Source organism: Blautia sp. DFI.9.10 (assembly GCF_024461705.1).
Lineage (GTDB): Bacteria > Bacillota > Clostridia > Lachnospirales > Lachnospiraceae > Blautia_A > Blautia_A fusiformis.
Window position 1 is genome coordinate 1 of the sequence record NZ_JANGAA010000003.1, and the last position, 57,340, is coordinate 57,340.

At 44.9% G+C, this 57,340-nt stretch carries 62 protein-coding genes and 1 pseudogene (1 of these 63 cut by a window edge); 8 read left to right on the forward strand and 55 right to left on the reverse strand.

All coding sequences use genetic code 11. The features are described from left to right. Positions 1 to 52 precede the first annotated feature (52 nt). From obgE to NE671_RS02300, 13 genes are all read right to left on the reverse strand, one after another. Positions 53 to 1,342: a GTPase ObgE gene (gene obgE, locus NE671_RS02240; protein ID WP_256163598.1), complete on the reverse strand. Its 1,290-nt coding sequence runs from the start codon at positions 1,340 to 1,342 to the stop codon at positions 53 to 55. Positions 1,343 to 1,406: 64 nt separating this feature from the next. Then, on the reverse strand, positions 1,407 to 1,694 hold the full coding sequence (gene rpmA, locus NE671_RS02245; protein WP_015525168.1) for a 50S ribosomal protein L27: 288 nt from the start codon (positions 1,692 to 1,694) through the stop codon (positions 1,407 to 1,409). 5 nt (positions 1,695 to 1,699) lie between these two features. After that, positions 1,700 to 2,020, reverse strand: coding sequence for a ribosomal-processing cysteine protease Prp (locus tag NE671_RS02250; protein WP_092069983.1), 321 nt, complete (start codon positions 2,018 to 2,020; stop codon positions 1,700 to 1,702). A gap of 12 nt (positions 2,021 to 2,032) precedes the next feature. Further along, positions 2,033 to 2,338 carry a 50S ribosomal protein L21 gene (gene rplU, locus NE671_RS02255; RefSeq protein ID WP_015525170.1) on the reverse strand — a complete coding sequence of 102 codons (306 nt, stop codon included), beginning with the start codon at positions 2,336 to 2,338 and terminating at the stop codon, positions 2,033 to 2,035. Between the two features lie 141 nt (positions 2,339 to 2,479). Further along, positions 2,480 to 3,703: a ribonuclease E/G gene (locus NE671_RS02260; protein WP_334292420.1), complete on the reverse strand. Its 1,224-nt coding sequence runs from the start codon at positions 3,701 to 3,703 to the stop codon at positions 2,480 to 2,482. Next, entirely contained in the window at positions 3,687 to 4,403 is a 717-nt protein-coding gene (locus NE671_RS02265) for a TIGR03936 family radical SAM-associated protein (RefSeq protein WP_334292737.1), read from the reverse strand. The genes NE671_RS02260 and NE671_RS02265 overlap by 17 nt, the downstream gene beginning before the upstream one ends. Next, complete coding sequence (locus tag NE671_RS02270; protein WP_173740292.1) at positions 4,378 to 6,249, reverse strand: TIGR03960 family B12-binding radical SAM protein; 1,872 nt, start codon at positions 6,247 to 6,249, stop codon at positions 4,378 to 4,380. Before NE671_RS02270 ends, NE671_RS02265 begins: the two co-directional genes overlap by 26 nt. A gap of 434 nt (positions 6,250 to 6,683) precedes the next feature. Continuing rightward, positions 6,684 to 7,574, reverse strand: coding sequence for an alpha/beta hydrolase (locus tag NE671_RS02275; RefSeq protein WP_022427261.1), 891 nt, complete (start codon positions 7,572 to 7,574; stop codon positions 6,684 to 6,686). Positions 7,575 to 7,606: 32 nt separating this feature from the next. After that, positions 7,607 to 8,068 carry an NUDIX hydrolase gene (locus tag NE671_RS02280; RefSeq protein ID WP_022427260.1) on the reverse strand — a complete coding sequence of 154 codons (462 nt, stop codon included), beginning with the start codon at positions 8,066 to 8,068 and terminating at the stop codon, positions 7,607 to 7,609. 22 nt (positions 8,069 to 8,090) lie between these two features. Next, on the reverse strand, positions 8,091 to 9,017 hold the full coding sequence (locus NE671_RS02285; protein ID WP_022427259.1) for an AEC family transporter: 927 nt from the start codon (positions 9,015 to 9,017) through the stop codon (positions 8,091 to 8,093). Positions 9,018 to 9,056: 39 nt separating this feature from the next. Continuing rightward, positions 9,057 to 10,505 carry a DNA/RNA helicase domain-containing protein gene (locus tag NE671_RS02290; RefSeq protein WP_256163599.1) on the reverse strand — a complete coding sequence of 483 codons (1,449 nt, stop codon included), beginning with the start codon at positions 10,503 to 10,505 and terminating at the stop codon, positions 9,057 to 9,059. Between the two features lie 21 nt (positions 10,506 to 10,526). After that, positions 10,527 to 11,228: a DNA alkylation repair protein gene (locus NE671_RS02295; RefSeq protein ID WP_173740293.1), complete on the reverse strand. Its 702-nt coding sequence runs from the start codon at positions 11,226 to 11,228 to the stop codon at positions 10,527 to 10,529. Further along, entirely contained in the window at positions 11,225 to 12,541 is a 1,317-nt protein-coding gene (locus tag NE671_RS02300) for a Na+/H+ antiporter NhaC family protein (RefSeq protein WP_256163600.1), read from the reverse strand. Before NE671_RS02300 ends, NE671_RS02295 begins: the two co-directional genes overlap by 4 nt. 314 nt (positions 12,542 to 12,855) lie before the next feature. On the opposite strand from NE671_RS02300, the gene NE671_RS02305 reads away from it, so the two are divergent. Together NE671_RS02305 and NE671_RS02310 are read left to right on the forward strand one after the other, a co-directional pair. Continuing rightward, on the forward strand, positions 12,856 to 14,439 hold the full coding sequence (locus NE671_RS02305) for a glucose-6-phosphate isomerase (RefSeq protein WP_256163601.1): 1,584 nt from the start codon (positions 12,856 to 12,858) through the stop codon (positions 14,437 to 14,439). An 87-nt stretch (positions 14,440 to 14,526) separates the two neighbouring features. After that, complete coding sequence (locus NE671_RS02310; protein ID WP_092069966.1) at positions 14,527 to 15,357, forward strand: Cof-type HAD-IIB family hydrolase; 831 nt, start codon at positions 14,527 to 14,529, stop codon at positions 15,355 to 15,357. Between the two features lie 96 nt (positions 15,358 to 15,453). Here NE671_RS02310 and NE671_RS02315 read toward each other — a convergent pair whose 3' ends face one another. From NE671_RS02315 to NE671_RS02350, 8 genes and pseudogenes are all read right to left on the reverse strand, one after another. After that, positions 15,454 to 16,896 carry a DUF6935 domain-containing protein gene (locus NE671_RS02315; protein WP_110104110.1) on the reverse strand — a complete coding sequence of 481 codons (1,443 nt, stop codon included), beginning with the start codon at positions 16,894 to 16,896 and terminating at the stop codon, positions 15,454 to 15,456. Positions 16,897 to 17,190: 294 nt separating this feature from the next. Beyond that, on the reverse strand, positions 17,191 to 18,447 hold the full coding sequence (locus NE671_RS02320; protein WP_110104111.1) for a competence/damage-inducible protein A: 1,257 nt from the start codon (positions 18,445 to 18,447) through the stop codon (positions 17,191 to 17,193). Positions 18,448 to 18,478: 31 nt separating this feature from the next. Continuing rightward, positions 18,479 to 19,018 (reverse strand): CDP-diacylglycerol--glycerol-3-phosphate 3-phosphatidyltransferase, encoded by a 540-nt coding sequence (pgsA, locus tag NE671_RS02325; RefSeq protein ID WP_015525184.1) that lies wholly within the window; start codon positions 19,016 to 19,018, stop codon positions 18,479 to 18,481. After that, a complete protein-coding gene (gene rimO / locus NE671_RS02330; protein ID WP_021978070.1) occupies positions 19,002 to 20,339 on the reverse strand; it encodes a 30S ribosomal protein S12 methylthiotransferase RimO in 1,338 nt (445 codons plus the stop codon). The genes pgsA and rimO overlap by 17 nt, the downstream gene beginning before the upstream one ends. 100 nt (positions 20,340 to 20,439) lie before the next feature. Next, positions 20,440 to 20,694, reverse strand: a pseudogene (gene rpoZ / locus NE671_RS02335) (DNA-directed RNA polymerase subunit omega); the annotation flags it as partial. 53 nt (positions 20,695 to 20,747) lie between these two features. Continuing rightward, the gene (gene gmk / locus NE671_RS02340; protein WP_015525188.1) at positions 20,748 to 21,368 is read right to left on the reverse strand and encodes a guanylate kinase; all 621 of its coding nucleotides are present in this window, start codon (positions 21,366 to 21,368) and stop codon (positions 20,748 to 20,750) included. Beyond that, positions 21,361 to 21,633: a DUF370 domain-containing protein gene (locus NE671_RS02345; RefSeq protein ID WP_015525189.1), complete on the reverse strand. Its 273-nt coding sequence runs from the start codon at positions 21,631 to 21,633 to the stop codon at positions 21,361 to 21,363. Before NE671_RS02345 ends, gmk begins: the two co-directional genes overlap by 8 nt. Positions 21,634 to 21,678: 45 nt before the next feature. Continuing rightward, complete coding sequence (locus NE671_RS02350) at positions 21,679 to 22,557, reverse strand: YicC/YloC family endoribonuclease (RefSeq protein WP_015525190.1); 879 nt, start codon at positions 22,555 to 22,557, stop codon at positions 21,679 to 21,681. Positions 22,558 to 22,706: 149 nt separating this feature from the next. On the opposite strand from NE671_RS02350, the gene NE671_RS02355 reads away from it, so the two are divergent. Further along, on the forward strand, positions 22,707 to 24,458 hold the full coding sequence (locus NE671_RS02355) for an Rqc2 family fibronectin-binding protein (protein WP_173740294.1): 1,752 nt from the start codon (positions 22,707 to 22,709) through the stop codon (positions 24,456 to 24,458). 176 nt (positions 24,459 to 24,634) lie between these two features. On the opposite strand, the gene NE671_RS02360 is transcribed toward NE671_RS02355, so the two are convergent. The 6 genes from NE671_RS02360 to leuS all read right to left on the reverse strand — a co-directional run bounded on the left by NE671_RS02360 (position 24,635) and on the right by leuS (position 32,651). Then, positions 24,635 to 25,873: an AGE family epimerase/isomerase gene (locus NE671_RS02360; protein ID WP_173740295.1), complete on the reverse strand. Its 1,239-nt coding sequence runs from the start codon at positions 25,871 to 25,873 to the stop codon at positions 24,635 to 24,637. Between the two features lie 187 nt (positions 25,874 to 26,060). Further along, positions 26,061 to 26,264: a hypothetical protein gene (locus NE671_RS02365; RefSeq protein WP_015525195.1), complete on the reverse strand. Its 204-nt coding sequence runs from the start codon at positions 26,262 to 26,264 to the stop codon at positions 26,061 to 26,063. Between the two features lie 147 nt (positions 26,265 to 26,411). Next, positions 26,412 to 27,698, reverse strand: a complete 1,287-nt coding sequence (locus NE671_RS02370) for a chloride channel protein (protein ID WP_250789684.1) — start codon at positions 27,696 to 27,698, stop codon at positions 26,412 to 26,414. A 79-nt stretch (positions 27,699 to 27,777) separates the two neighbouring features. Next, positions 27,778 to 28,434: a TVP38/TMEM64 family protein gene (locus NE671_RS02375; RefSeq protein ID WP_250789683.1), complete on the reverse strand. Its 657-nt coding sequence runs from the start codon at positions 28,432 to 28,434 to the stop codon at positions 27,778 to 27,780. A 91-nt stretch (positions 28,435 to 28,525) separates the two neighbouring features. Continuing rightward, positions 28,526 to 29,887, reverse strand: coding sequence for a radical SAM protein (locus tag NE671_RS02380; protein WP_110104118.1), 1,362 nt, complete (start codon positions 29,885 to 29,887; stop codon positions 28,526 to 28,528). Between the two features lie 346 nt (positions 29,888 to 30,233). Next, positions 30,234 to 32,651 carry a leucine--tRNA ligase gene (gene leuS, locus NE671_RS02385; protein WP_022426495.1) on the reverse strand — a complete coding sequence of 806 codons (2,418 nt, stop codon included), beginning with the start codon at positions 32,649 to 32,651 and terminating at the stop codon, positions 30,234 to 30,236. A gap of 253 nt (positions 32,652 to 32,904) precedes the next feature. Between leuS and NE671_RS02390 the strand changes: the two genes are divergently transcribed. After that, positions 32,905 to 34,134 (forward strand): dicarboxylate/amino acid:cation symporter, encoded by a 1,230-nt coding sequence (locus NE671_RS02390; RefSeq protein ID WP_015525202.1) that lies wholly within the window; start codon positions 32,905 to 32,907, stop codon positions 34,132 to 34,134. 217 nt (positions 34,135 to 34,351) lie between these two features. Here the strand turns inward: NE671_RS02390 and NE671_RS02395 are convergent, their stop codons facing one another. From NE671_RS02395 to NE671_RS02420, 6 genes are all read right to left on the reverse strand, one after another. Then, complete coding sequence (locus tag NE671_RS02395) at positions 34,352 to 36,343, reverse strand: glycoside hydrolase family 31 protein (protein ID WP_022426496.1); 1,992 nt, start codon at positions 36,341 to 36,343, stop codon at positions 34,352 to 34,354. A 14-nt stretch (positions 36,344 to 36,357) separates the two neighbouring features. Then, positions 36,358 to 38,034 (reverse strand): glycoside hydrolase family 13 protein, encoded by a 1,677-nt coding sequence (locus NE671_RS02400; protein ID WP_256163602.1) that lies wholly within the window; start codon positions 38,032 to 38,034, stop codon positions 36,358 to 36,360. A gap of 219 nt (positions 38,035 to 38,253) precedes the next feature. Then, on the reverse strand, positions 38,254 to 39,261 hold the full coding sequence (locus NE671_RS02405; protein ID WP_256163603.1) for a LacI family DNA-binding transcriptional regulator: 1,008 nt from the start codon (positions 39,259 to 39,261) through the stop codon (positions 38,254 to 38,256). Beyond that, positions 39,258 to 39,428, reverse strand: coding sequence for a hypothetical protein (locus NE671_RS02410; RefSeq protein WP_015525206.1), 171 nt, complete (start codon positions 39,426 to 39,428; stop codon positions 39,258 to 39,260). Before NE671_RS02410 ends, NE671_RS02405 begins: the two co-directional genes overlap by 4 nt. Before the next feature lie 159 nt (positions 39,429 to 39,587). Further along, a complete protein-coding gene (locus NE671_RS02415; protein WP_092069951.1) occupies positions 39,588 to 41,678 on the reverse strand; it encodes an elongation factor G in 2,091 nt (696 codons plus the stop codon). 149 nt (positions 41,679 to 41,827) lie between these two features. Then, entirely contained in the window at positions 41,828 to 42,550 is a 723-nt protein-coding gene (locus tag NE671_RS02420) for a phosphatase (protein ID WP_118608048.1), read from the reverse strand. Between the two features lie 404 nt (positions 42,551 to 42,954). Here NE671_RS02420 and NE671_RS02425 point away from each other — a divergent pair, with 404 nt between their 5' ends. From NE671_RS02425 to NE671_RS02435, 3 genes are all read left to right on the forward strand, one after another. Further along, positions 42,955 to 44,046: a prephenate dehydrogenase gene (locus NE671_RS02425; protein WP_015525209.1), complete on the forward strand. Its 1,092-nt coding sequence runs from the start codon at positions 42,955 to 42,957 to the stop codon at positions 44,044 to 44,046. A 71-nt stretch (positions 44,047 to 44,117) separates the two neighbouring features. Then, positions 44,118 to 45,392: a 3-phosphoshikimate 1-carboxyvinyltransferase gene (gene aroA, locus NE671_RS02430; RefSeq protein WP_256163605.1), complete on the forward strand. Its 1,275-nt coding sequence runs from the start codon at positions 44,118 to 44,120 to the stop codon at positions 45,390 to 45,392. A 240-nt stretch (positions 45,393 to 45,632) separates the two neighbouring features. Further along, positions 45,633 to 46,619, forward strand: a complete 987-nt coding sequence (locus tag NE671_RS02435) for a 2-hydroxyacid dehydrogenase (protein WP_118608049.1) — start codon at positions 45,633 to 45,635, stop codon at positions 46,617 to 46,619. Positions 46,620 to 46,704: 85 nt separating this feature from the next. Here the strand turns inward: NE671_RS02435 and NE671_RS02440 are convergent, their stop codons facing one another. Both NE671_RS02440 and NE671_RS02445 read right to left on the reverse strand, forming a co-directional pair. Further along, positions 46,705 to 47,241 (reverse strand): ribonuclease domain-containing protein, encoded by a 537-nt coding sequence (locus NE671_RS02440; protein WP_118608050.1) that lies wholly within the window; start codon positions 47,239 to 47,241, stop codon positions 46,705 to 46,707. Positions 47,242 to 47,244: 3 nt separating this feature from the next. Further along, on the reverse strand, positions 47,245 to 48,090 hold the full coding sequence (locus NE671_RS02445; RefSeq protein WP_092069943.1) for a deoxyribonuclease IV: 846 nt from the start codon (positions 48,088 to 48,090) through the stop codon (positions 47,245 to 47,247). Positions 48,091 to 48,438: 348 nt separating this feature from the next. On the opposite strand from NE671_RS02445, the gene NE671_RS02450 reads away from it, so the two are divergent. Continuing rightward, positions 48,439 to 49,563 carry a CapA family protein gene (locus NE671_RS02450; protein ID WP_021652645.1) on the forward strand — a complete coding sequence of 375 codons (1,125 nt, stop codon included), beginning with the start codon at positions 48,439 to 48,441 and terminating at the stop codon, positions 49,561 to 49,563. Between the two features lie 230 nt (positions 49,564 to 49,793). Here the strand turns inward: NE671_RS02450 and NE671_RS02455 are convergent, their stop codons facing one another. The 20 genes from NE671_RS02455 to NE671_RS02550 form a co-directional block, all read right to left on the reverse strand. After that, positions 49,794 to 50,237, reverse strand: coding sequence for a hypothetical protein (locus NE671_RS02455; protein ID WP_256163607.1), 444 nt, complete (start codon positions 50,235 to 50,237; stop codon positions 49,794 to 49,796). Next, positions 50,167 to 51,192: a ParB/RepB/Spo0J family partition protein gene (locus tag NE671_RS02460; RefSeq protein ID WP_256163608.1), complete on the reverse strand. Its 1,026-nt coding sequence runs from the start codon at positions 51,190 to 51,192 to the stop codon at positions 50,167 to 50,169. Before NE671_RS02460 ends, NE671_RS02455 begins: the two co-directional genes overlap by 71 nt. Next, on the reverse strand, positions 51,192 to 51,485 hold the full coding sequence (locus NE671_RS02465; RefSeq protein ID WP_117687970.1) for a hypothetical protein: 294 nt from the start codon (positions 51,483 to 51,485) through the stop codon (positions 51,192 to 51,194). Before NE671_RS02465 ends, NE671_RS02460 begins: the two co-directional genes overlap by 1 nt. 17 nt (positions 51,486 to 51,502) lie before the next feature. Beyond that, complete coding sequence (locus NE671_RS02470) at positions 51,503 to 51,814, reverse strand: hypothetical protein (RefSeq protein WP_117963901.1); 312 nt, start codon at positions 51,812 to 51,814, stop codon at positions 51,503 to 51,505. After that, entirely contained in the window at positions 51,792 to 52,214 is a 423-nt protein-coding gene (locus NE671_RS02475) for a DUF551 domain-containing protein (protein ID WP_256163609.1), read from the reverse strand. The genes NE671_RS02470 and NE671_RS02475 overlap by 23 nt, the downstream gene beginning before the upstream one ends. Next, positions 52,201 to 52,548, reverse strand: coding sequence for a hypothetical protein (locus tag NE671_RS02480; RefSeq protein ID WP_256163610.1), 348 nt, complete (start codon positions 52,546 to 52,548; stop codon positions 52,201 to 52,203). The genes NE671_RS02475 and NE671_RS02480 overlap by 14 nt, the downstream gene beginning before the upstream one ends. Next, complete coding sequence (locus NE671_RS02485; RefSeq protein ID WP_256163611.1) at positions 52,535 to 52,744, reverse strand: Lar family restriction alleviation protein; 210 nt, start codon at positions 52,742 to 52,744, stop codon at positions 52,535 to 52,537. Before NE671_RS02485 ends, NE671_RS02480 begins: the two co-directional genes overlap by 14 nt. A gap of 18 nt (positions 52,745 to 52,762) precedes the next feature. Continuing rightward, complete coding sequence (locus NE671_RS02490) at positions 52,763 to 53,455, reverse strand: hypothetical protein (RefSeq protein WP_256163612.1); 693 nt, start codon at positions 53,453 to 53,455, stop codon at positions 52,763 to 52,765. After that, positions 53,452 to 53,676, reverse strand: a complete 225-nt coding sequence (locus NE671_RS02495; protein WP_256163613.1) for an alanine racemase — start codon at positions 53,674 to 53,676, stop codon at positions 53,452 to 53,454. The genes NE671_RS02490 and NE671_RS02495 overlap by 4 nt, the downstream gene beginning before the upstream one ends. Continuing rightward, positions 53,666 to 53,944: a hypothetical protein gene (locus tag NE671_RS02500; protein ID WP_177290692.1), complete on the reverse strand. Its 279-nt coding sequence runs from the start codon at positions 53,942 to 53,944 to the stop codon at positions 53,666 to 53,668. Before NE671_RS02500 ends, NE671_RS02495 begins: the two co-directional genes overlap by 11 nt. Then, on the reverse strand, positions 53,941 to 54,213 hold the full coding sequence (locus NE671_RS02505) for a glutathione peroxidase (RefSeq protein WP_177290691.1): 273 nt from the start codon (positions 54,211 to 54,213) through the stop codon (positions 53,941 to 53,943). Before NE671_RS02505 ends, NE671_RS02500 begins: the two co-directional genes overlap by 4 nt. Positions 54,214 to 54,302: 89 nt before the next feature. After that, complete coding sequence (locus NE671_RS02510; RefSeq protein ID WP_256163614.1) at positions 54,303 to 54,938, reverse strand: hypothetical protein; 636 nt, start codon at positions 54,936 to 54,938, stop codon at positions 54,303 to 54,305. Between the two features lie 2 nt (positions 54,939 to 54,940). After that, on the reverse strand, positions 54,941 to 55,378 hold the full coding sequence (locus tag NE671_RS02515; protein ID WP_256163615.1) for a DUF7659 family protein: 438 nt from the start codon (positions 55,376 to 55,378) through the stop codon (positions 54,941 to 54,943). Position 55,379: 1 nt separating this feature from the next. Continuing rightward, a complete protein-coding gene (locus NE671_RS02520) occupies positions 55,380 to 55,709 on the reverse strand; it encodes a DUF4313 domain-containing protein (RefSeq protein ID WP_256163616.1) in 330 nt (109 codons plus the stop codon). A gap of 1 nt (position 55,710) precedes the next feature. Further along, positions 55,711 to 55,956: a hypothetical protein gene (locus tag NE671_RS02525; RefSeq protein WP_101872221.1), complete on the reverse strand. Its 246-nt coding sequence runs from the start codon at positions 55,954 to 55,956 to the stop codon at positions 55,711 to 55,713. Continuing rightward, entirely contained in the window at positions 55,953 to 56,129 is a 177-nt protein-coding gene (locus tag NE671_RS02530) for a hypothetical protein (protein ID WP_158563050.1), read from the reverse strand. Before NE671_RS02530 ends, NE671_RS02525 begins: the two co-directional genes overlap by 4 nt. A 3-nt stretch (positions 56,130 to 56,132) precedes the next feature. Continuing rightward, entirely contained in the window at positions 56,133 to 56,678 is a 546-nt protein-coding gene (locus tag NE671_RS02535; protein ID WP_064786071.1) for a hypothetical protein, read from the reverse strand. Between the two features lie 2 nt (positions 56,679 to 56,680). After that, positions 56,681 to 56,851 (reverse strand): hypothetical protein, encoded by a 171-nt coding sequence (locus NE671_RS02540; RefSeq protein WP_158563049.1) that lies wholly within the window; start codon positions 56,849 to 56,851, stop codon positions 56,681 to 56,683. Between the two features lie 15 nt (positions 56,852 to 56,866). Next, the gene (locus tag NE671_RS02545) at positions 56,867 to 57,292 is read right to left on the reverse strand and encodes a hypothetical protein (protein WP_101872219.1); all 426 of its coding nucleotides are present in this window, start codon (positions 57,290 to 57,292) and stop codon (positions 56,867 to 56,869) included. Between the two features lie 4 nt (positions 57,293 to 57,296). Continuing rightward, positions 57,297 to 57,340 carry the end of a hypothetical protein gene (locus tag NE671_RS02550; protein WP_256163617.1) on the reverse strand. Its footprint extends 208 nt past the window's final position, so the window shows 44 of its 252 coding nt (coding positions 209–252); its start codon lies beyond the right edge, outside the window — the gene reads right to left on this strand; its stop codon occupies positions 57,297 to 57,299.

Sequence of the window (57,340 nt, forward strand, 5' to 3'; positions counted from 1 at the left end):
TTCCTTGTTTTGGTTCAAGGTTACGAACGAGCACCGCGAGTTTCGCAATTACCTAATAATAATCAAAATAAAAGCCATACATACGAACCGTATCGCCTTCCTGGATGCCGGCTTTTTCCAGTTCCTCCAGGATACCGCCCTCTTTCAGGAATTTCTGGAAGAAGGCAAATCCCTTCTCAGAATCCAGATTTGTATAGCCAAGCATTTTTTCAATCTTAGGACCTTCCACAAGGAATACTTCCGGATCTTCCTCGCTGCGCTCCACAGTAAACGGAAGATTTTCATTTACAAGAACATCTTCCGGGAAGAATTCCTGTTCAAACACTACCGGTTTCATCGGGCTCTTATCTAGAAGCTCTTTCACATGGAAAAGGAGTTCTCTGACACCCTGCCCGGTAACGGCTGAAATTGGATAAACCGAAATACCCTGTGGCTCAAATTCTGCTTTCAGTTGATCAATAGGGCTTTCTTCGCCATCATCAAAAATACAGTCAATCTTGTTGGCTGCGATCACCTGCGGTCTTGCTGCAATTTCCGGATTATAGGCCTCCAGTTCTTTATTGATCTTGTGGATATCCTCCACTGGATCACGACCTTCTACGGAAGCGGCATCTACAATGTGGATGATAACTCGTGTACGCTCAATATGACGGAGGAATTCATGTCCAAGTCCCACACCTTCTGATGCACCCTCGATCAGTCCCGGGATATCAGCGATAACAAAACCGCCGTTATCAGTATCTACAACGCCAAGATTAGGGCTCAACGTTGTGAAATGATAGTTGGCGATCTTCGGCTGTGCATTTGTCACACGGGAAAGGAAGGTAGATTTACCAACATTCGGAAATCCTACCAGACCAACATCTGCGATCACTTTAAGCTCAAGGAGAACCTCAAGTTCCTGAGCCGGCTGTCCAGGCTGGGCATATTTCGGTACCTGCATGGTAGCTGTTGCATAGTGCTGATTGCCTTTTCCACCACGACCGCCTTTTAATACGACCTGTCTGCGATTCTCACCGGACATATCCGCGATGACCTTGCCGGATTCCGCATCCATGATCACCGTACCTTCCGGAACCTTCAGGACCACATCCTTACCGTCTGCACCATGGCAGCGTTTTTTACCGCCTTCCTGGCCATCCTCAGCTTTATATTTTCTTCTGTGTCTGTAGTCTCCGAGAGTATTCTGGCCCTCGTCGATCTCAAAAATCACATCACCGCCACGGCCACCATCGCCGCCATCCGGCCCGCCATTGGGTACATACAGCTCACGTCGGAAGCTTACATGTCCGTCGCCGCCTTTACCGGAGCGGATAATGATCCTTGCTCTATCTGCAAACATATTACACCTCTATTCCAAAAAAAGGCTCCAAACCGGATCGATTTGAAGCCTTTTACCTATTTCATTACTCTGCGTCTACAGGAACGATAGAAACCTGTTTCTTATCGCGACCTTTTCTTGTGAATCTTACGACTCCGTCTGTAAGTGCAAATAAAGTATAGTCTTTACCGCAGCCTACGTTTTCACCTGGGTGAATCTTGGTTCCGCGCTGTCTGTAAAGAATGTTTCCGGCTTTTACAAACTGTCCGTCTGCTCTTTTCGCACCTAATCTCTTAGACTCGGAATCACGACCGTTCTTTGTAGAACCAACTCCCTTTTTATGTGCGAATAACTGAAGGTTCATCTTCATCATTGTTGTTACACCTCCTTGACTTTTACTGTCAAATATCGATTGTTATAACTACCAGCAATTTCCGTCAGACCGAGAAGTAAGGAATCCATAAGGAGCATCCCCCGTTCAGAAAGATCATTTCTGAAATGAATGGAAACAAATCCATCCTCTTCCTGCACATCAAATTTATCATCTGTGAATTTCTCAAGAGAATTCACCGTGGTAATGATCAGTGCAGATACCGCAGCACAGACAATATCCTGTCCGGCTTCTGCATAACCGGCATGTCCCTTCGAAATAAATTCTTCATAAGATCCGTTTTTCTTTCTGACTTTAATTGTAATCATGATGACACCAGATTAACCGTTAATCTTTTCGATCTTAACTTTGGTGTACTGCTGTCTGTGTCCGTTTTTCTTGTGATATCCAGTTTTGCGTTTGTATTTGTAAACGATGACCTTGCGATTCTTACCGTTTTCAACTACAGAAGCGGTAACACTGGCATCTTTTACATCCTCGCCAACCTTTAATCCGTCATTGCTGACTGCGATCACGTTGTCAAATGTTACGGTTTCACCAGCTTCTACACCGAGCTTTTCAACTTTAATTACGTCACCCTCGGCAACCTTGTACTGTTTACCACCTGTTGCAATAATTGCGTACATCTGTGGCACCTCCTAATTATTTACTCGCCAAATTCGGTGGCTCCTGTTCTGAAACTGAAGCTCTTTAACCTCTTTGTGCGGCATACTCGATTATCATAACAGTGACATACTGTTATGTCAATAGTTTTTTTGATATTTTTATTATTTTTTTGTAAGCTCCCGGATGTCCTCGATCACCGGACGTCTTACTTTCTTTCTGGTCATTTCCAGGATATGCAATGGTGTGATATCAATGGCCCTACTCTTTACCGGATCTTTTCTGAGGAGCTTCTGTAAAACATGAAAGAGTTCATCTCTGTGATCCGGATTTTCCATGTTGATAAAATCGATCAGGATAATACCTGAAAGATTACGCAGCCGCAACTGCCGGCCGATCTCCGCAGCCGCTTCCAGATTGATCTTGCGGAAGGTTTCTTCCATTTTCTTCTTTCCGGTATATTTTCCACTGTTTACATCAATGGATACAAAGGCCTCCGTCTGCTGGATCACCAGAAATCCGCCGCTGTTCAGCCATACTTTTTCTTTCTGGATCGCATCCAGTGCAGTTTCCACACGATACAGCTTATAAAGCGGAAGAAGTTTGTCCTGATAAAAACGAAGCTTTTCTTTAAGCTCCGGGCTGATCTCTTCCAGATATCCCAGGATCATTTCTCTGATTTCCGGCACATCGGTAATGATCTCATCCAGGTCACGACCATAAGCATCCCTTACAGCCGCCACATAAAATGGTTCTGTCTCCAGTACAAGACTGAAACAGGTACGGTTCCGTCCCTGAACTACGGCTTTATGGTAGCGGCCCTTCAGCCACTCCAGTTCCTTCAGGATCTCTTCTTTGGAAGCGTCTGCGGCATTGGTCCGGACAATGATACCGAATTCCTTATCCGGACGCTCTGCTTCCTCTTTCAGCCATCCGCTGAGGCGATGGCGATCTTCCAGTGCCAGCTTGGAAGACAGACCAAACTTTTTATCTCCTGTAGTGAGAACAAGATATCTTCCCGTAAAATTCAGATTGGATGTCAGTGCCGGAAGTTTTCCCTTCATGGCATCCCTGCTCACCTGTACCAGGAGCTCATCTCCAGGCCGCAATGGTCCGTTTCCTTTTCTTCCTGCGGAAAAAACAGCTCTCTGTGCCTCTGCAAGAGAATAGTAGCATCTCTTTCCAGGCTCGATCTGCACAAAAGCCGCCTGGATATTGGATGCGATATTTTCGACCTGTCCGGTATATATATTTCCAAGAATGGATTTTTCCTGATCGGATTCCAGTCGGATCTCAACGATCCGTTCCTCCTCCGAAAGGGCCGCTACTGTACAGGGCACACCATGGATCTCCATTCTTGTTATGATCAGTTTACTCAATTTCCTCACCTAATGATTCCAGAGTCACAAAACGTGGGCTTGCATTTTCTCCTTTATCGGCATACATTTCCAGACGTTTCACTGTGAAGGCAAATTCCGGAAGTTCTTCTCCAATCCAGTGGAAAAAGGTGTTTGTTACCATCTCCGGCTTCGTATAATTAGAGCTTGCAGATGCCAGCATATAAAAGAACCCATTCTCTCTTACTTCCATTTTATAGATATTCGGACGAAGATCGATCTCCTTTTCGCTGCGCTTGGTCTGCTTGGTCACTTTGATCTCCGGCTGTGCCAGAAATTCTTTCACACGGCTTTTCCAGTCAATAGAAGGCTCTTTGCCCGGACGGAACTCCACAAGATAATCTGCTGCTGCCACCAGTGCCATCGCTTTACCCGCTTTTCCATCCTCTACCTTGCGGACGCTAACGATATGCATCCCCTCTGCCATCTGTTCCTCCAGACGGGCTGCGATCTCTGCAGTAGGCATATCTTCTGCCATTTCCAGGTCAAAATAATCTCCGAGACTCTCCATCCCCACTCCAAGTGGAACCGCAAAAGACATGATCATATGCGGGCTGTATCCACCGGAAAACGCTACCGGAAGCTCTGCACGACGAAGTGCTTTCTGGAAATAACGCATGGTATCCAGATGTCCCACAAACTTCATAGGACCCTCTTTGCTGAATTTAATTCTTACCTTCAAGGCAGACACCTCCTTTAAATTTCATAGCTCCACATGCGGAACATTTCTGACGGCAGTTTTCCGTCACAACACCCTCTTTTGCACGCTGCCATTCACGCTCCAGGAATCTGCGGCTGACACCGGTATCAATGAAATCCCATGGAAGGATCTCATCCAGGCTTCTTTCACGAAGTGTGTAGAATGTCATATCCACTCCGCATTCAGCCATAGCTTCCTTCCAGATATCATAATCAAAATTTTCTGTCCAAGCATCGTAAAGGGCACCTTTTTCATAAGCCTTCAGGATCACATCCGCGCATCGTCTGTCCCCGCGTGCGAGAAATCCTTCCAGAGCTGTTACATCCGGTTCATGCCAGTTATAACGGATACTTCTCTGATTCAGCTGAGCGCGGACTTCATTTTTAACCACCTTGGCTTTTTCCACAAAATCCTGCTCTGTATACATTGGTGCCCACTGAAATGGGGTAAACGGCTTCGGCACAAAGAAAGATGTGCTGACGTTGATCTGTACCTTGCCTTTACGCTGTTCTTTCGGAACCACCTCATAATAGGTCTCTGCGATCTTCTGTGCCAGATGAGCAATTCCCTTCATATCGTCTTCTGTTTCTGTGGGAAGACCGAGCATAAAGTAAAGCTTCACCTGATTCCAGCCACCCTTAAATGCTTCGCCCGCACCATGGAGGATCACTTCCTCTGTCAGACCTTTGTTGATAACGTCACGAAGTCGCTGAGAACCAGCTTCCGGAGCAAAAGTCAGGCTGCTTTTCTTTACATCCTGCACTTTACTCATAACATCCAGTGCAAACGCATCGATCCTGAGAGATGGTAAGGAAATATTAACAGCCTTTCCATGAAACTCTTCGATCAGGAAGTTCACCAGTTCTTTCAGCTGGGAATAGTCACTGGAGCTTAAGGAACTAAGGGAAATCTCTTCGTGTCCTGTATTTTTCAGCATGATACGCGCCGATTCCTTCAAAGTCTCCACATCACGTTCACGGGTCGGACGATAGATCATACCTGCCTGGCAGAAACGACAGCCTCGAATGCATCCTCTCTGGATCTCAAGAGTTACACGATCCTGTGTTGCCTTAATGTGAGGAACGACCGGTGCCTCCACAGCACGATATTCCTTTTCCATATCAATGATCAGCTGTTTCTGGACCTTCTCAGGAACACCATCCGCCGTCGGTGCAAAGGATGCGATCGTACCATCTTCTTTATAGGTAACTTCATAGAGAGACGGAACATAAATTCCAGGAATCTTAGCTGCTGCCAGAAGGAAATCTCTCCTGCTGCCGCCAGCCTTTTTATTGGCCTTGTATGCATCAAAAAGTGCATCATAAACCGTTTCCCCTTCTCCGATATAAAACATATCAAAAAAAGGTGCCAACGGCTCCGGATTATACGCACAGGCACCGCCACCGATCACAATAGGGAAATCCTCACCACGGTCTGCGCTCTTCAACGGGATACCACTGAGATCCAGTACCTGCAGAATATTGGTGTAGCACATTTCGTACCCAATCGTAATTCCAAGAAAATCAAAATCCCGGATCGGTTCCTGGGATTCCAGTGCAAACAACGGAATCTTCTTCTCCCTCATCACCTTATCCAGATCCGGCCATGGAGAAAAGAGGCGCTCACACCAAACATCCTCACGCTGGTTGAACATGTTGTAGAGGATCATCATACCGAGGTTGGACATGCCGATTTCGTAGACATCCGGGAAGCACATTGCAAAACGGATTTCTACCTCATTTTTATCTTTCATTACAGAGTTGACTTCGCCGCCAATATAGCGGGCAGCTTTATCAACTTTGAGCAAAATTTCATCACTTAATGCTAATTTTCTCATTCTATCCCTTTCTAAAATTAGTAATATTTCACAAAGAATTTAAAGATATAAAATTCAGTGAAACATCAAAAATGTTTATATTTGTAAGCCAATTCTTGTGTAAAAAGTTGCTATAAAATGGTGCCCAAAACCCCGTTTGGTCAAAAATGGACATTTTTTCAACTTGCCAACAATGGTTATCATTACCCACAAACAGTTAATATCCTGCGGATTTTCGCGAACTTATCGTAAAGAAAAATGGCATTTTGTATATTAAAATACAATGCAATGCCAAATATCATTAATAGCACAAAATTGACATACCTTCTCCCTATTATAATCATCTATGGTTAGGATTTCAAGAAAATTGTGTTCTTAACTGTATATAGCGATTGCATCCTTGTGCAGGGAGAATAATCCGGATCCGGACTCCAGTAAGGTTTCCTGGCATTTCATCAGTATTTAAGAAGAAATTCCACCATCTGCGTATTTGCACGTTTACTTTCCTCCATTTCAGGAAAAGTTGTACTAAAAGCATGCGGAAGTTTTTTGTCCACCTCATAATCTTCAAGATGACAGATCACACCGGCTTTTTTTATCGCTTTTGCATACTGTCTGCTGTAATTTCGAAAAGTATCTCCATAAGCTGTGACCAGAAATGACGGTGGCAGGTTTCGGATAATTTCTTTGTTTTCCGGATTTATATATGGATAAAACGAACTCTTTTTCCAGTGTTTCCCGTAAATATAGGAGGGAAGAAAAATCCCTATACTGTCCGGTTTGGTTGTATAATACATTCCACTTGCCAGACCCAGCGCCCGAATTTTCAGATCATTTGGAACAACCTGAAAAGCCTTTGCCAATTCAGGACTTTTTAACATAGCGGCCAGATATACGCACAGGCTCGCCCCCGCACTGGTTCCTGTCATATAAATATGTTCTCCGTCACCATCATAGGTTTCAAAATATCTCTTTGCATTTCCCATTCCTGTCATCAGATCCTTAAGAATCTGCGGAAACAACGCTTCCGGTGCAAGCGGATATTCAAATGAGAACACCAAAAAACCTCTCTGACTCATTTCTGCACAGAACAAATGGCCCTCTTCTTTTTTCCCAAAGAGAAAACCGCCTCCGTGCAGGTTAAACATGACTGGAAGTTTTCCTTCATAATTTCGGGGACGGTAAATATCCATGAAATGACAGGGCTTTCCATCTCCCATATAGTCAATGTCACAAATGAGTTCCACATCTTCCGGAAACGGATATTCCGCTTCATGTTTTTTCAGAAAATTATCAAGAAGTTTTTCTTTTTTTGCGGTTTGCTGTGCAATCATTTTATTAAACATGATTTTCCCTCCAGCTATGAAACAATCTACTATTAATACAAATGAATTTTCTTCTCTACAAGTCTGTCACCTTCATACTGCAATTTTACAGAAAAAAAGCGTTTTTCTCCTGAAAGGAGCAGATCAAGAAATACCTGATCCCCCTCCCATGCCGGAAGATTCGGCACCATGGCTTTGTCAACCCAGCAAAGTTCTCCCTCATCACATTCAATCAGTTCTCCTGTATATTCATCGGCTGTGAACACACACATAAGTTCTGATTCGCATTCACTGTTTATAAATGTCACCAGGCCACGGAACTTATAGGAGGTAAGTGTCAGCCCTGTTTCCTCTTTCACCTCACGAACAAGGCATTCTTCCGGAGTTTCCTGACTTTCCACATGCCCGCCAACGCCGATCCATTTGCCCTCATTCATATCATCCTGTTTTTTTACTCTGTGAAGCATCAGGAATTTATCATCGTTTTCTATATAACATAATGTCGTTGTCGTCATTTGATCCCTTCTTTCAGTTCCATCATCCTGCCACTGCCAGTGTGATATAAACCAGGATTGAGACCACACAATACAGAGAATTTGTTGTGGATGCATAGGCACTGCTCTCTTTCTTTCTCAGAAAAGTCTGCATACTGAATGTAGCAGGCGAGGACATATATGTAATAACCGCCAGGTTCAGAAGCCTGGAACCTCCTACCAAATATTTTACTGCCATGAGAACTCCCGCAATCATCACTGCCTGCAAAAGGACTCTCAGCAATATGGTTTTGAGGCAGGGGCTGATAAGTTCCGGCGCAAGTTCCATACTGTACCCAACTACAATAAGAATAATCGGCGTAATGGCCGTTGTCAGAATATTCTCCACACTGAGATAACAATTGCCAAAAGGACTGTCCAGAAGCCGGGTGATCATTCGTGTCAGTCCCACAATAATTCCAAGAACCGTTCCTATAAAAGCAGGGGTTCGCAATGCACTGTAAAACAGGCTTTTTGCATTGATCTTTTCCCCGTTTTCCGTCTGTCCCAGCATTCCCATATACACACTGAATCCAAAAAGAAGTCCCGCAATATCCAGCACTGCAATCTGTGAAAGATTTTCGCTACCACAAAGACTTGTATACAACGGGTAAGCCATCATTCCACCTTCATAGATACAGATCAGAAACGGAAGATATTTCTTATATGGCTCGTCCATAAATCTTTTCATCCAGAATCCTGCCCCAAATGAAATCAAGAGCATCACAAACATGATCAGAACCAAAATTCCGATCTTTCCACTGTACTCTGCTGTTGCCAGTGCATGAAAAATTGCCACAGGAAGCATAATATTTGTTACCAGTGTTTTCATGTTATTGACACCACTCTGATCTAAAAGTTTCCATTTTCTGCACAGGATTCCAAGAATGATCATCGCCAGTACAGGCAAAACAATCTCCAAAACTTCCATCTCTCTGTCTTCCTCTCCATTGTCTTTAATCTTTTGTTTTTATCTGTTTCTGTGCATCTGCAAAATCTCCATCATCACTTCATATACCGCCATATTCTCTCTCACCACCAGAGCCAGGCTCTCTTTCGCCTGATTCAAAAGATGAAAAAGTTTTCGTACACTGGAATATTTTTCCGCGGAGCACCTGGATCTTAAATATCCTTTTTCGTCGTAATAATACTGTTCATCCAGCAATACAACGATCTTCTCCGCATCTCTCACTGCCTGGATACCAAGCTGTCCAGAACCCTCTGGCATCCGCTGCTGATACCCCTGTCCCGCAAAATCATTCAGAAAATTTTCCACCTCGCGGTCATTATTGGCATACACCACTGCAATATGCGAATACCATCTGGGGCTTCTTTTTTCCGGCAGGTGCATCATGTTCTGGATAAAAGAGGAAAGTTCCGCATTGGTACGGATCCGGTTTGTCAGATGGAATTTCTGGATCTCCGGCAGATTTCCCAGGCTTTCCACAATGCTACGATCCATCTCTTCCGGTGAGATCACATCCTCGGAATCACTGGAAAAGATCACCGGCCTGTGCTCACTCCATGTAAGCAGAACCGATAATTTTTCCAGGGACAGAAGATGTGCTTCATCTACCAGAATGCTGCTGTAACAGCCAAGATCCGTCGTTCCGTCCAGCTGAGTATCTGCCAGAAAATCTATCCGCCGCAGACGTTCATGAAGAATCTTCCATTCTTTTCCCGCCTCTCCACAGTGAATGATACAGACTCTCTGGCGCACGGACAACTTCATCGCAATATCATAAAGCAACAATGTTTTTCCGGTTCCTGGAAGTCCGCTGAACCAGAAATATCCTCCTCTTTCTCCACGTATTCTCTTCAGAATCTGCCGTTCAATATCTCTCTGCTGGGAAGTAAGGAAATACTCTTTTTTGAGAAAACGCTCCGGTTCTGTCAGCGGAGAGATCAGATAAAGCTCTGCCTGAAACAGATCCTCGATATCTCCCTCATAGTCCGGGCTTTCTTTCCCCAATGCAATACATAGCTGTTTCCAATCCCCCTCCACAATGTGATCATGATTGGTCAGTCTCACCAGATGATCTTCACTGCTGATATAGGTATAAGACAGGATCGGTTTTCCAAAAACAGACAGATAATACCGGTTCTGGATCAGCTGTCTCCGGATAGCCTCGTCCGACACAATGCCGCTTTTCAGTTCAATATTCACGATCTGGTCATCTTTGATCTGAAGAAGATCGAACTCCTTTCCAAGCTTCGGGATCTGAAACGAATAGAAAAAGCGCAGCTTATACACTTCCTCCATATGCAGTTCCAGTTGCTTCACCAGTGCTTTCATACTTTCCAGTTCCCATTCTTTGATCCTGAGAAAAAAATCTCTGCCGGAAAGCTGGCGTTCCAGCTTCTGGACACATTCCATATTCTGATTTCTTGTAAGTGCATAGATTGATATTGCCTTCATATTCCAACCCTTACCTGCTGTTTATTTCTTTATCCGCAGTGTCCTGAGATGATCCTTCTGCTCCTGTGTGATCCGGTAGCTTTCAATGGATTTCTGGATCGTCTTATTATGAGTCCAGATATCCATTCTCTGCTCTTCCAAGAATGGAAGGATCTTCTCATACTGTTTTGCCAGTGCTGTAGCAAAATACCAGGCTCGCATCATATTTACATAATATTCTTCCGAGCGGATCGCTGCCACTTTCTCCGGATATTCCGGTTTAAATCCTTCGTCCAGATAATGGCGCATCAGCATACTGATCCCGAACCGGATGGTATAAGGCTTATCCGACTCCATCCAGCGATAAACCTCCCGGATAAATATATCACGGTGTTTTTTCATCATATGGAGCGTCAGCAGATCACAGGTCGCCCAGTTATCAATATGCGGAAGAAAACACTCCAGTTCTCCCAGACATTTATCATAATCTCTGATCTGCTCGATCAGCAGGCCATGGAGATTATTTTCCTCATAATACTGATGAGGAAGAACCTTCAGGAACATTTCGGATCTTTCTGTTTTTCCAAATTCTTTTGCAAATTTCCGGAGTATCGGTGTCCGGATACCGATGATCTTTTCTTTCTCCACAGTCGGAACCAGCCTTGCATGAAAATCCCGATATCCTGTATCCTGCATTTCAAACAGTCTTTTCCGGACATCCCGGATCATCTCTTCCTGATTCATTTATCATCCCCGCCTTTTATACCAAAGATCGCGATCAGAGAACTCACAAGCAGAAGCATGGGGTAAAACAGTTTCGGCATGATCTGAAAAGCAGAAAGCTCAAATCCCAGTTCCTTTGCCGCAGAAATGGCAACCAGCATCTGGGCTCCATATGGGATCACCCCCTGGAAAATACAGGAAAATGTATCCAGGATAGAAGCTGTCTTTCTGGAAGTGATCTTATATTCCAGCGCCATTTCCTTTGCAATGGGGTTGGCCATAACAATGGCCACCGTATTATTGGCTGTTGCGATATCCATAGTTCCAACCAGAAGTCCCATACCAAGAAGTCCGCCTTTTTTCCCTTTAAAAACTCTCTGTATTCCGGAAAGCAGTGCTTCAAAGCCTCCATGCTCCCGGATCAGCGCACACATGGCTGCTACAAGGATAGCCACCATACATGTCTCAAACATCCCGGAAACACCGGAGCCAATATTTGTCAGAAGCTCCACCGGCGTGATATGTCCTCCAAGAAGCATGATAAATGCGCCGGAGACAATTCCGATCAGAAGTACCACAAATACATTGATGCCGATAATCCCGCCAATCAGCACCAGAACATACGGAAGGATCTGCACAAGATGATAATCCTGTACCACTCTTCCCTGAATCTCTGTCTGAAAAGACAGGATAAGGATCAGGATCAGTGTAACAACAGCTGCCGGAAATGCGATCCAGAAATTTTCCCGGAATTTATCCTTCATCTGACAGCCCTGACCGTTGCAGGCTGCGATCGTGGTATCAGAAATAAAAGAAAGGTTGTCACCAAACATGGCTCCTCCCATCACCGATGCCACACAAAATGCCATATCAAAACCGGAAGCTTTGGAAACCGCTACCGCAATAGGGGTAAGAAGCGTGATCGTCCCAACGGAAGTTCCCATAGCCACAGATACGAAGCAGGCAACTACAAACAATACCGCAACAGAAAAACGTGCCGGTATCAGAGAAAGCATACAGTAGGCCACACTTTCTGCACTGCTGCGCCCCACAACACCCACAAAAGAGCCTGCGGTCAGAAAGATCAGAAGCATGGTGATGATATTTTTATCTCCTACTCCTTTTGCCATAAGCTCCAGCTTTCTGTCAAAGCTGATCGTTCTGTTCTGAACACATGCCACCAGGATCGCAGACAGAAAAGCCACAACGATCGGTACATTATAAAATCCCATAGGGATCTTCATCACATACTCAAACAAAATCCCCAGTCCCAGATACAGGACCAGAAAAACACCGATAGGCAGCAGTGCGATCACATTTCCTTTTTTCTTCATTTCCTCCATAAAACAATTCCCTTCATCACTTATTATTTTCCCGGTTTTTTTCTCCGGGTGATCTGTTTTCTATCATATCATATTTCCCCATTCCTGTCCTGCTGCTGACGGAAACTTCTTCATATTTCCGTCACGATCCTGTTATCTCTGATATTTTTTACCTTATTTAACAAGATTTTCACCAATTAAATCGTTCCTTCCGTTGAAATCCAGAGCTTTTTTCAGTATAATTGGCTGTAGACAATTGTGAAAAAGATATCCGAAGGATTTATGGTGATATCTCTGATCACAGTCATTAAAGGAGGAATATGATTATGGCAACATGGAAAAATCTGGACACTCTTGCTTCTTACAGCAAACTTAACAGTCTGAAAGATCACGTGAACATTGCAGAAGCAATGTCCGGCGAGCAGGGTGCAGAACGTGTAAAGAAGTACAGCGTACCGATGGCAGCAGGTTTGGCTTACAATTACGCAGCTAAGGAAGTGGACGAGACCGTTCTTGACGCACTTTCCAAACTGGCTGATGAGGCAGAACTGATCGAGAAATTCCAGGAATTATATAACGGCGCAGTGATCAACACAGGCGAGAAACGTATGGTCCTTCATCATCTTGCACGTACACAGCTTGGCGAGCCTGTTGTTGTTGACGGTGTGGACAAGCGAGAATTCTATGTAGCTCAGCAGAAGAAAGCTGCAGATTTTGCAAACAAAGTACATGCAGGCGAGATCACAAATGAAGCCGGTGAGAAATTCACTACGGTTGTACAGATCGGTATCGGCGGAAGTGACCTGGGACCGCGTGCATTATATATCGCACTTGAGAACTGGGCAAAGGCAAACAACACCTTCAAGATGGAAGCAAAATTCATCAGCAACGTTGACCCGGATGATGCAGCTGCTGTTCTTGCATCTGTAGATCTTGCTCACTCTCTTTTCATCGTTGTATCCAAATCCGGTACAACACTTGAAACTCTGACAAATGAGGCATTCGTAAAAGACGCCCTTACAAAAGCGGGCCTGAACCCGTCCAGACATATGCTTGCTGTAACCAGTGAGACTTCTCCTCTGGCAAAGAGCGATGACTACCTTACCGCAATCTTTATGGATGACTATATCGGCGGACGTTACTCTTCTGTTTCCGGTGTAGGCGGAGCAATCCTTTCCCTGGCATTCGGACCGGAAGTATTCGCAGAGCTGCTTGACGGAGCTGCCGAGGAGGATAAGCTTGCAACAAATAAGAACATTCTTGAGAACCCGGATATGCTGGATGCCCTGATCGGCGTTTATGAGAGAAATGTACAGGGATATCCTTCTACTGCAGTTTTACCATACTCACAGGCATTAAGCCGCTTCCCTGCTCATCTTCAGCAGTGTGATATGGAGTCTAACGGTAAATCTGTAAACCGCTTTGGTGAGCCGGTGGATTATGTGACCGGACCGGTGATCTTTGGTGAGCCAGGAACCAACGGACAGCACTCCTTCTACCAGCTTCTGCATCAGGGAACCAATATTGTTCCGCTTCAGTTCATCGGCTTTAAGAAGAGCCAGCTTGGTGTTGATGTTGATATCGAGAACAGCACAAGCCAGCAGAAGCTCTGTGCAAACGTTGCAGCACAGATCGTTGCTTTTGCATGTGGAAAAGAAGATGAGAACCTGAACAAAAACTTCAAGGGCGGACGTCCTTCCAGTATCATTGTTGGTGAGGAACTTACACCGAAGTCTCTGGGTGCGCTTCTTGCACACTTTGAGAACAAGATCATGTTCCAGGGCTTTGTATGGAACCTGAACAGCTTTGACCAGGAGGGTGTACAGCTTGGTAAGGTTCTTGCAAAACGTGTTCTCGCTCATGATACAGACGGAGCACTGAAAGTTTACAGTGATCTTCTTGATATCTGATAAACAGATAGATACCGTCCCGGAAAATGTTTTTTCGGGACGGTTTTTCTGTATATGTGACCTTAACCGGGAAAGGAAATCTTAAATATGCAGCAGATAAAAATGATCGGTCTTGATCTGGACGGAACTCTTCTGAATACAAAAAAAGAACTCACAGAAAATACCAGGCGCGTTCTCAGGGAAGCTATTGATGCAGGTATCCTTGTTCTGATGGCTACCGGCCGGCCATATACCGGCATTCCCGCGGAACTGAGAAATTTTCCGGGAATTCACTATGCTCTCACCTCCAACGGAGCCAGAGTCCTTGATACAGACCATAATAAACTTCTTATCGAGCAGCTTCTTCCCATGGAAAGTGCAAAAAAAGCTCTCCGTATCTTTGAAAAATATGATACTTTAAGTGAGATCTATTTTGACGGCCAGGGATATGCAGACGCTGCCAAGCTTGATAATGTAGGAAAATACCATCACGACCCTAATATGTGGAATTATGTCCGTACTACCCGTATCGCGGTTCCGGACATCCAGGATGTCATTACAAAAGAAAACAGAAGCATGGATAAAGTCCAGGCGCTTTTTGCAGACATGGAGGAACGTGCCGCCGCCTGGAAGGAATTAAGTGAACTTAAGGAGCTGGAGCTTGTAGGCTCCTTAAGCTACAATATTGAGATCAACGCCGCCGGTGTCAACAAAGGAACCGCTCTTGTTGCTCTTGGCGAAATGCTGGGAATCCCAAGGGAATCCATTATGGCATGCGGAGACGGTGACAACGATGTCCATCTTCTCCGGGAAGTCGGTTTTGGCGTAGCCATGGCCAATGCACAGCCCCAGGTAAAAGAAGCAGCCGATTATATTACTGCTTCCAATGACGAAGACGGTGTAGCACGCGCCATTGAAAAGTTTGCGCTGCACCGATGAGATATTCTATTATGTATGCCCAAAAGGAACCGACAGTTTTTACGCTGTCGGTTCCTTTTTTAGAATGGGATTGAATAGCGGTACATTCACATTCGATCAATATTCATAGTTTCCTGCCGGCTGTTTGATCCTGGTAAGAAGATCATGCCAGGACTGGTCCCAGATATACCATTTTCCGGTTTTGGAGTGCTTATATGTACAGATCCATCTGGAACTGTCGCTGCCTGCAAAATCAGTAAATGATCTGTAGATCGCAGGAGTGGTCTGAGTCGGTTCAAAATACGGGATATCTTCACTGATGGAATTTCCCTTACCCGGAAGTGTGTCCTGTCTTAACGTAATGGAAATCGGTTTAGACGGAGTATAATTGTTGGCTGGAGTTGCTCCGTTCAGGTAAGAATTGCCAAGATATTTATATCCGTTATCCGCTTTCATACGATCCCTCAAAAAGTTTTTGTAATACTGAGTCATCTCTTTATTATTGAGATAAGAAATCATCTCCTCGCAGTCCGTCGGATTGGTCGGTGTCCAGGTACGATATGCAAGGATCAGCAGAGCCATGGTCTTATAGCGTCCGTCTGCCGTTGTGATATCATACTGTTTCAGTTCCTCTGCATTGGTCGGGATCGTGGTAAAGGTGTAAGTATAGGTATTTATCGTTACATTAATGACTTCCTTCTGTCCTTTATCATTGGTGATCTCTTTTTTTGCAGATTTAGTTCCTTTTGTAAGAACCGGCTCCACCTGTTTCTTTACTGTCTGTGTCACGTGGACAGTACAGCTGCCTCGCCAGGTACTCTTATCCCGGACCTGGATCTTTGTTGTTCCCACATTCACTGCCGTTACCTTGCCTTTACTGTCTACAGTTGCAACAGATGTATCATCACTGGTCCATACAAGAATCTCTTTATAATTCTTTACCTGAAGCTGTCTCACATCACCTTTATTCATATTTAAGGTGGTGTCACTTAAAGATGGTTTCGGCACCGGTGTAGGTGTCGGCTTCGGTTTCTGCGCTGCTTTTACTGTAACCTTACAGTTGAATTTCTTCGTATTTGCCTTCGCTGTGATCACTGCTGTTCCTTTTTTCACTGCGGTGATCTTTCCTTTGGAATCCACACGTGCGATCTTCGGATTGGAAGAAGAATATTTCACCTTCACAGTTGTTCCTGTCAATTTAATGGCACTGGATTTCTTTTCTGTTAATGTCAGCGATGTCCTGCTGAGCTTCGGTGTTTCTACCTTTACAACACATTTATACGTTTTTTTGCTTACCTTTGCATAGATCGTTGCGGAACCTTTATTTTTGGCAACCACCTGACCTTTGCTGTTTACGGTCGCAACACTCTTTTTGGAAGATCTCCAGGCAACCTTCTGCCTGGTTCCGGTAACCTTAAGTGTTGTCTTCTCACCTTTTAAAAGAGTTACTTTTGTTCTGTTCAGTTTTGGTGCGGCGCTGACCGTCACACTTCCAAATGCCATCGTAAAAATAAGGCTGATCAGCAGCACAAAACACAATAGATTTTTTCTCTTTTTCATTCTGATTTCCCCCTTTCCGGTAAAACGTATATTTACGTCATATATTGCTTTAATCACATTTTAGAGGAAATCCCTTATAAAAACACTAGCACTTATGATAGTATCCTTGTAAATATGATCGTTTATATTCTTTCATCGCCCATACCGGGGCTTATTGTCAGGAAACAAAAATAAAACAGGACTGATTTTTGATACAGATACTTGAAATCGAAAGTTTCATCTGTTTAAAAATCAGTCCTGTTATATAAAAAATATCATGGTTGATCCGTAATAGCAGGCAGATCAAGACATTCGCTATCTGCTCATAATGATACAGTCACGTAACATCGCCAGTGCATGCGCTGTAGTCTGCTCGCGGATCCGCATGCGATTTCCTGTAAAGTGGAACTCTTTGGCAATAGCCTTGCCCTTATAGCAGCAGCCCATAAATACAGTACCAACTGGAGTTTCCTTTGTTCCGCCTCCCGGTCCTGCCAGACCCGTCACGGAAATACTGATGTCTGCTCCGGATGCTTTGCAGGCGCCCTTTGCCATTTCTCTGGCACATTTGGCGGAAACTGCCCCCTGCTCCTTCAGAGTACGCTTCTTCACTCCCAGACATTTATGCTTGGCCTTGTTACTGTAAGTCACAAAGCCATAGCCAAACACCTCAGACGCACCGGATACATTGACAATGCGCTGGGCGATCATACCGCCGGTAAGCGATTCCGCCAGGGAAAGCTTCAGATCTTTCTCTTTCAGAAGATCGATCACTGCTTCCTCCAGTGTCTTGCTCTCATCTGTAGCGAAAACATTCTCTCCAAAACGCTTCTTTAGCTCCTTGACAACCGGTTTGATCAGCTTTCTGCAGGCCTTTTCATTCTCTGCGCTTGCTGTCACACGAAGATGCACTTCACCGGTTTTTGCATAAGGTGCAATGGTAGGATTGGTCTGGCTTTCGATCAGATCCTGGATTTCCTCTGCTACCTGACTCTCACCGATCCCGCTAATCTTTACCATCTGGGACACAATGATCTCCGGCTGGTTTTTCTGCAGATATGGGACCACGTACTCCTCGAACATGGGCTTCAGCTCATTGGGAGGTCCAGGAAGAAGGATCGCGGTTTTTCCTTTTTTCTCAAGGATCAGTCCCGGAGCAGTTCCGTTATGATTGTCAAGAACAATGGCTCCCTCAGGAACCATGGCCTGTTTATAGTTGTTCTTCGTGATACGTCTCTGAGGATTGTTTTTCTCATATTCCTTCAGATATTTATCGATCAGTTTCCTTGAGTGGGAATCTTCCTTAAGAGACATTCCCATCAGATCCGCAGTTACTTCCTTGGTGATATCATCCTCTGTTGGTCCAAGACCTCCGGTGAGGATCACAACATCGGAACGATCCAGTGCAGTACGGATCACGTCACGCATACGGCCTTCATTATCACCTACTACATCCTGATAGTAAACACTTAACCCAAGCAGGGCGCATTTTTCAGAAAGATAGGCGCTGTTGGTATTTACGATATTTCCTAGAAGGATCTCGGTTCCTACGGATATCAGTTCTGTGATCATGAAAAGAAACTCCTTTCGTATACTCTGATCCCTACTCCTGCATGGAAAGGACCTTTCTGTTCTGCATGATATAAGTCAGCAGGGAGATAATGGTCAGTGCAACGGACAGCCAGATAAATATCTGTGTCAGCACTGCAAAAACACCTCCGAAATCCAGCATCAGAAGTATGATCATGATCATCTGGGAAACGGTTTTGAATTTTCCCCAGTAGTTTGCGGCAATGACAATTCCGTTCTCCGCTGCGATCAGACGGAAACCGCTGATGATAAATTCCCGTCCGATGATAATGATCACAACCCATGCCGGAAGCTTGTCAACCTCGATCATGCAGATCATGGCAGAGCATACCAGAAGCTTGTCTGCCAGCGGATCCATAAATTTTCCAAAATTGGTTATCAGGTTATATTTTCTGGCAAGATGACCGTCAAACCAGTCTGTCACACTTGCTGCGACAAAAATCGCAAGACAGATCCAGCGGTTTGCTTCTCCTCCCCAGCCTGTCAGTAAGAAAACTACAAGAAATGGTACAAGTATCATTCTTGCAACTGTAAGTTTATTCGGTGTATTCATCGCTCAGCACTCCTATCAAATCATACTCAAGCGCACCTGTCACACGTACCTTTGCAAAATCACCTGTCATAAGCAGTTCGCCTGTCTGAACGAAAATGTATCCGTCAACCTTCGGTGCATCCCCGTAGGTACGTCCGATATAGGCACTTTCATCTGCAACTTTTCCTTCGATCATAACAAGAAGTTCCTGTCCGATACGGTCCTGACCTCTGTCATAAGAAATCTCCTGCTGAAGCTCCATCAGCTCGTCTCTGCGTTCTTCCTTCACTTCTTCCGGAACCTGGTCTGCCATCTCTGCTGCCGGGGTATTCTCCTCCGGAGAGTAAGTGAAGACACCGAGACGGTCAAATTCCATCTCATCTACGAACTCCTTCAGTTCTTCATGGTCTTCCTCCGTCTCACCCGGAAATCCGGTGATCAGAGTTGTACGCAGTACGATATCCGGAATCTCCTTACGGAGCTTTCCGACAATATCGATCAGTTCCTGTTTGGAAGTACGGCGGCCCATTCTTTTAAGAATTCGGTCCGATGCGTGCTGGATCGGAATATCCAGATAATGACAGATCTTCTTCTCATCACGAATGGTTTCGATCAGTTCATCGTAAATCTCCTCCGGATAACAATAAAGGATGCGAATCCAACGGATACCTCTGATCTCACAGAGCTTCTTTAAAAGAATGTGAAGAGATTTTTTGCCGTAAAGATCCTTTCCGTAAACGGTGGTCTCCTGTGCTACCAGGATCAGCTCTTTCACTCCCTGTTCAGCCATATCCTCTGCCTGGGCAATGAGGCGCTCCATTGGGACGCTTCGAAATTTACCTCTGAGCTTCGGGATGATGCAGTAGGTACAGTGCTTGTCGCAGCCTTCCGCGATCTTCAGGTAGCCGAAATGTCCACCTGTTGTAAGGACACGTTTGCTTCCTGTATCCGGCAGATAATCAATATCACGGAATTCTTCGAAATGATTTCCGGCTACTGCTTCCTCCAGAGCCTTTACGATGTCGCCGTAGGATGTAGTTCCAAGAACAGCATCGACCTCCGGAACCTCCTCAATGATCTCTTTCTGGTATCGCTGTGCCATACAGCCGGTAACGATCAGTGCATGGCAGCTTCCTGTTTTTTTGTACTCTGCCATTTCAAGAATGGTTTCCACACTCTCTTCCTTGGCATCCTTGATAAAACAGCAGGTATTGATCACGATTGCATCTGCCTGTGTTTCATCGTCTGTGATCTCATGACCTCCGGCTGTAAGAAGTCCCAGCATTTCCTCAGAATCCGCCAGGTTCTTGTCACAGCCAAGAGAGATGAATAATATTTTCATAAAATTACTCCGCTTCTGTCTGAGCTGCTTCTGCAGTCTCAGTGCCTTCTGCGGTCTCGCCCTCTGCTGCCTCAAGAGCCTCCTTCTCAGCTTCAAGAGCCTCCAGCTCTTCCTCTTCCTCCTGTCCGGGAAGGATCTTTACTTTGCCCTTGTAAAGCTCATCAATGGCAACGGAAAGCGGTTTCTTTCCTGCTGCACCCGGTACAAGCGGCTCTGCTCCTGCGATCAGCTGGCGGGCACGTTTGCTTGCTGCAAGTACAAGAGAATAACGGCTGTTCAGCACGAGAGCCTCATCGTCGTCCTCGTTGTTTGTGTTGATAGCCTCAATTAATTCTGAATAAGATGGATGTATCATATCTTTTCTCCCTTCTGTAACGGCAGGGCCGTATTTAACTTGTTAATTGGTATTTATAAAAAAGCTTCCGCTTCTTTCTGGATCCTGGATACAAAATCATGATTCCTGGATGTACGCATGCGCTCACACCGGATGGTCTCATGAAGTGTATCAACACATTCCTCCAGATCATCATTGATCAGGAGATAATCATATTTATCCATTCCTCTGGATTCTTCAACCGCTCTTCTGAGACGCCCGTTGATCACATCCAGAGTCTCTGTTCCGCGACCTACCAGACGGTTCTTAAGCTCCTCCATAGACGGCGGACATACAAATACCAGCAGTGTATCCGGAAACTTCTCACGGATCTTCATGGCACCCTGGATCTCGATCTCAAGGATCACATCTTTCCCTGCGGAAAGCTGCTCCTCTACATATTTGCGGGGTGTGCCATAATAATTCTCCACATACTGTGCATACTCGATCAGTCCGTCTTCCCGGATCAGCTGTTCAAATTCTTCTTTTGTGCGGAAGAAATAAGCCTCTCCGTCCTTCTCGCCTGGTCTTGGATTTCTGGTAGTAACAGAAACAGATAATGCATAATTGTCATATTTTTCCATCAGCCGTTTCATGACAGTACCTTTTCCGGAACCGGAAAAGCCCGAAACAACAACTAAAATTCCCTTACTCATTTCCTTCCTCCCTCATTTCCTCTCCATACGCTTCCGAAAATCTCCTGGCAATAGTTTCCGGCTGCAGAGCGGAAAGGACAAGATAATCATCGGAAGTAACAATCACTGCTTTTGTTTTTCTTCCCTGTGTGGCATCGATCAGAGTTCGGGTCCCCTTGACACTCTGTATCATGCGCTTTACAGGAGCGGCATCCGGACTTACCACAGCCACGATCTTGCGTGAATTGACAACATTTCCAAAGCCTACATTAATAAGTTTCGCCATTTACGCTCTCCCTTTCTGTCTGTGTACAGCCTGTTTCCTGTCCGGTTACTCGATATTCTGGATCTGCTCACGGATCTTCTCGATCTCTGTCTTCAGATCGATGGCCGCGTTGGATACAATAAGATCATTGGATTTAGACAGGATAGTGTTCGCCTCACGGTTCATCTCCTGTGCCATGAAATCCATCTTACGTCCCACGCCCTCGTTCTCATCCAGGATCTTTCTCATTCCGTGGATGTGGCTTCGAAGACGTACCGTCTCCTCATCATTGCAAATCTTATCTGAAAAAAGTATCACCTCTGCGGCGATCCTGGAATCATCGATCTGGTTATCTTCAAGTAGCTCGTGCATCTTGGCTTCCAGTTTCTCCCGATAAGCCTTCACTACTTCCGGAGAACGTTTTTCCACTACATCGACCTTTGCTTCCAGTCCGTCCAGCTTCCCAAGAAGGTCCTGTTTCAGATTAGCACCCTCACGCTGGCGGGTCTCCACAAATTTCCGGCAGGCCTCATGAAGCGGACCTTCCAGAAAATTCCAGAGCTCTTCCTCATCCGGAGCCTGCTCTTCCATTGTAAACACATCCGGATATCTGGAAAGTGTGGAAACACGGATATCATTCTCGATCCCCAGTTCCTCACTCATCTGGTTCAGATAGCCCAGATATTCCTTTGCCAGCTCTGCATTGTATTTCAGAGCCATTCCGCCCATTGTATAGTCTTCATAGGTGATGAACACATCGACTTTGCCGCGGCGGATATAAGTCTTCATCACATTTCGGATCTCTCCCTCAAAATAGCTGAGTCTTTTCGGCATTTTGATGTTCAGATCCAGATATCTGTGATTGACGGATTTCAGTTCAACAGAAACCTTACGCTCTCTGGAAACTGCTTCTGCCCTGCCAAAGCCGGTCATACTTTTTATCATGTTATCCTCCAATACTGCCTCTTAAGTTTATCAGCTGCTGATAAATACAGTAACTGATTGCATACGGATTTATTATAGTTCATTCCAAAACCCTAGTCAAACTCTTTTTTTACTGTTATAATGATTGATGTTGAAATGGAGGTAAAATCATGGCATTTGACGGAATTACAGTTTCTGCTCTCGTGGCAGAGATCGATGATAATTTAAAAGGCGGACGTATCAACAAGATCGCCCAACCGGAAAACGATGAACTTTTGATCACAGGAAAGGGCGCAAATGGACAGAAACGTCTTCTCTTAAGTGCAAGCGCATCCCTTCCTCTGATCTATTTTACAGATAAGAACCGTATCAGTCCTTTAACTGCACCGAACTTCTGCATGCTTCTCAGAAAGCACATCGGAAGCGCCCGTATCCTTGATGTGAAACAGCCTGGAATGGAGCGTGTGGTGGAATTTGAGCTGGAGCATCTTAATGAGCTGGGGGATCCCTGCAGAAAGCGTCTGATCATGGAACTGATGGGCAAGCACAGCAACATCATCTTCTGTGACGAAAAGGGAATGATCCTGGACAGCATCAAACATGTCTCTTCTCATATGAGCTCTGTCCGTGAGGTTCTTCCCGGAAGAGAATATTTCATTCCCAATACCAGGGATAAAGAAAATCCGCTGACTGTTTCCGAGGAGGAGTTCACACAGCACATCTGTAAAAAGCCTGTGAATATTTCCAAGGCGCTTTACACTTCACTCACAGGTATGAGCCCGGTAATGGCTGAGGAGATCTGCTACCGTGCATCCATTGACGGAAGCGATGCATCGCAGTCCCTGGATGAGGCAGCCTGCACCCATCTTTATCATACCTTTCTCCGCCTTATGGAACAGATCCGGAACAGAGAGTTCACCCCGAATATTGTCTACCGCGGAGAGGAACCTGTGGAATACGGTGTCTTTCCTTATCAGCAGTTTGGCAGTGAATACCGCAGCGAAATCTTTGACAGTGTCTCTGTTATGCTGGAAACCTATTATGCTACCAAAAGTCTGCTGACACGTATCCACCAGAAATCCTCCGATCTTCGCCGTGTAGTACAGACCGCTCTGGAACGTAACCGAAAAAAATACAACATCCAGAAAAAGCAGCTGAATGATACTGCAAAAAAAGATAAATTCAAGGTCTACGGTGAACTGATCAACACCTACGGATACGGGCTTGAGGAAGGCTGCAGATCCTTTACGGCACTGAACTATTACACCAATGAGGAGATCACTATCCCTCTTGACCCGACACTGACTCCGGCACAGAATTCCAAGAAATATTTTGATAAATACGGAAAGCTAAAGCGTACAGAGGAAGCCGTCACAGAACAGATCACAGATACGGAAAGTGAGATCTCTCATCTGGAATCTATCTCCAATGCTCTGGATATTGCCAGATCTGAAAGTGACCTTTCCCAGATCAAGGAAGAGCTCACTGAGTACGGCTATATCAAACGTCACTACACAAACAAAAAAGGCCAGAAAGCCCAGCCGAAATCCAAACCGCTCCACTACATATCCAGTGACGGTTTTGATATCTATGTGGGAAAAAACAATTTCCAGAATGATGAGCTGACTTTCAAGTTCGCAACCGGAAATGACTGGTGGTTCCATGCAAAGAAAATGGCTGGTTCCCATGTGATCGTCCGCACCAAAGACGGTGAACTTCCGGACCGTACCTTCGAAGAAGCAGGCCGCCTGGCAGCCTGGTACTCCAAAGGACACTCTGCTCCCAAGGTAGAAATCGATTATATCCAGAAAAAGCATGTGAAAAAACCTGCCGGTGCGAAACCCGGTTTCGTTGTTTATTACACCAATTATTCTCTCATGGCTTCTCCGGATATTTCGGATCTGAAAGAGGTTACGGAGTAATAACTATTCAACAAAAAACCTTCCTGTGTTTTCTTATTTCTTCGAGACCGGATACCTGTATCTCTGCAAGTATCTGTCCTGAGAAATTTTTCTGTAAACACAGGAAGTTTTTTTATTGAACATTCGCACTCCGCTTCATTACATGCTCACGAACAAAAATCGCAAAACGATTTTGTTCAGATCTCCAGTTTTTTCTTCACTGCCGGTGCAATAGACGTATCTGCTTTATGATATGGGATCAGTGTAGACTGCAGTGCATGGTACAGATCGGATTTTCCGGGCCATACGGTTCCTTTCAGATGATTCTGCTCATCCAGCTGATGAAACCAGGAGCCGTTTTCGTGATCCATGACCACTTCATCCAGGTACTTCATAAACGCAGCATAATCTTTCGCATATTTCTCCTTACCGGTCACCTGATAAAGAACTGCAGAGGTATTGATCGCTTCCGCAAGAGTCCAGTGCATACGGTCATGTACCACCGGTTTGCCATTCCAATCTGTCGTGTATACAATTCCCGGTGCACCATCTGCGTTCCAGCCGTCTTTTATTGCTGTTGTGTAAAGTTTCTCTGCTGCCTGAAGATATTTTTCCAGTTTTTCTTTCTCTTCTCCACAGTTTGCAAGCGTCCACTGTGTGATCAGCCTTGCCCATTCGATTCCATGTCCCGGTGTTGCGCCGTATGGCTTGAACGGATCATCCGGACGGTCACGGTTGCAGTCAAGATCTGCCACCCATTCCTTCGTAAAATGTTCCGGGATCCTCCAGGAGTTATCTTCTGCCCACTGGATCACATGATCAATGATCCTGCCTGCACGAATGTGATATTTTTTATCCCCGGTGACATCTCCTGCTGCCAGAAAAGCCTCTACCGTATGCATATTGGCATTTAATCCCCGGTAATCATCCAGCACGGTAAATTCCGTATTCCAGGTATCGCAGGCCAGCCCCTCCTCTTCATTCCAGAAATGTCGGTCATAAACAGCCAATGCCTCTTCAAGGAGCTCTTTCGCCCCGGGCCTTCCGGCTGTCAGTGCGGAAGATGCAGCCAGGATCACAAATGCATGGGCATAACACTGTTTATTGGGCACAATATCTCCTTCCTGTGTTACACCTGCATACCAGCCACCGTTTTTTTCATCGTGAAGCTCTCCCTTCAGACCTTTCAATGCCGCATCCGCAAGCTCTTCGCTTCCCTCATGGCCAAGCATCAGACCCAGACTGTATACATGCGCCATACGACAGGTGATCCAGGTTTCCCGGTTTCTGTCCTTCCATGGTGTTCCGTCGTCCCCCAGATAATAGGAACCTCCATTCGGTGAAGGAAACCGATGCCCGAAATTCAAAAGCTCCTCACAGGATGCTTTCAGAAATTCCCGGTTTTCTTTTGTGCTGATCTCATATTTGCTGTTCATTTCAACCACCCCATCTGTTTTTCTTTAGGATATCATTCTTTTTAGGGAACTTCAATTCTTTTAGATTCTTTTAGATTCTTTTGGATTCTTTTGACAGATTGACGAAAAAAGGAGAATGCCCTATATGCATTCTCCTCATATCAGATTTCTTAATTCCATTACCGTAACGGTCACAGATAGTCCTGTATTAATCTTCAAAACAGGTGATCACATAACGCTCACTTTCCATGATCACATCAGAAACATTGTCTCTGTCCCAGATCGCATCACTGATGATATCTTTCAGCTTATCATCCATAACGATATTAAAATTCTCCTCGATCACCTGAAACGGGACTCCCTCATTCTCCTGTGCATACTCCATGATAAAATCAAGAATCTTCTCTTCCATACCTTAAAATCTGCCTTTCTGTAAATACTAACGTTTAATATATTACATCAGATTTCCGCAGATGTCCAGATATTTTCCAGCCATGTCCATGCGGTATTCCATAAGATATTATGCCAGTATACACACCCCTTCACATTTCGTTCTATATCAGAATCTGGTATGTCGGTTCACATATTTTGCTTTATATTTGGAGTACACAATGGTCTGATCCTTGTAAAGGCCATAATATCCCGATGCTGCATAGCTGATAGATACTGCGATCAGATAGAAGGATACTCCCTTAAAGCCAAACATTTCAAAAGCGATCAGGATCGAAGTGATCGGACAGTTGGTCACACCGCAGAAAACTGCTGCCATTCCGCAGGCTGCACAGATCGACGGAGAAATTCCCATAAGATTACCCATCACACAGCCAAAGGTAGCTCCAATGCAGAAAGAAGGTACGATCTCTCCCCCGCGGAATCCTGCGCGCATAGTCAGTGCTGTAAGCACCATTTTCCAGAAAAAGGCGAAAGTATCCGCCTGTCCGTTTTCCACCGCTTTTTCAATAAGCTCCGCACCAGCGCCCATATATTCATCTGTTCTCAGAATAAAGGTGACAACAATGACCAGGCAGGCGCCCACTGCAACCCTGACATATTTATTCTTAAACCATCTGCCATAAAGTCCTGCTGCACCATTCAGCGCAATACAGAACATAATGCTGACAATTGCACAGCCCAGAGCGATCACTCCCATTTTCAGGCCAGTTTCCACAGTCAGTGCCGGAATATCCGTCACATGAAAACTTTCAGGTGTGACTCCCATTCCGGCTGCAAATCCGGAAGCGACCAGTGACGCGATCATACACGGCATCAGTGCTGCATAATACATCACGCCCACACTGACCACTTCCAGCGCAAAAACTGCCGCTGCCATCGGTGTTCCAAACAATGCGGAAAACGCCGCGCTCATGCCGCACATGACAATTACATGACGGTCCTCCTCGTCCAGATGGATCCATCTTCCAAGCTGGTTGGCAATACTTCCTCCAAGCTGGATCGCTGCTCCCTCACGTCCCGCAGAACCACCGGCAAGATGAGTCAGCGCCGTTGTGATAAAGATCAGAGGCGCAGAAAGGATTGGCACATCATCTCTGGAACGCACGGTAGAAAGAACCTGATTGGTCCCTCCATCCTCTTTTCCAAGCTTCTCATACAAAAATACAATGACAAGTCCGGATAATGGCAGCAAAAGAAAAATCCATTCATGCGCCTTCCGGTAACTGGTCACTGCCTTCAACGTAAAAGAAAACAGTGTGCTGGCAGCACCTACGATACATCCTGTAATGACAGCAAAAACCAGCCACTTGATCAGATTTGAGATATCCCGGCTGATTCTTGCACTGTAATAATATAAATGTTCCTTTAATCTTTTGTTATGATCGATCCCCATGTTCCTTCCCTTCTTTTCTTTACTGTCTGCATTATACTACATTTTTCTTCACAGTAAAAGCAGGAAGGAGAAAGCCCTTTTATTTTTTCTTCCCGGAAATATATCTATGGATCAGGATCGAGAATACACTGATCATCACAAGAAGCACTGCGGAAAGCCAGAATGCCGGAGACTTCGGATTTTTGATATTTGCTCCAAATATTGTAGCGAGAATAACTCCCGGCAGCGTTCCAAGCACGCCACCTGCCATATAGGTTCCAAATGGAATCTTTTCAGCTCCGAGAAACAGACTCACAGCATCTCCCGGTAAAAAGTTCAATGTCCGCATAAAAAATGAAATATACAGGCAATTTCCGTTCTGGTAATCTACTACTGTTTTCAGTTTCGGATATTTAGCTGTAAGACTTTCCACCATGGATGCACCTGAGAAGCGTCCCATCCAATATGGAAGTGCCAATGTGACTGCTCTTCCCAGAAAGTTCACCAGAAGTGCTGTTCCTGTAGAAAACAGATGCCCTACAGCAAGCTGCAGGATCGCAATTGGAAATATAAAAGAGACACTTTTCACTGCATAAAGCCCAAGCATAAGTAATGCAGCCTTAACAGGTTCCTCCGGTGTATAGCTTAAGATCCTTTCCACAGACAGATCCTCTCTATAACGGATACAGAAAAGGAGAAGCACAAGAAGGAGCACCGCTGGCAGATATTTTCTGATGTTGTCAATCATTTTTTTCATGATCTGATCCCTCCGTTTTCAAAAAAAGAGCACCGGCACCTGTTTCCGGTACCGTGCTCTTTCATAAGTTCTGCTTTTTTAAGTTTCAGGATCAGCAGCCTTTCTTCGCTGCCTTTCTCTCCTGGTCTTCCTTCCACATTTCCTCTGCTACCGGCTTCCAGTTTTCAGCATACCGGTCACATTTCGCACAGAGATGCTCTGCACTCTCCGGTGACTGAAGATCTGTGGAATGTGCTCCGGATTTTTCTACCATTTCTCTCAGCTTCTGCGGATTTTCAAGCATCGGGCATGGACGGTACATATTGTCATTAAACGGCTGTCCGTCATGATATGCCATCATCATCGGAGACTGCAGTGCTTCCAGAAGTGTTTTCTCGCGGATATTGGAATCAGAATAATGGATAAACACACATGGATCGATATCGCCGTTTGCATTGATATGCAGATAGCGACGGCCGCCTGCAATACATCCTCCCACAAACTCTGCATCATTCTGGAAATCCATTGCAAACAACGGCTTTGTTGCACGGTATTTACGGATACGCTCATAGGTTTCTCTTCTCTGTGCAGGAGTAGGAAGCAGCTCCGGTGCTGCATCATTTCCAACCGGCATATAATGGAAATACCAGATAAAGTACGCTCCAAGATCGATCAGGCTGTCGTAAAATGCCTCTGATGTGATAGACTCGAAATTTGCACTCGTATAACATGCAGAGATACCAAATACAAGCTTCTTCTCTCTGAGAAGATTGATGGCCTTGATAACCTTCTGGTATACACCATTTCCTCTTCTGCCATCTGTTGCAGTCTCAAATCCTTCCAGTGAAATCGCAGGAACAAAGTTTCCTACCCGAAGCATATCATTTGCAAAATCCTCATCGATCAGTGTTGCATTTGTGAAGGAAAGGAAGATACAGTCATTATGTTTCTCGCAAAGACGGATCAGATCCTTTTTTCTTACAAGTGGCTCTCCGCCTGTATAAATATACATATAAACGCCAAGCTCCTTACCCTGGCGGATGATGTCATCGATCTCATCGTAGGTGAGGTTCAGCTTGTTTCCATACTCTGCTGCCCAGCATCCTGTACAGTGCAGGTTACATGCACTTGTTGGATCAAGAAGGATTGCCCACGGGATATTACAGCCATATTTCTCACGGCATTCATCCTGTTTCTTCCAGCCTGCAAGATTTGCATTGATAAAGAAGTTTGCAACCAGAGTTTTCATAACATGCGGATCAATATCAGTTACCAATCTATGAATAAACGGATAATACGGATGTTCCGGATTGGAAATGACTTCGCGGATCATTGCTCTCTGTGTAGGAAATCCACCACCGGAAAATTTATCTGCCCAGTCCATGATCTTGATAAAATTCTTATCCGGATCTTTATAAACATAGTTAAATGCCTGTTCAAGTCCGAATTTCTTAAGTGTGTTCATTGCGCTCATACTATCTCTCCTTATTTCTCTCAATGTAAATATGCAATCTAGCTAAACGGATATCTTCATTCCGTCACACTGCATTTCGAGTACCAAAGCTTTCTTACTATCTTTGCCTGACTCATGGTGTTACTGTACGTTTTTTCCATTTGAATAACAATAGGCAATATAATTGGTATGACCAAAAACTAGGCAAATCTGTTAAAATGCCTAAATATTATTGGCATTTATTCTAAATAACATTCGTTATTTTTGTGCATACTTACCGATTTTACGATGTTTATCCATATAAAAAACACCCTGGCAAAGGCAGAAATATCTTCCGCCCTGCTTCGGGTGTTTTTGATTTATCTTATTACTTTACTACGATATTGATGATCTTCTTCGGTACGTAAATCTCTTTGATGATATTTCCGGAAATCTTATCTGCAACTGCCTTCTTTCCTTCGGCAATCGCATCTTCTTTGGAGATTTCTGCCGGAATACTGATAACAGCCTTGGTCTTGCCGTTGATCTGAACCGGAACCTCGATCTCATCATCCTTCATAAGCTCCTCATCGTGAGCCGGCCACTGTGCATGGAAAACGGAATCCTCATGACCAAGCTTCTCCCAGATCTCCTCTGCAATATGAGGAACAAATGGCGCAAGAAGAATGGTAACTGTCTCGATGGTTTCTTTGTCAACAGCGCCGTCGTTCTGCTTTGCGATAGCGATCAGCTTGTTTGTGTATTCCATAAATCCGGACACTACGGTATTCAGGCTGAAGGCCTCAAGTCTGCTGGTGATATCGTATACCATCTTATGACGGGTCTTCTCCATCTCTTTGGTAGCCGGGATATCTTTCTCAATGCTGTCAAGAGCCAGATTCCAGAAACGTTTCAGGAATCTGGATACACCATCGATTCCTCTGTCATCCCATTCTGCATCCAGTTCCGGCGGTCCTACGAACAGCTCATACATACGTAAGGAATCACATCCGTAATCATTTACAAGATCATCCGGTGAAATAACATTTCCTTTGGATTTACTCATCTTGATTCCGTTTTTACCTGTGATCATACCCTGGTTGAACAGCTTGACAAACGGCTCATCGAAATCAATAGCTCCGATATCATACAGGAACTTGGTGTAGAATCTGGAGTACAGAAGATGAAGAACAGCATGCTCTACACCACCGATATACATATCTACCGGCAGATATTTATCAGCTTTCTCTTTGGAAACCAGTTCTTTATTATTCTTATTATCTACATAACGGAGGAAATACCAGGAAGATCCTGCCCACTGAGGCATGGTGTTTGTCTCACGTTTTGCAGGAGCACCACAGCATGGGCATGTGGTATTTACCCACTCGTCAATAGCTGCAAGCGGTGACTCTCCGGTTCCTGTCGGCTGGTAGCTTTCTACCTCCGGAAGTCTTAACGGAAGCTGATCCTCCGGTACCGGTACCGCACCGCATTTCGGGCAGTGTACGATCGGGATCGGCTCACCCCAGTAACGCTGGCGGGAAAATACCCAGTCTCTCAGTTTGTAGTTGACAGTCTTACGTCCGATACCCAGCTTCTCGATGATATGCGGTGCTTCCTTCTTCAGTACGGAAGATTCCATTCCATTCCACTCACCGGAGTTGATCATGGTTCCGGAAGCCTCTGTGTAAGCTTCTGTCATATTCTGAATTTCTTTACCATCTTTTGCGATAACCTGGATGATCGGAATATCGAATTTCTTTGCGAACTCAAAGTCACGGTCATCATGAGCAGGTACACACATGATAGCACCTGTACCATAATCAGCAAGTACATAGTCAGAAAGCCAGATTGGAAGCTTCTCACCGTTCAGCGGATTGATCGCATAAGTACCTGTGAACACACCGGTCTTCTCTTTATCCTGAAGACGGTCTACATTGGATTTCATGGAAGCGTCAAAGATATATTTCTCTACAGCCTCTCTTGTCTCGTCTGTTGCAAGAGATTTTGCAAGAGCATGCTCCGGTGCAAGTACCATGAATGTTGCTCCATGAAGAGTATCCGGTCTTGTTGTATAGACCGTGATCTTCTCTTCTCTTCCCTCAACCGGGAAATCGACCTCTGCGCCGTAGGATTTGCCGATCCAGTCTGTCTGCATCTTTTTAACCTTCTCCGGCCAGTCCAGTTTATCCAGATCACTTAAAAGTCTGTCTGCATATTTTGTGATGCGGAGCATCCACTGACGGAGGTTCTTTTTGGTAACCGGAGTGCCACAACGCTCGCAGCATCCGTTTACAACCTCTTCATTTGCAAGACCTGTCTTACAGGAAGGGCACCAGTTGATCGGGAACTCCTTCTCATATGCAAGCCCCTCTTTGAACATTTTTACAAAGATCCACTGTGTCCATTTATAGAATTCCGGATCTGTTGTGTTAACCTCCATATCCCAGTCATAGATCGCTGCGATATCGTTGATCTGACGTTTGATATTTTTGATGTTTGCTGCTGTAGATACTGCCGGATGAACACCCATCTTGATGGCATAGTTCTCAGCCGGGAGACCAAAAGCGTCCCATCCCATCGGATGGATCAGGTAATAACCCTGAAGCATTTTATAGCGGCTCCATACATCAGAGATCACATAGCCTCTCCAGTGTCCTACATGAAGACCGTTTCCGGACGGATACGGGAACATATCCAGACAGTAGTATTTCGGTTTCTTGCCATCATTGACATTTACCGGCTTTTTCTCCCAGTTTGTGCGCCATTTCGCTTCGATGGCTCTATGGTTATAAGGTGCAGCCATTTTTTTATTCCTCCTGACAAATTACTCAGTATTAATACTTTAATGCTTTCACACACTGCTATTAATTTTAACTACTTATGATGTATTTGTCAAACAAAAATCCAAAAACAGCCCTTTTCCATCAAAATATACATGAACCTGCAATCCTGGCCTGGTTTAGTTGACGCTTCTTTTTTCACATGATATAATTTCCTGCATGTATTTTCCTATATTATACATACCATACATATTTATCTTAGGAGGGAACGCATAAATGAAATCTTTTTATTCCTGGTACCGGAAGCATATTACCGGTGCGATCTTTACAGGACTGATCCTGGGTATCCTCACAGGACTTTTCCTGGCCGGACGGTTTGAACCTGTCCTCACTGTGACCAGTCTGATCGGAAGTATCTACATGAACGCCCTGAACATGATGATCTTTCCCATGGTCTTCTGTTCCATTGTCATTGGAATCTGTTCCATCGGAAACGCACGTACTACCGGCAAGATCACTGCAGCATCCATGATCTATTTTCTCTGCACAACGGCACTTGCCAGCCTGTGCGGACTGATCATCCCGAGACTGATCCATCTCGGAAAGGGAGTCAAATTTGAGATGGCAACAGCCGATATCCAGGCTACAGAAATGAGCAGTATCCTTGACACCCTGAAAAACCTGATCCCTTCCAACCCAATCGCCGCATTTGCTGACGGAAACATGCTCCAGGTTCTGGTGTTTGCCCTGATCATCGGTTTCACACTGATCGCAGTCGGTGAAAAAGGAACTCCATTCCTTAATCTGATTGATTCCATCAATGAAGTATGCCTGAAGATCATCACAACCATCATGTACTTTACACCCATCGGTGTTTTCTGTACCATCGTACCGGTTGTGGAAGCCAACGGAACTGAAACGATCATTTCCCTTGCAACACAGCTTGTCATTCTGTATGTGGCATTCTTTGGCTTCGCTATTGTAGTGTATGGTTTCTCTGTAAAGCTGATCGGCAAACAGAGTCCGCTGAAATTCCTGAAAGCGATCCTGCCAGCAGCACTGAACGCCTTCGGAACCTGCTCAAGCTCCGCAACCATTCCATTAAGCAAGCAGTGTATGGAAGAAGAAATGGGCGTATCCAACCAGATCACCAGCATCGCCATTCCTCTTGGTGCTACCGTTAATATGGATGCTGTATCTATCCTGATGTCCTTTATGATCATGTTCTTTGCAAACGCCTGCGGGATCCATGTAAGTATTCCTCTTATGATCATTATCCTTCTTGCAAACGTACTGCTTTCCGTTGGTACTCCAGGTGTTCCCGGTGGTGCTATCGCATCTTTCGCAGCACTGGCAACTATGGCCGGACTTCCTGCCGGAGTTCTTGGTGTTTATATCAGCATCAATACCCTCTGTGATATGGGCGCCACCTGTGTCAATGTTATCGGTGACATGGCATGCTGCTCTGTACTGAAAAATGTTATCCAGATTGAGGAAGAAGCATAAACAAATCTTTCTGAAGTGTTATTTAAACAGAATGCGAATTGCTTTACATAAAACATCTTATGTAAAGCAACAATAGCAAAAGCCGTAAGATATATGTTTAAGAAACTTTCACATATACTTACGGCTTTTCTGTTTATCAACTGTTCACATCCTGTATTCTTTATACTGTTTAACGTAAATGATGTAACACAGAAATTTATATTTCATTTTGCTGACTTTATTTTTTCAGAACACGGTAATTTTCTTCTCTGTCGTAATCCTTATGGACCCCATCGTCCTCATATAAGGTATACTCCGCACCTTCATATCCGAGAAGCTGCATATTTTTTGTATCCAGAGCTGCCACACATTCCGCTGCTTCTGCAACCGGAATACATTTTCCCTTCCGTATAAACAACGGAATCTCATTCAGAGCCACCTCTACATAATGAACACCCTTTTCAAGGATCTCCTCTGCAATGGTTCCATCCGGAAGGAATTTCACAAACTTCATCTCCTCCGGAAGATATACATAACGGCCTCTTGCGTTCTGTTCATAAACCGGAGCGATCATGATCTCATTTCCAAGAAGCAGCTGGTCTTCCACATGTACGGCAATCTTATCCTCCGGATAAACAAAGCCCAACGGCCGGAAATACATATCATCGTTCAGAGCCGCCTTCATATATTCACTGTAAAGATATGGAATAAGACGATATCTTACACCGATCACATGACGGAAATCTTCCACATTTTCAAACTGGTAGCATTCTTGCTCTCTGGTACCGATTGCTGTATGATCACGCATCAGCGGTGTGAATACTCCAAGTGCCAGGAAACGAAGCAGCAGTTCTCTTGTTGTATCAGCACCAAATCCACCCAGATCTGCTCCTGCATACAGGAAACCACACATATTCAGAGATGGCATCATCTTCAGGTTCAAAAGGATATGAGCCCACCAGGATTTATTATCGCCGGTCCAGATCCCACCATAACGATGCATACCAATATAGGATGATCTGGAGAACATCAGAAAACGTTTTTCCGGATCGATCCGTTCAAAAGCCTCCCCTGCTGCTCGGGTCATATTGTAGCCAAACAGGTTATGGACTTTGTCATGGCGGATCTTTCTGCCATCCACATTATGGTAAAATCTCCGATAATCTTCCGGATTGTTTGCAACATTGCGAAGTGCACTCTGCATCTTCCAGATATGGATCTTTCCTTCCGTATCTTTTGCAAATTCTCCTGCAAGCTCTTTGACCTCTTTCATTCCCTCTGTGGAATAGAAGATCGCCGGCTCATTCATATCGTTCCAGAAACCGTCGATTCCCTTCTCGATCAGGAAACGGTATTTGTCACCGAACCATTTTCTGGCATCTTTGTTCAATACATCCGGAAAATGAGTATCCCCCGGCCATACAGCAGCTACAAAATCACTGCCGTCCTCTCTCTGGCAGAAGTAGCGGTTTTTGACACCCTCCTCATAAACATCGTATCCCGGCTCTACCTTGACGCCGGCATCGATGATCGGGATCAGACGGATATCCTGATCCTTCAGTTCCTTTACGAATTCCGGAAAATCCTGAAAATTCTCTTCACTTAATGTAAAGTCCTTATAAGACTGCATATAATCAATATCCATATAGATCATATCAATAGGAATATGATTTTCACGATATCCAGCTGCAACCTTCCGGAAATCCTCTTTTGTAGTATAGCCCCATCTGCTCTGGCCAAATCCAAAGGCAAATTTCGGCGGGATATAGCTTCTTCCGATCACATGACGGAACTGCTTTACAATATCATAGGGACTCTCCCCTTCGATCACATAAAGCTTCAGGTCTGCATTTTCGCAGGTTACCTTCATGGTATCCATTCTGGTATAGCCAATGTCAAAGGTGATCGCTGCCGGATAGTCAAAAAACATTCCAAAGGTTTCTTTTCCGGACACAATGATAAGATTATGTGCACCGTACAGGGAATGTTTATCCTCTGTATGCTCCGGATCATCGGTACAGTTACTGGTGTAAATGAATCCTCTCTTGTTGATACCGCGGTTGGATTCTCCCAATCCGTAGACGATATCCTCTTCATCCATGATATAAGTAAAAGAAAATCCATCTTCTGCACAGATTTCTCCATATCCTGGCTTTCCTTCTGCTGTCTCAATGTTTTCTGTCAGTGCCTCAGTCTCAAAGGGCTCTCCATATACATATTTTTTTATCATTTTTCCCTCTCCTGTTACAGATTTCTGTAAAGAACAAATGCCTCATAAGGTTTCAGGACCACTTTCTTTCCAAAATCCTTTCTTCCAAGATTTGTGATCAGACATTCTGCATTTTTCTGAAATTCTTCCGGAATTTCCATTTCTGCCACATGCTCACTGAAATTGCAGACTGTGAGAAGCTTCTCTCCCTCAAGGGTTCTGGTATATGCAAAAATCTGATCATGATCTCTGTAAAGTGCCTCAAAAACACCGTAAACGATCACCGGCTTTTCTTTTCTTAAACGGATCAGCTTCTGATAATAATGGAAAATAGAATTCGGATCTGAAAGCTGCTGCTTCGCATTGATCTCCTTATAATTAGAGTTTACCCTGATCCACGGCGTTCCCTCCGTAAAGCCGGCCTGATGAGAATCCTCCCACTGCATTGGTGTTCTGGCATTGTCACGTCCTCTCAGCATCAGGCACTTCATCATATATTCCGGTGTATAAATACCTGCTTCTGTATATTCATGGAAATACTGAATACTCTCGATATCACGATAATCCTTAAGCTCTGTAAAATAAGCATTGGTCATTCCAAGCTCTTCTCCCTGATAAACATAAGGAGTTCCCTGCATCATATGAAGACAGGTTGCCAGCATCTTGGCTGAAGTTTCCCTGTATGCCGGATTATCATTTCCAAATCTGGAAACACTTCTTGGCTGGTCATGATTTCCAAAAAACAGACTGTTCCATGCTTTTCCCGCAAGCTCTTCCTGCCATTTGATCATAACCTTTTTAAATTCCTGGAAATCGTATTTCTCGGTAGTCCATTTACCATGGTCTGATCCCTGATCCTCTACATGCTCAAACTGAAACACCATGTTCAGCTCATTCCTGTCCTCACCTGCATATTTCTGTGCCTCTTCGATAGTCACACCGGAGGTTTCTCCAACTGTCATCACATCGTATCGGGATAAAACCTCTCTGTTCATTTCCTGAAGAAACTCATGGATCCTCGGGCCATGGACGCAGTAAGGACCAAAATCACCGTATAATCCTCCATTCATTTCTCCATCCGGATATGACTGATCCTTGGAGATCATGCTGATCACGTCCATTCGGAAACCGTCGATTCCTTTTTCACACCAGAAATTCATCATATCGTAAACTTCCTGACGAACCTTTTCATTTTCCCAGTTCAGATCCGGCTGTTTTCTTGAAAACAGGTGAAGATAATACATCTCTGTCTGAGGATCATACTCCCATGCAGGTCCTCCGAACGCACTTCCCCAGTTATTCGGTTCTTTTCCATTCACCGGCTCTCTCCAGATATAGTAATCCCTGTAAGGATTATCTTTGGATTTCCTGCTTTCAATAAACCAGTTGTGTTCATCGGAAGTATGGTTTACGACCAGATCCATGAGGATCTTAATGCCCCGTTTATGCGCTTCTTCAAGAAGCTTTTCATAATCCTCCATGGTTCCATATTCTTTATAGATCCTGCGGTAATCGGAAATATCATAGCCATTGTCATCCTGCGGAGATTCCAGCATGGGTGAGATCCAGAGAACATTTACTCCCAGTTCTTTCAGATAGTCTAGTTTTTCTATGATCCCGGGAATATCACCAATTCCGTCTCCGTTGCTGTCCTTAAAACTTCTCGGGTAGATCTGATATACCACGCTTTCTTTCCACCAGTTTTTTTTCATGGTAAATTGCCTCCTTTTTCTGTTGATTCTGAAATCAGCATATCCTATCCCACCTTTAAAATCAATAAGTTTCTCGTGAAACTTAAATTACTTCCAAACTTTTCTGTTTTTTTTATGCAGTTTTAACAATAAAGCACTACTGGCCTCTAAAAATAATTTCCAACCGTATTTCGATGATGTGCCAGGAAAAGTCATCACAACATAAAAAAAGAGATCCTGCTACTCTTTTACAGAATCTCTCTTTACAAGCCAGACAGGGCTTTTTACATTTTTTTCGGCAGGTTCCTTTCCCTCTGCCATAAGAAGCAGCTTCCGCAAGGCCAGAACTGCTTTCTGATGAACATCCTGATGAATGGTGGTCAGCTTTGGCCTGACGATCTGCGCATAAAAATTATCATCAAAACCGGTAATGGAAATCTGATCCGGAATCCGGATTCCCCTGTCTGTAAAAAAATTGATGGCCTCCACAGCTATGTAATCCGAAGAAAATGCCAGTGCCTTTGTCTCCAGAAAATGAGGCAGCAGCTCTTCATATTTTTTCAGTCTGCGCCGGGGTTCCTGGGGAACCACCACATAGCGGGAGCGGCTGCAGAAGCCGCCATTTTTTTCCATAGCCTGTTTAAATCCAAGCCATCTGGCATAATCACTGTCCTGCTCTGTTTCCGCAACAAAAAGTGCCCGGTGGTATCCACAGGAATGCAGATATTCCCCGATCTGATATCCGCCGGAATAATCATCCACTCCTACATTCTGAAAGCTATATCCACCCTTCGGATAGGCATCGATCAATACCATTTTTTTATTCAGCTTTCTGGAAAGCTGATGATACTGTTCTTCATTATACCCTATAATGATAAGACCCTCTACATTCCAACGGGATGCCATATCTACCACATTATCGATCCGTTCACCGCCAATGAGCATAATATAATAGCCTCTGTTTTCTGCTTCGACCTGCAGCGTTCCGGTGATCTCTCCCACAAAAGAATCCTGCAGAGACTGCATACCATGAATGAAGGAAAAACCAAGAACCACTCCAATGATCCTTGAGCCGTGTCCAGATAGCATCACAGATCCCATGTGGGGAACATAATTCTGCTCCTTCAGGATCGCCGTGATCCGGTCAATGGTGCTCTGTGAAACCCGTTTTGTATTTCCATTGATCACATTGGATACGGTTGTACGACTGACACCTGCCATATCCGCGATATCCTGCAGCCTTATCATTTCATTGAATACTGCATCAGCTCATAATGAAGCTCACAGCCCTCATAGATTTCTGCCGGAAGTAATGCTCTGGCAACTACTTTCAGTTCCTCCTCCGGCTGGTCCACACGCTTCAAATGTGCATAATCTCCGTCAATCTGTTCCACGATATAATCACATACTAACATTTTTTGTCCTCTCTCTTTTCTTTTTTGCTCATACTTCAATAACCTGTATGAGCACAATTCGTTTCTCTGACTGCTTATTCACGAATGCATCTAAAAACAGGCTACAGCAAATGCTGCAGCCTGTCAACTCTTTATTCTGCCCTCAAAAAATATCTCTGTTTATTCGTCAGCGCCGTCGACCTTACTTGCACGTGCTGCGATTTCTTTCTCCTGGATATCACTCGGAGCCTGCTCATAGCGTGCAAACTCATAGGAGAAATCTCCGCTTCCACCGGTCATGGAACGAAGTACTGTGGAATAACCATAAATCTCAAGCAGCGGAACATCTGCCTCAATAATGGTATTTCCTTCGTGATCCGGATTCATTCCAAGAACACGGCCACGTCTCTTGTTCAGATCACCCATAACATCACCGGTATATTTATCCGGAACGGTAACCTTCATGGAGATGATCGGCTCAAGAAGTACAGGAGAAGCCTCCATAAAGCCCTTCTTGAAGGCAAGGATCGTTGCCATCTTAAATGCCATCTCAGAAGAATCTACCGGATGATAAGATCCATCATAAAGGGTTGCTTTCACACCAACTACCGGATATGCAGCCAGAGGGCCTTTCAGAACGCATTCCTGAAGACCTTTTTCAACTGCAGGGAAGTAATTCTTCGGAACTGCACCACCTACAACTACCTGCTCAAATACATAAGGTGTTTCCAGATCGCCGGATGGCTCAAAGCGCATCTTAACATGACCATACTGTCCGTGTCCGCCGGACTGTTTCTTATGTTTGCCTTCTACATCTGACTTCTTGCGAAGTGTCTCACGGAACGGAACCTTCGGTTTGGAAAGTTCCACATCTACTTTATAGCGTTCTTTCAGCTTGCTGACAACGATATCCAGATGCTGATCGCCCATACCATAGATCAGGCTCTGGCGGTTAGCACTGTCATTGACAACCTTAAGAGTTCTGTCCTCTGTCATCATCTTGGCAAGGGACTGTGCGATCTTATCCTCATCGCCCTTCTTCACTGCCTTAAATCTCTTATATGTATATGGTGTGGAAAGTACAGCCTTCGGATAAAGGATCGGATTCGCCTTGGTTGCAAGGCTGTCACCGGTCTGTACACTGCCAAGCTTGGCAATGGCACCGATATCCCCTGCAAAAAGCTCCGGAACTTCGATCGGTTTGGAACCTTCCATGACATAAAGCTTGTTTACACGCTCCTCTGTTCCTTTCTCTACATTAAGAAGTGTATCATCGGATTTCAGCACACCGGAGCATACCTTGATCAGAGAATATTTACCAAGGAACGGATCCGCGATGGTCTTAAATACATAGGCCGATTTTGCCTTGGCAAAGTCATAATTGGCCTCAAAGATCTCGTTAGTCTTCTGTGCGATACCATTGCAGGAACGTCCGCTTGGGCTTGGGAAGTAACCGCAGATATCATCCAGAAGGTTAGATACACCGCGAAGGTTCACCGGTGATCCCATGCATACCGGAACAATACTTCCATCCTGTACATTGGTTGCAATAGCGGCGGAAACCTCTGCTACGGAGAAGGTATCTCCCTCAAAATAACGATCCATAAATTCTTCGCTGGTCTCTGCAACAGACTCCATCAGAGTTTCATGGTATTTCTCCAGGTATTCGGTCAGGTAATCAGGAACCGGGCATTCTTCCTTGCCGGCCTTGTCAATGTATCTTCTTCCAGCCTGTTTCACAACATTGACATATCCTACGAACTTGCCGTCCTCACGGATCGGAAAATGAAGGGGAGCGATTCTCTTGCCATACAGCTCTGTCAGCTCTTCCACAACCTCACGATAGCTGACATCATCCACATCCATATCTGTAACAAAGATCATACGCGGAAGTTTATATTTCTCGCAGAGATTCCATGCCTTCTGTGTTCCTACCTGAACACCGGCCTTACCGGAAACAACGATGATCGCTGCATCTGCGGCACTGACTGCTTCCTCTACTTCTCCCACAAAATCGAAATATCCAGGTGTATCCAGCACATTTACTTTCATCTTATCCCATGGTACCGGAATCAAAGAAGTTGTGATGGAAAAATGTCTCTTTATTTCTTCCTTGTCATAATCGCTGACAGTATTGCCATCCTCAACACGTCCGAGTCTGCTGGTCATACCTGCCAGATAAGCCATTGCCTCAGCCAGTGTTGTTTTGCCTGCGCCACCATGACCTAATAGGACTACATTTCTGATTCGGTCTGTTCTGAAAACGTCCATATGTAATACCTCCCTGTTTGTCTTACTTAATATGTTCACATTTTACTAAATTTCCATGCAAATTTCAAGTATTTTATTCAATTTTGACAACTTTTTTTCAGAAAGTTTTTCGTATTACCGTCAATTAATACAGAACAGTCGTCTATCTTTCAGAATTTCCGGTTTACATACTTTTTCACGGCATCCACAGAACGGTTCAGTACCAGCTCTTCCGGAAAATCCAGTTTGGTCAGAAGGTCTCTGGCAAGATCAAATTCCCCGATCAGAAGATCAAAATGGGCATCACTGTCCATAACCACAGGTACCCGATATTTTTTGCAGTATTCCAGCATGATGGTATCATTCTCTACTGCATTCTCACGGTTACAGTCAGGGTCCATGGAGTGGTTGTTCAGCTCCAGGACTTTACCGTATTCTCTGGCTCCCTGTACAAGCGCCTCATAATCGATATTGTATCTTCCGTCATCCGGATGTCCGATGATATTGACACACGGATTCTTCATAGCATTAAGATAGGCCTCCGTATTCTCCTGTCTGCTGCCTGGTCTGATGCATGGAACATGAAGACTTGCAATGACCACGTCCAGCTTCTCCAGGGTTTTCTGCTCAAGATCTACCGTTCCCGCCGCATCCAGGATATTTACCTCCGAACCCAGAAGCAGCTGGATCCCGTACATTTCACGGGGTACTACCTTTATATTCTGGAAATAAAACTTATGACAGGTTCCGGGCATTTTCGGTGCATGCTCTGTGATTCCCAGGAGTTCAAGACCTTTATCGGAAGCAGCCCTGGCCATCTCGCGAAGTGTGCAGTATGCATGTCCGCTGGCTACGGTATGTGTGTGAAGATCCATAACTGACTGATATTTCATGATAAATTCTCCTCTGTATCTTATATTGTTTTTTTCTTATTATATTATACGTCCGAAATCTCCGATTTCTCAAGCCTTTTTCTATTGTTACTGTTCACTCCGTTCTCAGCAACACGCTTCGCGATGCACAGAATTTATGCTGATCGCATAAATTCGCGCGGTATGTCTCGGGTTTTCCGTGACCTTCGCTCACAAAAAACACCTCGCGGAATATTACCAATGAACAGTAACTTTCTATTACTCTTCCCTGTTCGCAAAACATTACGGTAAACAGCTACAAAAATGGCCTTCCTGTTTCCGCTAACATTTGTTGACATTTTTCACACTTTCTTTTACAATATAGTCGTGATTTACACTATTAAAGAATAAAAGTAAAAAGTAACTTGAAAGGACTCTGAAGTACTATGAAAACCATAGGTTTTATCGGCCTTGGACTGATCGGCGGCTCCATTGCCAGAACCATACGAAAATTTCACCCGGATTATCGCCTGCTTGCCTTTGACAAAGACAGAAGTGCTCTGGCAGAGGCAGTCAGTTTAAACGTGATCAACGGGATCTGTGATATTGACGATGAGCAGTTATATAACTGTGATTATCTTTTTCTCTGTGCACCTGTAGAATTTAATGTGGAATACATGGAAAAGATCAAAGATTCTCTTGGAAAGAACTGTATCCTCACAGATGTAGGCAGTGTAAAAAGCGTTATACACGAAAAAGTAACCGAGCTCGGACTTGAAGGACGCTTCATCGGCGGTCATCCTATGGCAGGCTCCGAACGCAGCGGTTTTTCCAATTCCAGTGATCATCTTCTGGAAAATGCTTATTATATCATCACTCCGGGAGGAGAAGTTGCTTTGGAAAAGATTTCTGATTTCACAGAACTGATCTCCTCTCTTGGTGCGATCCCCCTTGTTATCACTGCAGAAGAACATGATTTCATCACGGCAGGAGTCAGCCACCTTCCTCATATCGTAGCTTCCGCTCTTGTAAATCTTGTAAATCTTCTGGATAACGACGCCCAGTATATGAAAATGATCGCAGCCGGCGGTTTCCGTGATATCACACGTATTGCCTCTTCTTCACCGGTTATGTGGGAACAGATCTGTCTGGAAAATCAGAAAAACATTTCCACGGTTCTGGATGAATTTATCCGTATGCTGATCCAGATCCGCTGTTCCATTGACAACAAAGAAGCCGACAACATCTTTGACATGTTTGCAAGCTCCAAGGATTACCGTGACTCCATTGACATTGTAGACAACAGCCTGATCCCCCGCTCCTATGTCCTTTATATCGATGTGGCAGATGAGGCCGGTGCCATTGCAACCATTGCAACCATCCTTGCAACAGAAAAGGTCAGCATCAAAAATATCGGTATTATCCACAACCGAGAATTTGAAGATGGCGTTCTGAAAATCGAATTTTATACAGACGCAGCTCTGGAGCAGGCTAAAGTGCTTCTTACAAAACGTAATTACAAGATCTGCGAACGCTGATATATAAACGGCAGCAGATATCCGATCTGCTGCTATGAATTTTAAAAATAACAATACAGGCAGGTACTAATATGGAAATCAAAAAAGCAAAAAAATTATCCGGCTCTCTTGCCATTCCCGGAGATAAATCCATTTCTCACAGAGCTGTCATGTTCGGCTCTCTTGCAGAAGGCACTACCCGGATCACAAATTTTCTGGAGGGTGCAGACTGTCTCTCCACTATTTCCTGTTTCCGGAAAATGGGTATTAACATTGAAAATACAGAAGGAGAGATCCTGGTCCACGGAAAAGGTCTCCATGGTCTCAGTGCTCCGTCAGAGACTCTTGACGTCGGTAACAGCGGTACTACCACCCGCCTCATCTCCGGAATCCTTGCAGGACAGGACTTTGTATCAGAGCTTACCGGCGATGCTTCCATCCAGAAACGCCCTATGAAACGGATCATGACTCCGCTTTCCCAAATGGGTGCCGATATCGTAAGTCTCAACGGAAACGGATGTGCACCGCTTAAGATCTCCGGAAAAAAGCTCCATGCCATCCACTACAATTCTCCTGTAGCATCTGCCCAGGTAAAATCCTGCGTACTTCTTGCCGGAATGTACGCTGACGGCATTACCCGTGTAACAGAGCCGGTCCTTTCCAGAAATCACACGGAGATCATGCTGAATTACTTTGGCGCCAATGTAACCGCAGAGGGAACAACAGCATCCATCAAACCGGACCCATCTCTTTACGGACGTGAGATCCTGGTTCCGGGAGATATCTCTTCTGCAGCTTATTTTATCGCAGCAGGTCTTCTTGTTCCCAACAGTGAGATCCTTCTGAAAAATGTGGGGATCAATCCGACCCGTGACGGCATCCTCCGTGTATGCAGGGCCATGGGAGCAGATATCACACTTCTTAATGAAACCACAGAGGGCGAACCTACTGCCGATCTTCTGATCCGCTCCTCTGCGCTTCACGGGACCACAATAGAGGGCGCGATCATTCCTACTCTGATCGATGAACTTCCGATGATCGCCGTTATGGCAGCTTTTGCAGAAGGAACCACTGTTATCCGGGATGCACAGGAGCTTCGTGTCAAAGAGTCCGACCGCATCCAGGTTATGACGGAAAATCTTCGGAAAATGGGCGCAGAGATCCAGGAAACCGAAGATGGCATGATCATTCATGGTGGAAAAGCCCTTCATGGCGCAGAGATCGATTCTCATCTGGATCACCGTGTAGCCATGTCTTTTGCAGTAGCAGGACTGCTTTGTGAGGGAACACTTTCCATCAAAAACGGAGAATGTGTCAACATCTCCTATCCGGAATTCTATTCCGATCTTTATAGTCTGGCAGAATAATTATCTTATATCCAGACAGAGAGCATTTTCATGTATCACAACATCTGTTCCATCAGATGACAGTGCATAAAATGCTCTCTTTTTTTGTATTTCGTATATTTTTTATTTATTATGGATATCATAATTCCAAAATGAAACCATTTTTTTGATAAATTTTATCATTTTTCCCACTTTCCAAATTCCTACTATTATGGTATTATTTTTTCGGAAAATAATTATTTCCAGAGAGGAGCAACGATTATGAAAATTTTGTTTTATGACACCAAGAGCTACGATAGGGAATTTTTTGAGAAGCTGCTTCCATCTTATCCAGGCATTGAAATTAAATTCATTGAAGCAAATATCCATGAAGAAACCGCAGCTCTTGCCCACGGCTACGATGCCATCTGTGCATTTGTAAATGCAGATCTCGGCGCACCGGTCATTGAAGAACTTCACCGCCAGGGTGTAAAACTGATCCTGATGCGCTGTGCCGGATACAATAATGTTGATCTGGAAACTACAGCAAAATGCGGGATCCAGGTGGCACGTGTTCCCGGTTATTCTCCGGAAGCAGTTGCCGAACACGCCATGGCACTGGCTCTTACCGCCAACCGGCACACCCACAAGGCATATATCAAATGCCGTGAAAATAACTTTGCACTGAACGGTCTCATGGGCGTTAACTTTTATCAGAAAACTGCCGGCATCATCGGCACCGGAAAAATCGGTCAGGCAATGGCAAAAATCTGTCGCGGCTTTGGCATGAAGGTAATTGCTTATGATCTTTTCCCTAATAAAAATCTTGACTTTCTGGAGTATGTTTCACTGGATGAACTTCTTTCCACCAGTGATCTGATCAGTCTGCACTGTCCGATGACTCCGGAAACAGAGCATCTGATCAACTCCGAAACGATTGCAAAAATGAAAGATGGTGTGATCCTTGTAAATACCTCCAGAGGTGGACTGATCAAAACAGATGATCTGATCGCAGGTATCCGTGATCACAAATTCTTCGCCGTTGGTCTGGATGTTTACGAAGAAGAATCCGCATATGTATATGAAGACATGTCAAGCAGCATTCTTCCTACTTCCACGATCCAGCGTCTTCTGTCCTTCCCAAATGTGACCATGACCTCACATCAGGGATTCTTTACGGTAGAAGCACTGACCAATATTGCGGAGACAACCCTGGAAAACGCAAAAGCTTTTATGGTTGGAGCTGAAATGAAAAATCTGGTCCACTGATCGGTCTCAGCCCTGACACACAAAATAAGCCCCTCGGATACTGATCGTTTATCTGTATCCGGGGGCTTATTTTGTTCTTTTGATTTTAATAGATCTCGTCAAAAGACTGTCCGTCATCGTCTGTGTAATAAATGCGCTTTGCATCCTGAGTGAAGATCAGCTTCTGTTTCCCTGCATCATCGAGGCTGCACTGCTGATAGGTGACGCCCTCCTCTACCGGAAGCATACTGTCTGCATTATCATAGTCTGCAGCAGTAAGATTGGAGGGTACATGGCCATACTCATAAATGTACTGGGCCACTTCATCTTTATCTGTATAGGTGCCATTTTCATCCAGTTTCTTTTCGCTCTGCGAGTCTGCTGCATCCGATGAATCGGACCCATCTGTATCTCCTGCTCCTGCAGCATTTTCAGAATCCTGCAGCTGCTCCAGGTCGCTTTCATCAGCTACTGCCATCTCATCGTCACCATTCTGGTCCATGGCCTCCACTTCATCCTCACTCAAAGGTTCCAGGTCATCCTGAAAAGCGGATTCATCATATTTTTCCTTATCTTTGCATCCTCCCAGCATCATCGCTGCCACCCCAGCAAGCACCAGGATAAAATATCTGAACTTTTTCATGGATCAATCTCCTTTCATGGAATATCGTTCTCGTAAAAGTGCAATTTCTCTTTTCCATCCTTCATCATCATTTGGTGTCTCCAGAATAAAGGGAATTCCCTCAAGAGCCGGATGGCACACCACATTCACAAGTGCATCCAGGCCGATCTGACCTTCGCCGATCTTTGCATGACGATCCTTATGACTGCCCAGTCCGTTTATACTGTCGTTAAGATGAACAGCCTTCAATCTGGAAAGGCCGATCACCCGGTCAAACTCATCAAGAACACCATCCAGATCATGGACAATATCATAACCGCCATCCCATACATGACAGGTATCCAGGCAGACACCCAGTTTATTATTTTTTTCCACCCTGTCAATGATATCACGAAGCTCCTGAAACGTTGCTCCTACTTCCGAACCCTTGCCGGACATAGTTTCCAGAAGGACGGTCGTACTCTGTTCTTCTGTAAGGACATCATTGAGGATTTCCGCAATTTTGGTAATTCCCGTCTCAGTTCCCTGCCCTACATGACTGCCCGGGTGAAAATTATAATAATTTCCCGGTGTATATTCCATACGTTTCAGATCATCTGCCATGATCTCTCTTGCAAAATCTCTCAGATTTTCTTTTGCGGCACAGGCATTCATGGTATACGGTGCATGTGCCACCAGCTTTCCAAAATGATTTTCCCTGGAAAGCTCCAGAAATCTTTCCACATCTGCAGGATCGATCTCTTTTGCCTTGCCTCCTCTGGGATTGCGGGTAAAAAAAGCAAACGTGTTTCCACCGTTTTTCAGCATCTGACGCCCCATGGCAGCATAGCCTTTGGACGAACTTGTATGATTTCCGATATATAATATCATATCAGCACCATCTCCCTGTAGTTTATATTTCTGCCTTTTGGCCTAATTATTATATCAAAAACTTCTTTTTCTGAAAAGTCCGCGATTCTTTCTTTACAATACTTACCATTCTTTCTATAATAAAGATATCTTTACATACGAAGGAGAAAAAGAATGGCAAACGACAATCAAAGGCGGCCGCCTCATGGCCATGATCCAGAGCAGGCACGCAGAGAAGCCGCCAGAGCACGGGAAGCACGGCGGAAGCATTCTGGTTCTGCATCCCGTAATTCCCGTTCACATTCCACCGGGACTCGCAGGAATGACATCAGCAAAAAATCCAGATATTACCAGGTACGCCGTCAGAAAATGTTTCTTGCAGCTGGCGGGATCCTGATCATACTTGTTCTTGTGATCATTTTTTCCGCACGTGCATGCATTTCTTCCCGGAAAGCTGCAGAAGCCGCCGCTTTGCAAAAGGCCCAGGAAGAGGAGGCCGCAAAAAAGGCAAAAGAAGAAGCTGCTGCTGTGAAAGATCCCGTTTCACTGACGCTCAGCGTAGTCGGGGACTGCACGTTGGGTACCGATGAGACCTTTGATTATGACACAAGTCTGAACGCATGCTACGATAACAACGGCAAAGATTATTTCTTTAAGAATGTAAAAAGCATCTTTGAGGCAGATGACCTGACGATCGCCAATTTTGAAGGAACTCTCACTGATTCCGATGCCAGAGAAGATAAAACCTTTGCATTTAAAGCACCCGCCGAATATGCTCAGATACTCACCAGCGGTTCCGTTGAAGCCGTAAACACTGCAAACAATCACAGCCACGATTACGGAGAGCAGAGCTACACGGATACTCTGACTGCTCTGGATAATGCAGGCATTACACACTTCGGTTATGATGATACTGCAGTTATGGACATCAAGGGAATCAAAGTTGGTCTTGTCGGAATTTATGAGCTGAAGGATCATCTTGGGCGCGAACAGCAGCTGAAAGATAATATCGCAAAGGTCAAAGCAGATGGAGCAGAGCTTATAGTTGTGATCTTCCACTGGGGCAATGAGACCGAAACAGTTCCTGATACCAATCAGATGACCCTTGGCCGTCTTGCTATCGATGAAGGTGCAGATCTGGTATGTGGCCATCATCCGCATGTACTCCAGGGAATCGAAACCTATAAAGGAAAAAACATCGTCTACAGTCTTGGCAATTTCTGTTTTGGAGGAAACAGTTCTCCAAGTGATATGGACACCATGATCTTCCAGCAGACCTTCACTGTCACCTCAGAAGGCGTACAGGCTGATAACGTGACCAATATCATTCCCTGTTCTATTTCTTCCGCAGATGGCTACAACAATTATCAGCCAACTCCTGCATCCGGAGATGAGGCATCCAGGATCAAATCCAAGATAGAGGAATGCAGTGCTGCGATTCCTGCCGCGGATTCTTCATCCGCTACATCGGAAGGCTCTGACAGTGAAGAATAAATAGCATAACAAAAAATAATATCCCAACAGATCCTGTAATAATGCATGTTTCCATGCTGCGATCCGTTGGGATATTATTTATATAAAAAGTAATTTTAAATCTTATTCGATCATCATGGCATCCCCCATGTAGAGGGCGTGCCTTCATTTCACTACTTATGTACCGCTACTTTGTAGCTTCTTCTTCCTATTATAATAACCGACTTTGCGCCAGTTGGCAAGTCAGTAGTTTACTTTTCTTCCGCAGGTGCAAATAACTCACTTGTTCCGTCCAGAACTTGCTTCTCCTCATCCATCTCAAAGAACCACCCAAACAGTTCGAGGGCTTCATACCCTTTCAGCAGTTTATCCGCCTTTTCTTTGGCGTAGCGTCCGCTATAATCATAGGTTTCTCCTACAGTAATCATCGACCCATGCAGAAACACAAGCATTTGATGTGTGATGCTCAATCCTTTGAATGTCTCATTTGCCTGCTTTCTCTCTTCTTCACTGTACTTCCACTCATCGCCCTCCAAGAAAAAGCCTCTCGCAACCGAACCGTACAGACCATAACCAATCAGCACCAGGGCATCCCAGATTTTTTCTCTCGCTGCATTTTCGTCTTTAAGAGCCGGGATTTTTCCAGAGATAATTCCAGCAATAAATTCCTTCCTTCTGGTGGCACTTCCCTTCAAAATCTCTTTTATTTCCTTCGACTTTCTTTCCTGCTCTTTCTTCGCCAGTTCTTCTTTTGTCGGCTTCTTTTTTTTCCTTCGGAGCTTTCGTAACGATTCTCAAATCTCGCCACATCTCATACCAGTACATCTGCCCTTTCTGCTCTGGCAGATTGATTTCATCCGGAACATCGTCTGCTAAGTTGAACTCAATCACTGTTTTCCATTTCCCATTGTACATCTGCTGCGAATACTGCTCCGGTGCTTTCTCTACTCCCATCTTTTTCAGCTTCGCTTTGAGCTTCTTTGCATTCTCTTTCTTCTTGGCATTTGTAATCTCATTCTGAACCCGGCTCACAATATCTCTGGAACTGCTGGCCTTATCCAGAATCTCATTTCGCATCTCTACATCCTTGATTTTCTCCAGTTCGTACAGGTCTTTCAATGTGAGCTGAAAAGCATCGTCCTGCTGCTTCTCTTTCAATTTCTCCTGGTCCAGCTTCGCAATATTCAGCCTATGCCGGACGGTTGATTTACTGAATCCGGTCTTTTCTGCAATCTGGTCTTCCGTATCTCCCAAATCGAGCATCATCTGGAATCCCTGGGCCTGCTCCTGGATGGTAAGGTCTTCACGTTGAATATTCTCCAACAGCATGATACCTACCTGCTCTTTACGGGAAATCTTGCTTCTAATCTGGCATGGAACTTCTACCAGGCCTGCTAATTTTGCCGCCTCCAGTCTTCTATGGCCTATCAGTGCATGGAAATCACTGATTACTGAAACCTTGTCAGCGTCCGGCTGGTCTTCCGGGTCTGCTGTCAGCGCACTCGCCGGAATAACCGTCAGATTCTGCATAACTCCATGCTTCTTCATTGATTCCGCCAGCTCCGTCACATCTCCGAGGTCTTTTCTCGGATTATCCGGATGCGGATATATATTCTCTACTCTGATTTTTACAACTTCACTGCTCTCCATTACTTTTCCTCCTTTTTCTTTTCAAATTTCAGACCCAACTTTTTCCCATCTTCCAGAATCCGCTGCATCTCTGCCTCATACTCTCCAGCACTCCGCACCGGTGCAAACGTCATTCTAGTGCCGCTCTTTGTTGGTTTTCCCATTTTCTGCAGTACCGCACCTTTTGTCTGGAGTTCATCCAGTCTGATGCTGATGACTGCAATCTGATAGAATCTCTCTTTCTCATCGAACAGCTTTTTTGTCATCCCCGGAAACATCGTCTGATATTTCATGATTGTGATCTTGTGTTCCATCATCGCCCTCCTTCACATTACTCCGCCGGGAACTCATACACGATGTTCTTCTTGTACATTGCCGGTCTTGTTGCCTGGGCCGCAGTGTCGAAGAACTCAACCGTATAACATTCATTTTCATATGCTCCGCAGAAATCTTTCAGCACCTGCAAGCACCGTTCCTTTGTCTGATACTCTGCAATCTCTTCCAGACAACCGTCAGATATGCAGATTGTGTGTCTGACAGTTTCCTTCTTTCCCTTGTGGTCTACCTGTTCTGAATACTCCAGGGCGTTAAAGGCTCTTCCGAACCACAGCACTTTCTCTTTATTCTGGCTTACAATCAGCATCTTCCTCTTCCTCCTCCGGCGGTTCAATCATCGGCATCCAGTAAAGAACCTTCTCGTACCCAAGCTCGTCCATGGTCGAGAACTCAGAATCAACAAACCCAAGTGTCACTGGGTCGTATATATCGTTCCAAAAACCGAATCCATATTCTTCTTCATACTGGCAGTACATCGGCGGGTCTTCCAGATGGTTTTCTACCAAGCACATGTAAAATCTGCTATCGCCATCTTCCGGCAGGCTATCTTCTACAGCTATCCACAAAGGAACCGCCGGCTGCTCTTCAATCTCCATGAGAACGGAGACCGCTATATCGTCAATATTCACCATTCTATCTGCGTTTGGGTCAGGGTTCAGCCATTTTGCCACTTTTTCAGTCAACAAATCCGCATCAATCAGTCTCATCTTCCGCCTCCTGCTCCCAGAACTCATTTACAACTTCCTGGACTACCGCATATTCCAGATCGCCGTTATTCTCCAACATTCTATCTTCTAACTTCTCAGAAATAGAAATGAACACCTGCTCCGGAAGTTCGTCTACACTCTCTCCTGCCGCAGCACACACATCTTTTCCCCACTGTACTTTTTCAGACTTTTTTCTTTTCTCGTATTCATGTTCTGCATACGCATCCGCAAGGTCCAGAACCGCATTCAGTTTATTGTTATCCGGCTCATCCCGGAACATATCTTCCAACTCTCTCATAAGCTCTTCTCTATCCATTTTCTCACACCCTTTCATTCCATTTTTCTCTTGCCTCTTTCTGTGCAAGCTCCTTGTGTCCGTTCCAGTCCTTCACTGATACATGAGGTCCGAGACTTCCACACTTCGAGCAACAAATTCTATATCCGTTGTTACCCATCCTGCGGATTCCCACTCTTCTATCTCCGCAGCCGCAGAACGGGCATGGTTTTAGCTTTACTAACTTATTCTCCATGATTCCTCCTATCTGCCCTTAATTTTCTCCGGCACATCTTCTTGAACTGCCACATCCCTGCAGAACCGCTCCGAACAACTGAAATCCGTAAATGAACCCCTGCATTTCTGACTCTATCGCCACATCGTATACCGCAGATGTTATCGCCGTATCAGCTTTCGCCCCAGGAACCTGTGCCTCCATAACCGCTCTCAGCCGTTCGTAGGCCTGCGTCAGTTCTGGAATCTCCCGGTTTTCTCCCTTCGGGCCGGTAATAAACTGATTGAACAACTCCCGGACATCCTTATATCCACTCTCTGCATCCTCCACCAGTTTCTGGCCGCTTACCCGGCAGCGAAGCTCTTTTTCCATTTTCTCAATGCCGGTCTTCTTTTTTCCGTAGCATCTATCTCTTTTCATTCTCGTCAGATAGAGTTTGCAGGCTTTCTCGGTCAGTTCCCACATCGGGTACTCCTGGTGTCTTGCCTTGAACTGTGCCATTTTGAACTCTGTCTGCTCCATCGGTTCCAGTTCCACGATAAACTGTGCGATTCTGCGATATGTAACCGAATGGTATTCCTGGAACATGTCTGCCACCTCCCGGCTTGTCATGATGGTTTTTCCAACCTCCACTGGTTTCTTCTCTTCCTCACATACATCCACCACTGCCATCTGTGAGATGATCTTCTTTACATCATCCATCAATTCTACAATCTGTTCGCTTCTCTTCATAATCTGCCAGCTCCTTTCTTCAAAGCACATAACGTACAGCACGCTCCGTCAAGTTTGCTGTGATAAATCGCTCCTGCATCCTCCGGTCTTTTCCAGCAAAACGCTCCGCATACCGGGCAACGCACTTTTTTCCATCCTTCTTTTCCTACTGGCACATTGGCCACCAACGGCATACACAGCCAACCGCCTCTGTCCGATTCTTTTCTCGGTTCAATCTTCATACGCTTCTCCGCCTCTCTCATCCAATAATTTTTTCAACTCTTTTACAACCGGATGCCAGCTTCTGGTTCCTCTCACTCTCCGGTACACATCTGCCAAAACTGCATCGCCACCAGGAACAAAGGCTTCCATTCTGGCCTGGGTCATTCTCATATCGTGGAACCCATCCGTAAATCTAAGTTCATCTCTGTCTTCGTATAAAACAACTCTCTTTGCTCCCAGACGGCCCCAGGCTTTGACATTTACTGTCCGCTCCGTTCTTTTCATCACACATCTCTCTCCTTTGCAAATCTGCTGTTGAGGCTTTCCATGATTGCCTCCAGTCTCTTCGCTCCGATTCCCGGTGTCTCGCTGATTGCTTTCTGCACTTCCGTAATGTCAATCCCAGGAACCGACCGTCTGCCCTCCTCATACGCTGTCTGGTACAGATTCTTGCAGAAGTTCTCAAACTGCTGCCGGTCCATCTTCTTCACTCTTTTATAATCTTCTCTCCGGAGCATATAGCCTGCTCCGGATTTCATATTTCTTGACTTATTCATGATCTCTGCCTCCCTACTTCGCCAGCTTCTTCATTGCCTTAAAAAATTTCTTCATGCTCTTCATAAACTTTTTCATGCTCCACACCTCCTTAAGCGAACGGGATTTTGCTCTCGAACCAGCCGCCATGTTTCTCAATAATCTGCTCCACCAATGTTACCGGAACATATCCATATACTGTTTCTGTCGGGGTTTCCAGGTCTTCTGCATACGGCATCAGTAATTCTTCTCTCTGATTCGGAAATCCAACCTCACACGTTTCATACTCTCCGCTCTCCAGATTCGTTCTCGGCGTACAATACAGTGAATCTCCAGCCTGCACACTCATCTTGAATCCATCCTTGCAAAAGATGTGAGGTCTCGGAATCTGTACTATACCTGCCATCAGCTTATATGTCTTCTGGAAGAAATCTTTCAATCCGTCATATTTAACGTAGCGTTCTGCATCCGTCAATCCATTCGGAAAACAATGTCCCTTGTACTCCCACATGCCTCCTCCGGCTCTTACGAACGTAGCATATGTTCCGCAGATCTGCATCGTTTCCGGATTAACTGCATGACTATGCGGCTCTCCTACCTGGAAATACCCTTTCTTCATCGTCCGAGGTGGCAGAATATCCAGAAAGTAGTCCGCCACACCTTCATCTACCAACTCTCCCGGCTTGCAGTATGTGTCCCAGTCACCGCAACCGCTCTTATGCCAACCATCAATCGTTTTCAGTTCCATCTTTAGCACCCCTCTCTCTTTCTAATCTCCGCAGACGCTTTATCCAGTGCCTTTAACAATCTTGGAGATGCTGCAACCTCTTCCCAGGTCAGCCCCAAGCTATCCAAAGTATCTTCAAAATCTCCAGTATATCCGTACTCGTGATTATCCAGTTCGTACTTGAACATCTGGTAAAGAAATCCTGTTCCATCTTCATCGGCCACCTTTGCCGCCTCCATCTCAGCGTTGTGCCGGTCCAGTACCTCATGGAAACGCTTGTGATCTTTCTTCTGGATGAATCCACCGCCCGGAATCCGATAAATCTTATCCAGGTCTTTCTCCGGGTCAAGTCCCCATTTTCCCATCATTTCATCAAACTGCTTATCTGAGAACGCAAACCCCAACGGCAGCTCATTGAACTCTTTCTGCTGTCTGTCTCTTAACTCTCTATAGCTCTCCATCTTAACTTTCCTCCTCAAACTCTGCCATCTTGCTTCTGTCAAATTTCATTGCCGGATATTCGCAGTAACCGCTTCTCCGAGTACGCCCGGTTCTCTCCGCAAATCCGTTTTCTTCCAGAAGAGCCACCGCCCAAGGGCAATTATTGGTGTCAACATACGCCTCATCTTCTGACAACGAATGATCGCACAGGCAGGTGGTTACTCTCGCAATAGGTCCATCCCATCTGTTATAAATTTCAACAGCAACGCTATTGTCTTCCACATACTTACCGACTCTTAACTTACAGTCCTTATACTCTGAATACTCTGTCTTAACATTCAAACTTGCCATATCAGTTCTCCTCTCTTCCCATTTCCTGGGATAACTGTTTTCTGATTTCCAACTCCGGTGCATCTTCTCTTTTTAATCTGCTCAGACACATTCCACTGTCATGTACCGTAAAATGAATATAACCTTCTGCACTCAATGTAATGCTTACCAGCTTTTCTGCCGTTCCATGCTGGCCTGCAATCTCCGTCAGCTTATCCAGTACCGGCATTACTTCCCTGCTCAGTTCCGCAAACTCTGCCTGTTTCACTTCATTTCCTCCTTTGCTCTGGCGAACATATCAAAATCCTCGCACATATCGCATTCACTGCTGCTTAAAATATTCTGGCAAACCTGGCATTTCGGGTTTAACCGTCTGTAATAATCCGGATGATTATTTTTCAAATCCTCAATCGTGAACAGTGCCACTTTCATATCCTGCATGCATTATTCCTCATGCTTTCCCAGAACCTCATCTGCTTTTCTTAACAGTGCAAGACATCTATCATTCTCCTTTTTAAGCTCTTCTTTCTTCCGCTCCCTTTCTTTGTAAAACTCCTCATTTTTCAGCTCTTCTTCCCACCCATTGATGAACTGCCGTACTTCTCGGACATTATTAAATCCGCACTCATCCTCGTAATCATTTCTGGCAGTGAAGATAATGTACTTGTTGTCTCTGCGTTCATCATCGATAGCAACTCCAAAATACAACTCATCCCTCTTCTCTTCGTCAAGCGGCTCGAATCTTACATCATCATAGAGCGGACCGACCATCGGGCAGTTATTCTTGAACCATACTCTGTAGTTATCCAAGATGTAATTGCTCGTAACCCCTTTCAAGATGCTCCAGATTTTCGCCAACCGGCCTGCCAGTGCTTTGTCACTGCAAAACCAGTCATACCAACCGGCCTCAATCTGGGTATTTCTGTCTTTTGCAAGGAAATCTCCCTTGCGGTATCTCTCACAAAACTCTCTCAGCGTCATGTCCGCCATCTCTATTCTTCCTCGTAATCTTTGTAATCAATATCTGCATACTCACAGATACCTTCATAGCTCGTGCCGTTCTCATACATATTTTTCAATGATGCTCCAAATATTGTGCCATCCCACTGTCTGATTTTGCTTTCAATCTCTTCATTCAGCCGGGCATTGCTTCTGTCTGCCATACTCTCACTCCTCTCCTACATTTCCAGATGCTCAATTTTAATGGCTTCGTCTACTGCATCTGCTCCGTATCTTTTTTTCAGATAAGAAACTGCCACATCCCACTCATGCGGATCGTTGACCGTCTCAAATAATTTCTTAGCCTCTGTAATGCACTGTTCCACTACCAGGTCTCCTTTCGCAACTCTGATGATTCGCTTTCTCAGCTCCTCCACCTGTCTCTGTGCCTGTGCCATTGCCCGGTCAAGCGTCTCTGCATAGTTCGCAGCCTCCATCATATTCTTGATGATTGGCATTCCAAAGGACTTATACAACTCTGCTATCTGTTCCTTACCCTCTACCTCGCTGATGGACGGATGCCATGTATACACATGCTCCACGATGGAATAATCTTTCTGGCTTATTTCAGCCCCAATTCTCTTTTCAAATTCCTGCTTTGTCATACCTCTATGCCTCCACCTTCCTGTAATCTTCCAGGATGCTCAACAGCG

Bases quoted from the DNA above. Each gene is read 5' to 3' on its own strand.
- NE671_RS02405 (WP_256163603.1), bottom strand. From the start codon at position 39,261: ATGATAAGGCTGCAGGATATCGCGGATATGGCAGGTGTCAGTCGTACA.
- leuS (WP_022426495.1), bottom strand. From the start codon at position 32,651: ATGGCTGCACCTTATAACCATAGAGCCATCGAAGCGAAATGGCGCACA.
- aroA (WP_256163605.1), top strand. From the start codon at position 44,118: ATGGAAATCAAAAAAGCAAAAAAATTATCCGGCTCTCTTGCCATTCCC.
- NE671_RS02315 (WP_110104110.1), bottom strand. From the start codon at position 16,896: ATGAAAAAGAGAAAAAATCTATTGTGTTTTGTGCTGCTGATCAGCCTT.
- NE671_RS02275 (WP_022427261.1), bottom strand. From the start codon at position 7,574: ATGTTTAATAAAATGATTGCACAGCAAACCGCAAAAAAAGAAAAACTT.
- NE671_RS02370 (WP_250789684.1), bottom strand. From the start codon at position 27,698: ATGGGGATCGATCATAACAAAAGATTAAAGGAACATTTATATTATTAC.
- NE671_RS02290 (WP_256163599.1), bottom strand. From the start codon at position 10,505: ATGAAGGCAATATCAATCTATGCACTTACAAGAAATCAGAATATGGAA.
- NE671_RS02475 (WP_256163609.1), bottom strand. From the start codon at position 52,214: ATGAGACTGATTGATGCGGATTTGTTGACTGAAAAAGTGGCAAAATGG.
- rplU (WP_015525170.1), bottom strand. From the start codon at position 2,338: ATGTACGCAATTATTGCAACAGGTGGTAAACAGTACAAGGTTGCCGAG.
- NE671_RS02535 (WP_064786071.1), bottom strand. From the start codon at position 56,678: ATGGCGGACATGACGCTGAGAGAGTTTTGTGAGAGATACCGCAAGGGA.
- NE671_RS02485 (WP_256163611.1), bottom strand. From the start codon at position 52,744: ATGGAGAATAAGTTAGTAAAGCTAAAACCATGCCCGTTCTGCGGCTGC.
- NE671_RS02395 (WP_022426496.1), bottom strand. From the start codon at position 36,343: ATGATAAAAAAATATGTATATGGAGAGCCCTTTGAGACTGAGGCACTG.
- NE671_RS02460 (WP_256163608.1), bottom strand. From the start codon at position 51,192: ATGGAGAGCAGTGAAGTTGTAAAAATCAGAGTAGAGAATATATATCCG.
- NE671_RS02355 (WP_173740294.1), top strand. From the start codon at position 22,707: ATGGCATTTGACGGAATTACAGTTTCTGCTCTCGTGGCAGAGATCGAT.
- NE671_RS02295 (WP_173740293.1), bottom strand. From the start codon at position 11,228: ATGAATCAGGAAGAGATGATCCGGGATGTCCGGAAAAGACTGTTTGAA.
- NE671_RS02425 (WP_015525209.1), top strand. From the start codon at position 42,955: ATGAAAACCATAGGTTTTATCGGCCTTGGACTGATCGGCGGCTCCATT.
- NE671_RS02505 (WP_177290691.1), bottom strand. From the start codon at position 54,213: ATGAATAAGTCAAGAAATATGAAATCCGGAGCAGGCTATATGCTCCGG.
- NE671_RS02310 (WP_092069966.1), top strand. From the start codon at position 14,527: ATGCAGCAGATAAAAATGATCGGTCTTGATCTGGACGGAACTCTTCTG.
- NE671_RS02390 (WP_015525202.1), top strand. From the start codon at position 32,905: ATGAAATCTTTTTATTCCTGGTACCGGAAGCATATTACCGGTGCGATC.
- pgsA (WP_015525184.1), bottom strand. From the start codon at position 19,018: ATGAATACACCGAATAAACTTACAGTTGCAAGAATGATACTTGTACCA.
- NE671_RS02545 (WP_101872219.1), bottom strand. From the start codon at position 57,292: ATGACAAAGCAGGAATTTGAAAAGAGAATTGGGGCTGAAATAAGCCAG.
- NE671_RS02285 (WP_022427259.1), bottom strand. From the start codon at position 9,017: ATGGAAGTTTTGGAGATTGTTTTGCCTGTACTGGCGATGATCATTCTT.
- NE671_RS02465 (WP_117687970.1), bottom strand. From the start codon at position 51,485: ATGGAACACAAGATCACAATCATGAAATATCAGACGATGTTTCCGGGG.
- NE671_RS02540 (WP_158563049.1), bottom strand. From the start codon at position 56,851: ATGGCAGACAGAAGCAATGCCCGGCTGAATGAAGAGATTGAAAGCAAA.
- NE671_RS02305 (WP_256163601.1), top strand. From the start codon at position 12,856: ATGGCAACATGGAAAAATCTGGACACTCTTGCTTCTTACAGCAAACTT.
- gmk (WP_015525188.1), bottom strand. From the start codon at position 21,368: ATGAGTAAGGGAATTTTAGTTGTTGTTTCGGGCTTTTCCGGTTCCGGA.
- NE671_RS02350 (WP_015525190.1), bottom strand. From the start codon at position 22,557: ATGATAAAAAGTATGACCGGCTTTGGCAGGGCAGAAGCAGTTTCCAGA.
- rimO (WP_021978070.1), bottom strand. From the start codon at position 20,339: ATGAAAATATTATTCATCTCTCTTGGCTGTGACAAGAACCTGGCGGAT.
- NE671_RS02440 (WP_118608050.1), bottom strand. From the start codon at position 47,241: ATGAAAAAGTTCAGATATTTTATCCTGGTGCTTGCTGGGGTGGCAGCG.
- NE671_RS02470 (WP_117963901.1), bottom strand. From the start codon at position 51,814: ATGCTGATTGTAAGCCAGAATAAAGAGAAAGTGCTGTGGTTCGGAAGA.
- NE671_RS02520 (WP_256163616.1), bottom strand. From the start codon at position 55,709: ATGGCAAGTTTGAATGTTAAGACAGAGTATTCAGAGTATAAGGACTGT.
- NE671_RS02510 (WP_256163614.1), bottom strand. From the start codon at position 54,938: ATGGAACTGAAAACGATTGATGGTTGGCATAAGAGCGGTTGCGGTGAC.
- NE671_RS02450 (WP_021652645.1), top strand. From the start codon at position 48,439: ATGTTTCTTGCAGCTGGCGGGATCCTGATCATACTTGTTCTTGTGATC.
- NE671_RS02490 (WP_256163612.1), bottom strand. From the start codon at position 53,455: ATGAAGAGAAGCGAACAGATTGTAGAATTGATGGATGATGTAAAGAAG.
- rpmA (WP_015525168.1), bottom strand. From the start codon at position 1,694: ATGATGAAGATGAACCTTCAGTTATTCGCACATAAAAAGGGAGTTGGT.
- NE671_RS02270 (WP_173740292.1), bottom strand. From the start codon at position 6,249: ATGAGAAAATTAGCATTAAGTGATGAAATTTTGCTCAAAGTTGATAAA.
- NE671_RS02420 (WP_118608048.1), bottom strand. From the start codon at position 42,550: ATGAAATATCAGTCAGTTATGGATCTTCACACACATACCGTAGCCAGC.
- NE671_RS02415 (WP_092069951.1), bottom strand. From the start codon at position 41,678: ATGGACGTTTTCAGAACAGACCGAATCAGAAATGTAGTCCTATTAGGT.
- NE671_RS02445 (WP_092069943.1), bottom strand. From the start codon at position 48,090: ATGATATTATATATCGGAAATCATACAAGTTCGTCCAAAGGCTATGCT.
- NE671_RS02280 (WP_022427260.1), bottom strand. From the start codon at position 8,068: ATGACGACAACGACATTATGTTATATAGAAAACGATGATAAATTCCTG.
- NE671_RS02410 (WP_015525206.1), bottom strand. From the start codon at position 39,428: ATGTTAGTATGTGATTATATCGTGGAACAGATTGACGGAGATTATGCA.
- NE671_RS02320 (WP_110104111.1), bottom strand. From the start codon at position 18,447: ATGATCACAGAACTGATATCCGTAGGAACCGAGATCCTTCTAGGAAAT.
- NE671_RS02400 (WP_256163602.1), bottom strand. From the start codon at position 38,034: ATGAAAAAAAACTGGTGGAAAGAAAGCGTGGTATATCAGATCTACCCG.
- NE671_RS02530 (WP_158563050.1), bottom strand. From the start codon at position 56,129: ATGCAGGATATGAAAGTGGCACTGTTCACGATTGAGGATTTGAAAAAT.
- NE671_RS02360 (WP_173740295.1), bottom strand. From the start codon at position 25,873: ATGAACAGCAAATATGAGATCAGCACAAAAGAAAACCGGGAATTTCTG.
- NE671_RS02480 (WP_256163610.1), bottom strand. From the start codon at position 52,548: ATGAAAGGGTGTGAGAAAATGGATAGAGAAGAGCTTATGAGAGAGTTG.
- NE671_RS02380 (WP_110104118.1), bottom strand. From the start codon at position 29,887: ATGAGCGCAATGAACACACTTAAGAAATTCGGACTTGAACAGGCATTT.
- obgE (WP_256163598.1), bottom strand. From the start codon at position 1,342: ATGTTTGCAGATAGAGCAAGGATCATTATCCGCTCCGGTAAAGGCGGC.
- NE671_RS02375 (WP_250789683.1), bottom strand. From the start codon at position 28,434: ATGAAAAAAATGATTGACAACATCAGAAAATATCTGCCAGCGGTGCTC.
- NE671_RS02495 (WP_256163613.1), bottom strand. From the start codon at position 53,676: ATGAAGATTGAACCGAGAAAAGAATCGGACAGAGGCGGTTGGCTGTGT.
- NE671_RS02435 (WP_118608049.1), top strand. From the start codon at position 45,633: ATGAAAATTTTGTTTTATGACACCAAGAGCTACGATAGGGAATTTTTT.
- NE671_RS02345 (WP_015525189.1), bottom strand. From the start codon at position 21,633: ATGGCGAAACTTATTAATGTAGGCTTTGGAAATGTTGTCAATTCACGC.
- NE671_RS02365 (WP_015525195.1), bottom strand. From the start codon at position 26,264: ATGGAAGAGAAGATTCTTGATTTTATCATGGAGTATGCACAGGAGAAT.
- NE671_RS02515 (WP_256163615.1), bottom strand. From the start codon at position 55,378: ATGGAGAGCTATAGAGAGTTAAGAGACAGACAGCAGAAAGAGTTCAAT.
- NE671_RS02250 (WP_092069983.1), bottom strand. From the start codon at position 2,020: ATGATTACAATTAAAGTCAGAAAGAAAAACGGATCTTATGAAGAATTT.
- NE671_RS02300 (WP_256163600.1), bottom strand. From the start codon at position 12,541: ATGAAGAAAAAAGGAAATGTGATCGCACTGCTGCCTATCGGTGTTTTT.